The following is a 57,671-nucleotide window of genomic DNA, read 5'->3' on the forward strand; positions in this document are numbered from 1 at the left end:
AAGCGGACGGCGGCGGCGACGGCGGTGAGGGCGTAGTAGAGGGCGACCACGATGCCGATCGCGTTGACGGCGGCGGAGATCAGCGAGCTGACGGTGGGGATGACCAGCGACAGCAGGGCGAGACCGATGGCGACCGCCGTGATCAGCAGGGTGCCCGCGGCGGGGGTCTGGTGGCGCGGGTGCAGACGGGTCCAGACGGGTCCGAGGGTGCCGTCGCGGCCCATCGCGAACATGCCGCGCGCGGTGGGTACGACGGATGCCTGCAGCGAGGCGGCGGCCGAGAAGGTCAGGGCGATCAACGGCAGCGCGGCGAGCGGCTGGTGGGCGAGCCGGTTGCCGAAGTAGGTCAGGCCCTGTGCTCCGTTGCCGACCAACTCGTCTACAGGAAGCACGCGTTGGAAGGCAGCACCGGCGAGGACGAAGAGCAGCATCATCACCGTGAGGGCGATGAAGCCGCCGCGAGAGGCGTCACGCGGGTCGTGGACCTCCTCCCCCACGCTGAACACCGACTCGAACCCCCAGTAGCAGAAGACCGCGAGCACCATGCCCTGGGCGAGGGCGTGGAAGGAGGGGATACCGAACGGATCGAACCAGTCGAGCGAGAAGGGCTGGGTGCCGGCGAACAGGCCGTATCCGCAGAAGCCGAGCAGGACGGCGTACTCGAAGACCAGCAGGTACTTCTGCAGCCGGGCGGCGAGGTCGAGCCCGCGCACCGCGACCAGCGCCGAGGCGATCAGCACGACCATGCCGATGCAGGTGCACTGCAGCGTGGAGTCCGGGCTGAGGGACAGTCCCGCGACCCGGTGCACGGTGGCGGCGGCGAGCAACTGGATCACCGCCGAGCCGGTCACCGTGGTGGTGTAGGCCATGAACACGACGGTACCGAGGATGTTGACCCAGCCGGTCAGGAAGCCCAGCCACGGGTTGAGCGCGGCGCCCACCCACCGGTAGCTGCTGCCGGCGTCGGGCGCGACCCGGTTGAGCCGTCCGTAGCCGCCCGCGATGGCGAGCACGGGCAGGAAGGCGAGCAGCATGATCGCCGGCAGGTGCAGGCCGACGACGCCCGCCATCAGGCCGAGCCCGATGCCGATGCTGCTGGTGGCCGCCGTGCTGGAGGCGGCGAGTGCCATGGCGCCGCCAACGCCGAGCGACCGGGGCATCGCGGGCTCGGCGGTCGTGGAGGTGGTCGTAAAGGCGGTCGTGGAGGCGGTCGCGGAGGCGGCCGTGGAGGCGGCCGTGGAGGCGGTCGTGGAGGTGGTGCGGGTGGTTCGGGATCTCGGGTCAGGGTCCGCGTCGTTCAGCGTCTCTGCCAACGGGTCACCGCCGTCTGTGTGGGGGGAGTTCGACCGAAGGGGCCGGGTGGCAGGCCATGCAACAGGCAAGCCCTTCACACGTCAATGCCGTTGTCGTAAGGTCCCGGCCATGGCTGACCGAGTGACTCCCGAGCCGCAGCGGCGGCGCAGAAGACCCACCAAGCAGGGCACGGTCCTCTCCGAACACATCATCGTCGACACCGCCCTGCGGCTGGTCGGGCTGCACGGCGCGCAGGCGCTCACGGTCCGGCGCCTCGGCGCCGCGCTCGGCGCCGATCCGAGTGCGATCTACCGCTACTTCCGCAGTACCGACGACCTCCTGCTCGCCATCGCCGACGAGCTGATCGGCCGCGCCCAGCACGGCTGGCAGTCGACCGGCGACTGGCGGGCCGACCTTCGGGCCATCGGACTCCGCATCCACTCCGCCTACCTGGCGCACCCCCAGGCAGCCCTGCTGGCGGCCCACCGCACGACCGGGCGCGACCACGAGATCCTGGCCGTCGAGTCGATCCTCGGCGTGCTGCGATCGGCCGGCTTCCCGGATCCGGAGGCGGTGCGGATCTACCACGCCCTCGTGGACCAGAGCCTCGCCTTCGCGGCCCTCGACGCGGCGGCACTGGCCCTGCCCGCTCCCGCCCAGGCGGCCGACCTGGGCGTCTGGCAGTCCCGCTACGCCCGGCTGGACCCGGGCAGCCACCCCAACATCGCCGCCACCGCCGAACTGCTGACCGCCGACATGCGGCGCAGCGGCTACCCGTTCGCACTGGCTCTGCTGCTCGACGCGATCGCCGCCCGACTGCCCGACCGGAGCGCGGAGCGGGGGCGGCCTTCTGAGTGAGCTTATGTCAACACCATTGACGTTGAACCGGGTACGGCGGTCAGATGGCGCAACCCCCAGGCCAGCCCCTCCTTGCACCGTAGGAGTCCCGTCATGGTTGATCCCGTCCGCTCGCTCCAGGACGCCGAGCCGTTCCCCTTCTGGCTGGACGACCCGGGCCGGCCGCAGGCGGCCCCGGCCCTGGTGTCCGAGACCCGCTGCGACCTCCTGGTGGTCGGCGGCGGCTACAGCGGGCTGTGGACCGCGCTGCTCGCCAAGGAGCGGGACCCCTCGCTCGACGTCCTCCTGATCGAGGCCCAGGAGATCGGCTGGGCCGCCTCCGGCCGCAACGGCGGCTTCTGCGAGGCCAGCCTGACGCACGGCCTCGGCAACGGCTACCAGCGCTGGCCCGGTGAACTCGCCCGGTTGGAGCGGCTCGGCGCCCGGAACCTGCAGGCCATCGAGGACACCGTCAAGCGCTACGGCATCGACTGCGACTGGGAGCGCACCGGCTCCGTGACCGTGGCGACCGAGCCCTACCAGATCGAGGAACTACGGGAGTTCGCCGAACTCGCGGGTCGCTTCGGCAGCGAGCTGACGGTCCTGGACGCGGACGCCATGCGCGCCGAGATCGACTCCCCGACCTTCCTGGGCGGCGTCTGGGACAAGGACGGCGTCGCGATGGTCAACCCGGCGCGCCTCGCCTGGGGACTCAAGCAGGCCTGCCTCGGCCTCGGCGTCCGCATCCACGAGCACACCCGGGCCACCGGCCTCGCCGGATCCGGCGCCGGGATCGCCGTGCGAACCCCGTACGGGCGGGTCGTCGCGGGGCGCGTCGCCCTCGCCACCAACGCCTTCCCCTCGCTGTTGCGGCGCCACCGCCCGTACACCGTCCCGGTGTACGACTACGCGCTGATGACCGAGCCGCTGACGGACCGGCAGCTGGCCTCGATCGGCTGGCGCAACCGACAGGGATTCGCCGACAGCACCAACCGCTTCCACTACGTCCGGCTGTCCGCCGACAACCGGATCCTGTGGGGCGGCTACGACGTCGTCTACCACTACGGCGCGCGGGTGCGCGCCGAGCACGACCAGCGGCCGCAGACCTTCGCGACGCTCGCCCGGCACTTCTTCGAGACCTTCCCGCAGCTGGCGGACGTGCGGTTCAGCCACAGTTGGGGCGGCGCGATCGACACCTGCACCCGGTTCAGCGCCTTCTTCGACCTCTCGCACGGCGGCCGGGTCGCCTACGCCGCCGGCTTCACCGGCCTGGGCGTGGGTGCGACCCGTTTCGGCGCCGAGGTGATGCTCGACCTGCTGGCCGGTGAGCGCACCGAGCGGACGGCGCTGGAGATGGTCCGGCGCAAGCCGCTTCCCTTCCCGCCGGAGCCGATCCGCTCCGCAGGCATCGGGATCACCCAGTGGTCGCTCGCCCGCGCGGACGAGCGAGAAGGCCGGCGGAACCTCTGGCTGCGCACCCTCGATCGCCTCGGCCTCGGCTTCGACAGCTGACGGACCATCATTCTTCCTTGGAGACACCGGACATGACCCACAGCTTCGTCCAGCACATACCCGACGCCGAGTTGGAGCCCGAACCCCTCCCCCAGGACCAGATCCTCTCCGGTAGCCCCGAGGTCTCCGGCAAGCTCCTCTGGGAGTCGCCCGACGGCCGGTGCCTGCGCGGGATCTGGCAGATCACGCCGGGAGTGGTCACGGACACCGAGGCGGACGAGCTCTTCGTGGTGATCAGCGGCCGCGCCACCATCGAGGTCGAGGACGGCCCCACCCTCCAGGTCGGCCCGGGCGACCTCGCCGTCCTGCGCGAGGGCGACCGGACCACCTGGACCGTGCACGAGACCCTGCGCAAGGCCTACGCGATCACGCTGCACCACTGAGAGGAGAACGCTGTGCGGATCACCATCGCGGGCGCGGGCATCGGCGGACTCGCCACCGCACTCAGCCTGCACGCGGCCGGGTTCGAGGACATCACCGTGCACGAGGCCTCCCACCAGATCCGGCCGCTCGGCGTCGGAATCAACCTCCTCCCGCATGCCGTAAGGGAGTTGACCGAACTGGGCCTGGCCGGCCGGCTGGCCGCGATCGCCGTCCCCACCGCCGAGCTGGCCTACTTCAACCGGTACGGGCAGGCGATCTGGTCCGAACCGCGCGGGCTCGCTGCCGGCTACCGGTGGCCGCAGTACTCGGTCCACCGGGGTGCGCTGCAGATGCTGCTGCTCGACGCCGTCCGCGAACGCCTCGGTGCGCACGCCGTCCGGGCCGACAGCCGGATCACCGGCCTGCGCCACGACTCCGACCTCCTGATCGGCGCCGACGGCATCCACTCCGGCGTCCGGGCCGCGCTCTTCCCCGGCGAAGGGGCACCGCCGTGGAACGGGCTCGTCCTGTGGCGGGGAACGACCTTCGGCGAGCCGTTCCTGACCGGCCGGTCCATGATCATGGCCGGGTACGGCACCCAGAAGTTCGTCGCCTACCCGATCGGGGACGGGCGGCAGATCAACTGGATAGCCGAGCGGCCGCTGGGCGGGGAACCGCCGGAGCGCGGGAACTGGAACCGTCCCGCCGACCTGGCCGCCGTCGTCGGGCACTTCGCCGACTGGACGTTCGACTGGCTGAACGTGCCGGGGATGATCGCAGCAGCCGAGGCCGCCTACGAGTACCCGATGGTGGACCGCGACCCCCTCCCGCACTGGAGCAGGGACGACGTCGTCCTGCTCGGCGACGCCGCACACGCCATGTACCCCGTCGGCTCCAACGGCGCCTCCCAGGCGATCATCGACGCCCGGGTGCTCGCCCACTCGCTCGCCACGACCGGCGGGACCGCCGCCTACGAGGAGATCCGCCGCCCCGCCACCACCGCGCTCCAACTCGCCAACCGGCAGCAGGGGCCCGAGGTGGTCATGCGGCTCGCCCATGAACGGGCCCCCGGCGGCTTCGACGACATCGAGCAGGTCGTCCCCCTCGCGGAGCGCACCGCGATCGCCGCCTCCTACAAGCGCCTCGCCGGCTTCGACCCGGCCCTGCTCAACGGGCGCGCCTCCTGGAGCCTGCGGTGAACCTGGAGAGCCTGGCCACCTTCGACGTACGGCTCGAACCGGTCCTCGACCTCGGCGACTCGCACTGGGGCCGCCGCCGGGTGATCAACATCAGCGGCGGCACCTTCGAGGGAGCGCGGCTGGCCGGAGTGATCCTGCCGGGCGGAGCGGACTGGCAGGTCCTGCACCCCGACGGCACGGCCAGCATCGACGCCCGCCACACGCTGCGCACCCACGACGGCGCGTACCTCTACCTCACCACCAGCGGTGTCCGCCACGGCCCGTCCGAGGTCCTGCAGCGCCTGGCCGCGGGTGAGGAGGTGGATCCCGCCGAGTACTACTTCAGGCTCTTCTGCCGCTTCGAGACGGGTGACGACCGCTACCGCTGGCTCAACCGGACCCTTGCCGTCGCCTCGGGCGCCCGCACCGCCGGGGCCGTCCGCTACGCGGCGTTCACGATCACCTGAGGGGCGCGCGCTGCGGCTGGATGCCGTTGCGGGGTGCATAGGATCGTCGCCATGGCACTGCGACCTGTGATGGTGAACATCAAGGCTCTTGATCACTCGTCGGTCGGCCGGTTCTGGGCGCAGGCGCTCGGCTGGACTGCTCACAGCCCCGGCGTGACCACCTACGTCAGCCCCGAAAGCACCCTCGTCTGGCCGGACCCGGTCGCCCTAGGCATCGACGTCGTTCCCGTGCCGGAACCCAAGACATCAACGAAGAACCGAGTGCACCTCGATCTCGCCACCACCTCTGCGGCCCATCAGGCGGAGTTGGTCGCGCGCCTCCTGGCTCTCGGTGCGACGCCCGTCGACGTGGGCCAGGGCGAAGTGCCGTGGACGGTCCTCGCCGACCCGGAGGGCAACGAGTTCTGCGTGCTGGAACCCCGGGAGGTCTACCGGGACACCGGGCCGGTCGCCGCGGTGGTGGTCGACTGCGCGGATCCGCGGGCCATGGCCCGGTTCTGGGGCGAGGCGGTGGACTGGACCCTGCACGAGGTGACCGACGACAGTGCGGTGTTCCGCTCCGCCCGGGGCGTCGGCCCGTATCTCGAGTTCCTCCGCACGCCCGGTGTGAAGGCCGTGCCGGACCGCGTCCACCTCGACCTGCTGCCGTACCCCGGTGACGACGGGGCAGCCGAGGTGGCCCGGCTGCGGGCCCTCGGCGCCGCCGACCTCGACCTCGGCCAGGGCGACGTCCCGTGGACCTGCCTGGCCGACCCGGACGGCCACGAGTTCTGCGTCCTCGCCCTGCCCTGACTGCCCTGGCGGAGCTCGGTCGCCGTGCCTGCGCCGACCTACCCGACGTGGACGCGCGGGCGCTGGGAGCGGTCCGGCTCCGCCTCGCGCAGCACCTCACGGGTGACCGGGGCGACCTCGCCCTGGCCGAACAGGAAGAAGCCCAGCAGGTGGGCGAACGGGCTGCCCTCGGTCCACTTGAAGTAGATGTGCGGAAGCTGGCCGGTGCGGTCCCGGATGGTCAGCATCAGGGCCGCCAGCGCGTTCGGGACGCTGGCGCTCTCCAGCGACAGCAGCCGGTAGCGGCCGTACAGGACCTCGCCGTGCACGGTCAGCACCGACTCGAACTCCGACGGGTCACGAACGATCACCTCGACGAAGACCAGATCGGCGTCGGCCGGGATGTCGTGGTGCGCCTGGATCTCCCGCTTCTTCTCCTGGTAATCCGCCAGGTCGCGGTGGTGCGGCTCGTTGGCGATCAGCCGGATCGGCCGGTGAATGTAGTCCCGGACGAACCGCTCGGCGGTCTCGTCCAGCACCACGTCGGTGACCCGCAGTTCGAAGGCCCGCATGATCCGGGACAGGAAGGAGACCAGCATGATGCCTGCGATGAAGCAGGCACCGATCTTCACACCGTCCGGCCGCTCGGAGATGTTCACGGCCGTGGTGTAGACGAACACCGCCGCGATGACGGCGAAGCCGATGGTCCCCCGGCGCTGCCCGGCCTTGTGGGCGGCGATGGTGACGGCGATGGCGGCTGAGGTGATCAGCACCAGCACACCGGTCGCGTACGCGCCGCCCTGGGCGTCCACGCTCGCGTTGAAGATCCACGTCACCAGGAACGCGATCAGCGTCAGCACGATCACCATCGGCCGCACCGCCCGCGCCCAGTGCGGCGCCATGCCGTACCGGGGCAGGTACCGGGGCAGCAGGTTGAGCATGCCGGCCATCGCCGAGGCGCCCGCGAACCAGAGGATCGCGATGGTCGACAGGTCGTAGATGCTGCCGAAGGTGCTGCCGAGGTTCTGGTGGGCGAGGTACGCCAGGGCGCGGCCGTTGGCCGGTCCGCCCGTCTCGAACGCGGCCTTGGGGATCAGCACCGTGGTGATGAAGCTCGTCGTGATCAGGAACGCGCTCATGATCAGCGCGGCGGTGGTGAGCAGCTTGCGCGCTCCCCGGATCCGGCCGACGGGCCGCTCCTCGGTGTCCTCGGGGTCGCCCTCGATGTGCGGCATCACGGCGACGCCGGTCTCGAAGCCGGACAGGCCGAGCGCCAGCTTCGGGAAGACGATCAGCGACACGCCGATCATCGCGATCACGTTGCCGTGCTCGGCGGTGAGTGCGCTGGACCAGTCGGTGACCAGGGCCGGGGCCTTCAGCACGTGCCAGATCCCGTTCACCACGACGACGACGTTGAGCGCGAGGTAGATCCCGACCAGGACCACCGCCAAGCCGATCGCCTCGCTGAACCCCTTGAGGAAGACCGCGCCGAGCAGCGCGACCAGCAGCAGCGTGATCGTCACCTGCTTGCCGGACAGGGCGCTGTGCAGATGCGGGTTCTCCACCAGGTGCGCGGTCGCGTCGGCCGCCGACAGGGTGATGGTGATCATGAAGTCCGTGACCGCGAAGCCCAGCAGCGCCAGCACGAACAGCTTCCCCTGCCAGAACGACAGCAGCCGTTCCAGCATCGCGATCGAACCTTCACCGTGCGGGCTCTCATGGGCCACCCGCCGGTAGACCGGCAGCGCGCCGAACAGCGTCACGGCCACCAGCACGAGGGTCGCGACCGGCGAGAGCAGCCCGGCCGCGAGCGCCGCGATGCCGGGCTGGTAGCCGAGCGTGGAGAAGTAGTCCAGGCCGGTCAGGCACATGACCCGCCACCAGCGCTGGCCCTTCTCCTGGACCGGCGCCTCCGCATGCGGGCCCTGGTACTGCTTGGCCTGGTCGGACAGGCCCTCCAGCAGCCAGGCCCGGAACCTCACCCCGCGCGTCGACGCAGCCGCACCCGACGAACTCACCCTGCCCCCTGTCCACGTCCGCATGTCGGCGGCACCGACCGGTATCAGGTCGAAAGGCTATGCGACCGGCCCCGCCACGGTCGGTATCCGTCCGGCCCGTGTCGCCCTTTTGGGTCAGCCGTCTTTGGGTCGGCTGTCTTTGGGCTGGCCGTCTTTGGGCCTGCCGTCGGCATCCGGCACAACCGGCAAGCTGACGCCCACTACGCCTTCAGCGCGTCCATCGTGTTCTTCAGGGCGTCGTCCAGGACGACCGCCTTCGTGACGTCCTGCGTGGCCGAGCAGATGGTCGCCGACATGGTGATCTGCAGGTTGCTGTCCTGAACGATCACCTCGTACTTCCAGCATCCGTGCGTGGCTTCGAGGGAGTTCTCGTACTCCAGGGCCTGCTCGCCCAGCGGGACGCCCGGTCGGCTTCCGGAGTCGGACCGGCCCTTGATGGCGGAGCTGTACTCCCCCTGGGCGGTGGCGCGGTCCGTGGCGACGGTCGCGGAGATCTGGACGGTGGTGCCGCTGCCGCCGTACGTGGTGGTGCAGAGTGCCGTGGTCCCCTGCGCCCCCAGGCCGGCGACGGTGCCCGGTGACGGTGAGGCGGCGAGCTGGCCGAGGGCCTGCTGGAGGGTATCGGTGTCGACGTGCGGGCACAGGTTGGCCACCGGCTTGTACTGGCCCTGGAGACCGTTGCTCGCGCTGGGCGCCGAGGCGGTCGGCGACACGGTCGAGTAGTCGATCGGCCCCGACCGGGGCTTGCCGTCCTGGGAGTTGAGGACCACGGCAGTGGTCGCCGAACCGACCACCACGACCAGCGCGACGGCCGCCGCGGCCACCCGGCCGGGCCCCCTGCCCGGGCGCTTGGGCGGAGCGGCCACCGGCGGCGCCCAGCCGGGTGGGGCGCCTACCGGAGGGGCTTCGATGGGCGGGGCGCCCGCGGGCGGGGTGCCGAGGACGCGGGTCGGTGTGACGGGCGGGGGCGACCCGGCCGGGGTGGGCTCCGACGCGGCCGGGGCAGGCGGCACGGGCGGGGTGGCCGGCGCCACGGGCACGTCCCGGGCTGTGGCCGCCTGCGGCACCTCCCGCACGGTGGCGGGGTGCGGCGGCGGCGCGGCGGGCTCCGGCGCCGCGTCCAGGTTGAGCAACTCGACGGTGCGGCGGCTGATCTGGGCCATCACCGGCGCCGGGAGCCAGTCGGCGGTGAGCAGCCCGGCGGCGCCGCCCGGTGCGAGCTGCGCGGCGATCTGCTGCGGGGTCGGGCGGTTCGCCGGGTCCTTGGCCAGACAGGCCCCCACGAGGGTGCGCAGCTCACCCGTCAGTGAGCCGAGCTCCGGCTCGCCGTGGGCGACTTGGTAGAGCAGCGAGGCGGCGCTGTTCGCCTGGAACGGCCCCCGGCCGGTGGCCGCGTGGGCGAGCACCGCGCCGAGTTGGAAGACGTCGGAGGCGGGGGTGAGCGGCCCGGCCAGCACCTGCTCGGGCGACATGTAGCCGGGCGAACCGATGACCTGGCCGCTGCCGGTGAGCGACGAGGTCGCGGAACCGTCGATCGCGCGCGCGATCCCGAAGTCGATCAGCAGCGGGCCGTGCGGTGACAGCATCACATTGGACGGCTTGATGTCACGGTGGATCAGCCCGAGCCCGTGCACCGCGACCAGCGCCTCCGCGAGCCCTGCCACCAGCGCCCGAACGCCGTGCTCGGGCAGCGGGCCGAACTCCGCCACCGCCTGTGACAGTGCGGGCCCCGCGACGTACCCGGTGGCGGCCCAGGGCTCGGCCGACTCGGTGTCGGCGTCGATCACCGGCGCCGTCCAGGTGCCCCCGACCCGGCGCGCCGCGGCCACCTCGCGGCGGAACCGCGCCAGGAACTCCGGGTCCCTGGCCAGGTCCGGCCGGATCACCTTGACCGCGACCGTCCGGCCCCCGGCGGTGCGGCCGAGGTACACACAGCCCATGCCGCCCTCGCCGAGCCGCCCGAGCAGTCGGTACGAACCGACGACCGACGGATCCCCTGCCACCAACGGCCGCATGCCTGCCACCAAACTCTCCCCCGAGGGTCGTTGCCGAGCAGACTCTATCGGGGCCCGGTCCGTCAGCTGCCGCTCGGTGCCGCGCACTCCGGGTGGCCCCAGCTGCTGCCCACCTTGGTGATCGTGTCGCCCTTCGCGTAGGAGCGGGTGCAGGGGCAGGTGCCGGGGTAACGGGCGGCCAGGGTCCGCGAACCGCCCGAGGAGGCGCGCTTGGCCGCCGTTCCCGATGCGGACGCCGTCTTGGACGCGGACGCCTTTCCCGACCCGGAGCGTGCGGCGCGCGGGGCGGTGCTCGACACCGGGTCCGGCACCGGGAGGTTCTCCGCAGTGCCGGCGGCGTCCTCCTGGGTGCGGGCGGCGTCGCTGGCGGCCTTGTCGGCGATGGCGTTCAGCGGGTCGCCGTTCGCCTGGTGGGCGGGGACGTACACGAAGGTGACGTCCCGTCCCTCCAGCAGCGCGTCGATGCTCTGGATCAGCTCCTGGTTGGCCACCGGCTTGCCCGCGGCGGTCTTCCAGCCGTTGCGCTTCCAGCCCACCAGCCACTTGGTCACCGCGTCACGGGTGTAGGTGCTGTCGAGCCGCACCTCCAGGGGCAGCTCGGGATCCGTCGCACTCAGCAGCTGCCGCAGCGCCGTCAACTCGCCGATGTTGTTGGTGCTGTGGCCGAGCGCCCCGGCCGCCCAGCGCTGCGGCACTCCCGCGCCGTCCGCCACCACATAGGCCCAACCGGCCGGCCCCGGGTTGCCCTTGGCTGCTCCGTCACACGCGGCAATGACTCGTTCGCTCATGTACCGATCATGCCAGCCCGCGGCAGGTGCACCGCGCCGCCGGCCTCAGGCCTCCGGCAGCGGGGTGTCCCAGGTGAGCAGGCGCAGCAGCTCCTCGTCCACGCGCGAGGCGGGGCGCTCGGAGTCCCGGGGTGCGGGGTTCTCGGAGTCCCGGGGTGCGGGGTTCTCGGAGTCCCGGGGTGCGGCCGCGGCGGCGGGGGTGCGGCTGGCGGTGAGCTGGGCGCTGACCGCCATGTTGCGTTCGGTGCGGGGCCTGCGGTGCAGCTCGTAGCGGGCCAGGGCGGCGGCGCGGGTCGGGGCGTCGCGCAGTGCCTTGGCCAGCACGACGGCGTCCTCCAGGGCCATCGAGGCGCCCTGGCCGGTGGCCGGAGAGGCCGCGTGGGCGGCGTCGCCGAGCAGCACCGCGCGGCCGGTGTGCCAGCGCAGGCCCGGGGTGAGGTGCAGGGCGTTGGTCACCATGAGCTCGTCGCCCGTCCCCGCGACGATGTCGGCCGTCTCGGTGCGGTCGGGGCGGAGCAGCGGCAGCAGCCAGTCGCGCCACTGGCCGGGCGTCAGCTCGGCGGCCTCCTCGGCGGTCACCGGCGGCCCGGCCACTCGCGCGAACCAGAAGGTCTCACTACTCGGCGAGACCAGGTACCCGAAGGCGGCGGCGCTGCCGCGCACCATGGTGATCCGCTCCGGCACGGCGGACGGCGGCGGTGCCGCGGTGCTGTAGCCGTAGAAGACCCGCTGGCCGGCGTAGGACGGCCCGGCGGCATGGGGGTCCCCCCGGTCGGAGACTGGGCGAGGATCGAGCGACGACCGCACGGTGGAGCGCAGCCCGTCGGCGCCGATCAGCAGGTCGCCGGTGGCCGAACTGCCGTCCGCGAAGTGCGCGGTGATGTCCGTCGCGGTCTCGGTGACGGTGCGCAGGCGGGCCGCGTGCCGGATGGGGATCCCCCGCTGCCGCACCTCGGCCCGCAGCACGGTGCCCAACTCGGCGCGGCGCAGGCAGCGGTAGCGGGTCAGCGGGTGGTCGGGCTCGCCGAGTGGCATGGCGGCCAGCTCGGTGCCGGACTCGTCGACGACGTTCATGCTGGTGATCGGGAAGCCGGCGCGGGCGACCGGCTCGGCGGCGTCGAACTGGGCCAGCGCGCGCATGCCGTTGCTGGCCAGGGTGAGGAAGGCGCCGATGTCCGCTCCAGTGTCGGGGTGCGCCTCGTAGACGGTGGCGTCGAGGCCGGCCTTGTGCAGCGCCAGGGCGGCCGCCGTCCCGGCGATGCCGCCGCCGATGACCAGAATCCGCGTCAACTCACTCTCCCTCACCGTCGCTTCCCCGACACCCTACGGCAGCCCCGCGCTCAGCGGGCCCGGCGGTCCTCGGCGTCGAAGGCGGCCAGGGCGCGGGCTCCGGGGGCCAGGGCTTGGCGCAGGGCGGTCCTGATGTCGTCGGACAATCCGCCTACCGCTTCGGCGAGTTCGCCGGTGGCGTCGTCGGCGATCTCCCGGGCCACGGCGGGCATCGGGGTGCGCGGGCCCAGTTTGCTCACGGCGGCGGCCGCGCGGGCGGGGGTGAGCAGCGTCGCGGCCTGGACCAGCAGCCAGGCGGGGATCCCGGCGGCGCCCTGTGGCGGTGGCAGGTAGGGGCGGGCGCCCTGGAAGCGCTCGTCCTCGGCGAAGGCCTGCTGCTTCACCTTGCCCAGCGGACGCGGGCCGGCGCCCGTGGCTCCGGTCTCCTGCCAGGTGCCGGCCGGTTTGAGGACGTAGCCCTCGGCGAGGTTGTCCGGCAGCTCGGGCAGGCCCAGCAGGGCAGGGACCTTGCTGGGGAAGGCGCTCGGCAGTTCCTGCAGCACGGTCAGCGCGCCCTGTCCGAGCACCGGCGGGCAGCTGAGCCCGGCGGTGGCGGCGGCCTGCCGCAGCATTCGGTCGCAGAGCCACCACCTGGCGCCGGCCGCGCCGTTCGAGGTCCCGCCTTGCTCGACCCGCTCGCCCTGGTCAATCCGCTCGACCTGGTCGACCGAGGCGTCGAACGGCAGCCAGTGCAGGCCCGGCGCGTACCACACGCCGGTCTGCACCGGCTGGACTCCGGCGACGGCGGGCACCTCCGGGTGCGGGTAGTGCCCGCCGGCCAGTTCGCCGTAGACGGTCACCACCGCGCCGTCACCCCGTTCGGCCCGCACCGCCGCGGCGAACCGGACTGCCGCCACGGAGAGCGCCGGCCAGATCCGGCTGACGCCGAAGAAGTCGTCCAGCGCGTCGTCGCCCAGCAGTTCGCGCCGCTTCGCCGGGCGGACCCCGGTGCCGTCGCAGACCACCGCGAAGTGCGCGCCGTGCACCTTCTCCACCGCGACCCACTCCCGCACCCCGGACGCGGAGAGCCGCCCCCGCGCGGAGATCTTGGGGTAGGGCAGCAACTCGGTGCTGCCGGGCGTGATTTCGGAGGTGGCACCGGGCCTGGCTTCGGGCATGTCCGGAATCATCGCCGCACGCCGTCAGCCGGGCAACGGAGTTACCTTCGGGCTCAGGAGACCAAGGGCTGCTCCTGGAGTTCGCTGAGGGTCACCGTGCACAGGCCGCCGCGCTCGGCCTTCACATCCGTCACCTGGAGCTGGGTGCCCGGCAGCAGGATGTACTCCTCCTCGCCGGTGAACGCCGAGAAGTTCTGGATGCCGGTGGCCCTCAGCGGCAGCACCTGGAAGAGGGTGCGCTTGCCGCGGCTGCCCAGGAAGGCCTGCGCCACGCCGAGCTTGGGCGTGCACGAGGAGACGCCCCACCAGGTCACGGTCTTGCCGACCGGGTACTGCGACCGCAGGTCCAGCGCCACCCCGCGCCACAACGGCTCGGAGCGGGCGGGGAGTTGCGACACCGCGGCGAACAGCAGCCGCAGGTACGGGAGGTACGGGGTGAGCCGGCTGCGGTCCGGGGAGCGCAGGATGGCGTTGATCTCCCGGTAGAACGCGGACTCGCAGGTGTAGAGGTACAGCGCGGCGATCGCGTCGGCGGACAGGATGCCGGCCGCCTCGTCGGCGCGCCGCTTGCCGAACTCGTGCGACAGCGCGACGTGCCGGTCAAGGCCGCGCAGCAGCTTGGCGACCGGCTCCACCGCGTCGCGGAAGTCCATCAGGGGCGTGTCGAACACGCCGGTGATCGCGGGGAGGACGAGCCCCTCGTCCTTGACGCCGGCGAGCCGGTCCAGGTAGAGCTGGTGCAGCTCCATCGTGTTGGCAATGAACGCGCCCATGCGGTCGGCGAGTTCGCTGTCGGCGCCGCCGGCTCCCGCCGCCGGGGTGTGCCACCCGACGCTCGGCAGCCAGTCGACCTCGTCGGCGCCCACCGACGCGAGGGCCTCGTTCACCACCCGGAAGTGGTCGCCGTCGCAGAAGATGTCGCCCTGCGCCGCCGGGTTGGGGTGGTCGATGTGCCGGACTTCGACTCCGGGGTACTTCTTCTCCAGCCGCTGCACCACCTTCTTCAGGGTTCGCGCATGCGCACCCCACCATCCGAAGACCACACCGCGGTCCTCCTCGGCGGCGTTCTGCTTGGCCGCGAGGATCTCCTCCACGATCCGCTCGATGACCGGGCGCCAGAACGCGGTGTGCTGGTCGGGCCCCATCGCCCCGTCAGCGCTGGCGGTCAGCGCGGCGTTCAGCAGCAGCACGCCCTGGGTGAGCATCGCCTGGAACCACTCCGGCGGCTGGACGGTGTCCTGCTTCTTCAGCAGCGCGCGGATGTCGGCGATCGGGGTCTTCTTGGGGATGCCGTACTTCCACATCGCCGCGGCCTTGATGATGCAGCGGATGCTGACGACCCGGCCGAACTGGCTGTCCTTCCAGTCGTGGAAGGTGTTGTCGAACATGGCGATGCCGGTGGCGCTCTCCGGCCGCGGGTACGGGTTCTGGCCGAATATGACGACCTTCCACTTGTGCGGCGCATGGGGCTTGAGCGCCTGGAAGGTCAGTTCGCGCACCGGCACGACGTCCGGGCTGCGGCCGGGGCCCATGAACGCGGCCGCGCCCGGCTGCGCTTCGAGGACCGGCTTCAGCAGCGGCAGCCACGGTTCACCACCGCCCTTGAACAGCTCCGCCAGGGCCAGCGGGTCGTTCGGGTCGGACGTGGCGGGGACGGCGTTGTCGTCGCTCATGGCGGTGGCTCCGGAATGTCGGACGGTGACTCTTGAGGCCCCGTCAGTTCGCTGGCGGGACCCCGCAGTCATATCGCCCGGGACTGACAATCGAGGGCCCGGCCCCGCCCGTTGAGCTGCACTGTCAGTGCGGACCGGTAGTTTCACAGGCAGTGGAGGAACCACATTCCGACAAGGAGTGACGTATGACCGTGGATCGCGTGGTGTTGCCGCTCGAGGTGGTGCTGACCGACCTCAACTCGGCAGTGGTGGAGGCCTGGCGAGCGGCGTTCGCCGACACCCCCGGGATCGAGATCCGCAGCGGCTCGATCCTCACCGAGGAGGTCGACGCCTGGGTCAGCCCCACCAACTCCAAGGGCCGGATGGACGGCGGGGTCGACGCGGTGATCAAGCGTCACCTCGGTGCGGGCATCCAGCTGCGGGTGCAGAAGGCGATCCGCGACAAGTTCGCGGGCACGCTGCCGGTGGGGAGCGCGGTGTGCGTCCCGTCCGGGGCCGTCAACCCGAAGTTCCTGATCTCGGCGCCGACCATGGCGACCTCTTCGCAGAACGTCAGTGAGACCCTCAATGTGGCGCTGGCCTGCGCCGCCGCGTTCCAGGCGATCCACCAGCAGAACCGCGCGAAGCCCGGCAGCATCCGATCGGTGGCACTGGTCGGCATGGGCGCCCAGACCGGCAAGGTGCCGGCGCGGGTGTGCGCCAACCTGATGTGGACGGGCTACACGCTCTTCAACGACTTCGACTTCGAGGACTACGACGAGCTGCGCGGCACCATCACCGCGCAGCTGAACGACATCGAGAGCGCGCCGGTCGAGCAGCGGGTCCGAATAGCACCGCCCGCGCGCCGCACCGCCCGTCGCTGAGCCGTGCGTTCGGCTCTCAGCCGGCGGCGGGCGCGCTGTCCTGTGCCGGGACAGCCGGAGCGTCCGGGGCAGCTGGCGCAACTGGGGCGGCTGGCGCGGCCGGAGCAGCTGGGGTGACCGGGGCGGCGGCCGGGTCGGTGCTGCGGGCCGCGGCGGCCTCGAAGAAGCGCAGGAGTTCCACCGGGAACGGGAGCACCAGGGTGGAGTTCTTCTCGGCCGCGACCTCGACCACGGTCTGGAGCAGGCGCAGCTGCATCGCCGCCGGGGTCTCGGCCATCTTGCCGGCGGCCTCGGCGAGCTTGGCGGCGGCCTGGAACTCACCGTCGGCGGTGATGATCCGGGCCCGGCGCTCCCGGTCGGCCTCGGCCTGCCGGGCCATCGAGCGCTTCATGGAGTCGGGCAGCGTGACGTCCTTGATCTCCACCCGGTCGATGTGCACGCCCCATCCGGTCGCCGGGGACTCCAGCATCAACTCCAGGCCGCGGTGCAGGTTCTCCCGGCCGGAGAGCAGGTCGTCGAGCTCGCTCTTGCCGATGACGGAACGCAAGGAGGTCTGCGCGACCTGGAGCATGGCGAAGGTGTAGTTCTGCACGTCGACGGTGGCCCTGATCGGCTCGACCACCCGGAAGTACAGGACGGCGTCCACGCGGACCGAGACGTTGTCCTTGGTGATGCCCTCCTGGGCGGGCACCGGCATGGTGACCACCTGGACGTTGACCTTGCGCATCCGCTCCAGGAAGGGAATCAGCAGGGCGACGCCCGGCTGACGCACGTTGCCGCGCACCCGGCCGAGGCGGAACACCACACCACGCTCGTACTGCTGGACCACCCGCACGCCCAGGACCAGCCAGAGGACCAGCAACACCACGATGATGACGACGGCAGCGCCCACGTGCCCGACCTTCCCCGTTGACGGGCCGCCACCCGGCCGGGCCCGGAGTGGCCCGGCCGCACGAGGGCGGCCGCGCCGGACAGTATGCGCCCCAGCGGGCAGACGCCGACAGTGCGGGGAAACGGTCTTGACGGATCGTCATCGCTTCTCGTCGCGGCCGCGCTCCCGCTGTGGCCGCAGGCGTCAGAACCCGGGCGCCTGTCGGTGGGGGCCGTCACCGCCGAGGACGTCCGCAGGGCTGTGGATGACCCGGTCGACCAGGCCGTAGTCCACCGCCTCCGCCGCGGTGAACCAGCGGTCCCGATCGGAGTCCGCGTTGATCTGCGCCACGCTCTGCCCGCTGTGCCTGGCGATCAGCTCGGCCAGCAGCTGCTTGTTGCGGAGCAGCCGCTCGGCCTGGACCCGGATGTCGCTCTCGGACCCGCCCAGACCTGCGGACGGCTGGTGCATCAGCACCTCGGCGTTGGGCAGCGCGTACCGCTTTCCCTTGGCACCCGCGGTGAGTATGAACTGGCCCATCGACGCGGCCATGCCGTTGACGATCGTCACCACGTCGTTCTTGATGTACTGCATGGTGTCGTAGATCGCCATGCCCGCGGTGACCGAGCCTCCCGGCGAGTTGATGTACAGGTAGATGTCCTTGTCCGACTCCGCGGCCAGGAGCAGCAGTTGGGCGACGATGCGGTTGGCGATGTCATCGTCGACCTCCTGTCCGAGGAAGATGATGCGGTCTCCGAGGAGGCGGTTGAAGATGAGGTCGCCGGCTCCGTCGTGTGCGGTCGTCATGGATCCACCTGTTCGTCAAGGCGAGTTGGTCGATGGGGGGCGGCCCGTGCGGTCCGCACCGGACCTGCCCTGCCACTCGCCCGACAGTAGCCGCCGACCGCTCCGGTTCCGGCCCGACTCAGGGGGAATTCGCTGTCGGCGAGGCCTGTTCGCTGTGAGCATTGAGCACAGCGGCCGACGCCGACAGCGGTCGGTGACGGACCGTCAGTCGAGTTCGAGGACGAGCTTCCCGGTGTTCTCGCCCCGGAACAGCATCTGCAGGGTCGCCGGGAAGTCGTCCACGGTCCCCTTCACCACGTGCTCCAGCACCTTGATGCGACCGGCGGCGATCCAGCCGCCGATCTCCCGGGCGGCCTCGGTGAAGCGCGGGGCGTAGTCGAAGATCACGAAGCCCTCCATCCTGGCGCGCGCGACCAGCAGGGCAAGGTAGTTGGCAGGGCCCTGGACGCCGGTGGTGGTGTTGTACTGGCTGATGGCGCCGCAGATCACCACCCGGGCGTGCCTGGCCAGGTTGGCCAGGGCCGCGTCCAGGACGTCGCCGCCGACGTTGTCGAAGTACACGTCGATGCCGTCGGGCGCGTGAGTGCGCAGAGCCTTGCGGACGTTCTCCGTGCGGTAGTCGATCGCGGCGTCGAAACCGAGTTCGCCGGTCAGCAGGGCGCACTTCTCGGCACCGCCGGCGATGCCGATCACCCGGCAGCCCTTGGCCTTGGCGATCTGGCCGACCATGCTGCCGACCGCCCCGGCGGCCCCGGAGACCACCACGGTGTCGCCGTCCTTGAGCGCCCCGACGTCCAGCAGCCCGAAGTAGGCCGTCAGGCCCGGCATGCCGAGGGCACCCAGGTAGGTCGAGGGCGAGGCGGCGGCCGGGTCGATCTTCAGGGCGCCCCGGCCGTCGGAGACCACCCGCTCCTGGACGCCGAAGGCGCCGGTGACCAGGTCGCCGACCTGGAAGTCCGGATGGTCGGACTCGGTGACCTCGACGATCGAGGCCGCGCGCATCACCTCGCCGATGCCGACGGGCGGCAGGTAGGAGGGACGGTCGTCGAGCCAGCCGCGCATCGCCGGGTCCAGGGAGATGTAGCGGGTGCGGCCGGCGAACCGGCCCGCGCCGGGGGCCGCGGCCGCCTCGGTGACGTGCTCCCAGTCGTCGGGCCCGACGTCGCCCACGGGGCGGCGGGCGAGGCGGATCTGGCGGTTCACGGTGGACGACATGGCGCCTCCTGGGCGACTGGGCGGTGGGGCTTCGGTGTCCCTGCGGGCCGATTCTAAGCAAGCGCTTAGTCAGCGCGCCACGGGCGGCCTGGGAAACGTAGCGACCCACCGGCCCGGCGGGCACCGGCGTTCAACTGTCCGAGACGGAACGGTTACGGGGAGCGGCGATTCCGATACCGTTCGCGCATGCGGATCGCCGTGCTCGTTCTTGACGATGTGTTTGACTCCGGACTGACGGCCGTCCTGGACGTGTTCAAGACCGCCAACAATCTGCGCGGGTGCATTCCCCAGCCCCCGCCGCCCTGGGATCTCACCCGGGTCGGCTTCACCAGCACGGTGCGCACCTCCTGCGGACTCCTGGTCGGCACGGAGCCGGTCGCCCGAGCGGCCGACTGCGACCTGCTGCTCATCCCGGCCGTCTCCACGCCCTTCCCGCACGGTCTGGCGCCGTGGCTGGAGAGCGAGGGCACCGCCCGGGCGCGTGAGCTGGTGGCCCGGACCCGGGTCCGCGGCGCCCAGCTCGCCGGCGCGTGCACCAGTACCTTCCTGCTCGCCGACAGCGGCGTCCTGGACGGCCTGCGGGCCACCACGGCCTGGCAGTTGGCCCCCCTGTTCCGCGAGCGCTACCCGCAGGTGGCACTCGACGAGCAGCGCATGGTCACCCACAGCGACGGCATCACGACGGCCGGCGCGGCCTTCAGTGCCGTGGACCTCGCCCTCTCCCTGGTCCGCCGGAGCAGCCCGAGCCTGAGCGACCTCGTCGCCGAGAGGCTCATCATCGAGGAGCGCCCCACCCAGGCCACCCACTCCATGCCCACCGCCCTCGCGGACCGGGATGCCACCACCGCCGCGTTCGAGGCCTGGGTCCGCTGCCACCTCAACCGGCCGGTGACCCTCACGGACGCCGCCCACGCCATCGGTGTCAGCAAGCGGACCCTGCAGCGCCGCACCCAGTCCGTCCTCGGCATCTCACCGGTGCGCTTCATCCAGGACCTGCGGATCGAGCAGGCCACCCATCTGCTCCGCAGCACCGACGAGCCGATCGACGTCATCGCCCGCCGGGTCGGCTACGAGACCGCCAGCACCCTGCGGATGCTGCTGCGCACCCGCACCGGCCGGACGGCCGGTCAGCTCCGCGGCCAGCGCCACGCCGGCTGAGCCGGCCCGCGGCGGCCGGACCGGTCGAGGGTGGCCGTGGCATCCCACGACCACCCTCCTCATACGATCGGTGTCACCTCACCCCTGAGATCACCCGATCCGGACCACGCCGGCGGTGTCCATGTCCGTCGTCCCGCCGTTGACGGCCGGGTAGACCTGGAACCGCAGTGTGGAGACCGGCTGCGGCGCGGTGTACGAGATCTGGAAGTACTGGTAGCCGCTGCTGGAGTTCACGTTGTAGGGGACGCAGGTGTTGGTGTTGGTGGCACCCAGTCCCCAGAGGCAGAACGACCCGCTCGCGCCCCCGGACTGCGACGACAGCCACACCGACGCCGTGTACGACGCGCCGGCCCCGACGTTGACCGGGATGTCCTGGTAGACCGAGCCGCCGCCGATGTTGGTGTTGAACGCCAGGTAGCCGGTGCCGTCATGGGCGGGTGCCGGAGCTCCGGCGGCCGTGTTGTAGTTGGCCCAGTTCACGATCCCGCCGGGCGGCACCAGTCGCTGCCAGCCGGTGGTGTTCTGCTCGAACGACCCCGCGGTCAGCATGTTGGGCGCGCTCATCACGCAGTTGTTGGCGCTGTTGCTCCACAGCGGCTGCATCGCGAAGGTTCCCGCCGAGGTGGTGACGGTGCCGAGGCCGGTCCAGGCGCACTTGTCGCCGATCTCGTTGTTGCCCGCGTCGTACCAGGCGTTGAGCAGCGGGTCGGTGATGGTCTCGGCCATCTCGTGGCCCTCGACGATGCTGACGCCGTCCAGGGCCGAGCCGGTGACCGAGCCCGCGCCGCAGTTCGAGCCGGCGTCGGACATGTACGGCAGGTCGGTGTAGGTCACGTTCGGCAGCCCGGCGATGGCGCCGTGGTACGCGCAGTACTGGGTGCCGAAGCCGGGGGTCGAGTGGCCGGTCGGGGTGGCCACCACGATCTCTACGTTCACCGAGTTGCCGGTGGCGAAGTGGAGCGCGGCGGCCCCCGCCTCGGCCTGGATCTGGGCGTCGCTCGGGCTGGCCGGGATCGCGGCCGGGTCCGACCAGGTGCCGGCCAGCACCGGCGACGAGCCGCCGCCGTACTGGTTGACGGTGGCCAGCCACGGGTTGCCGCCGATCGACGACAGGAACCGGTTCAGGTAGGCCTGCTCACCGCTCGGGTCGGCTCCCCAGCCCCAGTAGTCCACGTAGATCTGCGGCGCGGACTGCACCGGGCCGCCGTGGTTGGACATCGCGCCGGTGATGACGGCCGGGGCGGCGTGCTGCGTCTTCGGCTTGAGCTGGTGCGGGTCGTGATGCGACGTCACCGTGCCCGCCGCCTCGGCCGACCCGGGCGCGGCGGCGAGCAGGCCTAACGCCGCGCAGAGCGTGACGGCGAAGGCGGCCCTCTTCTTGGGCATACCGATCTCCTTTGGCATTCGGTGAGTTGACGCCCCATCGGCTGCGGTCCGGCGGGGTCGCCGGGCTCCTGGGCCCTGGAGGCCGCGTGCTGCGGCCCTGAAGGAAGCTACGGGTCGGGCGTGGCAGCGAGGAAGCTCCGAAGACGGCAGATCCGTTACCGTTCGTGCCACCCCTGTGCGGCGGGTCCTGGCGTCGCCGGGCCCGCTCTGGGAGCAGGGTCCTGGTCGGCCGTCGTTCTGCTCCCCTGGTCCCAGGCCCGTTCTCGTTCCCGGCTCCGACGATCCGCGCCGCCTGCGGTGGTGAGGTGGACATCGACAACCCGATTACCAGGAGGAGTCGTTGTTCATGTTCGAGGTGTCAAAGCTGTCAAAGCCGAAGCCCGGGGCCACCCGTCGACGCGCGACGGTCCTGGCCGGCATCGCCCTGGCCGCCGCCGGGCTGCAAGCTCCCGCGGCACTGGCGGCCGCCCCCGACCCCGTCCAGCGGAGCGTCAACGGGCTGGTCCGCGACGACGGCGTGCCCGCCGCGCTGGCGGCCGTCACCGGCCGCGACGGCCGCAGCCGCGACTACACCGCCGGCGTCGGCGATCTGGCCACCGGGGCACGGGTCCCGCGCGACGGCCAGGTGCGGATCGGCAGCACCACCAAGGCGTTCACCGCCACGGTGATGCTCCAACTCGTGGGTGAGGGGCAGGTCGGCCTGGACCGGCCGGTCGACAGCTACCTGCCGGGTCTGCTCCGCGGCGACGGGATCGACGGCCGCCGCATCACGGTCCGCCAACTCCTGCAGCACACCAGTGGTCTGCCCGACTACCTCGACCAGGGTGCCGTCCTGGCCGACCTGCGGCGCTACTACGAGCCCCGGGACTTGCTCGACCAAGCCCTGGCCCGCAAGGCCGAGTTCGCCCCCGGCACCGCATGGAACTACTCCAACACCAACTACATCGTCGCGGGCCTGATCATCGAGAAGGTCACCGGCCGCCCGCTGGGCGAGGAGATCACCGAGCGCGTCATCGACCGCATCGGCCTGCGCCACACCTACGTGCCCGCCCCCGGGGAGCTGACCCTGCGTGCGCCCCACCCCGAGGGCTACCTGCGCGAGACGGCCGACGGCCCCTGGCGCGACGTCACCGAGCTCGACCCGTCCTTCGGCTGGGCCGCGGGCGAGCTCGTCTCCACCGACAGCGACATCAACCGCTTCTTCAGCGCGCTCCTCTCGGGGAAGCTCCTGGCCCCGGCCGAACTCGCCCAGATGCGCACCACTGTGCCCGCCGACAAGCTCGGCGCCGGTACCCGCTACGGCCTCGGCGTGATGAGCGTGCCGCTGTCCTGCGGCGGCGTCTACTGGGGCCACGGCGGCGACATCCCCGGCTACCACACCCGCGGCGGAGCCACCGACGACGGCCGGGCCGTCAGCATCGCCGTCACCACCCTCCCCGATGCCGCGACCGCCCACCACGTGGACACCGCGGTGGACACCGCACTGTGCCGGTGACCGCTGACCGGGCGACGGGAGCCGAAAACCCGGCGGCGGACTGACGAAGCGCTCTGTTACGGTCTAGGCGGCCGGCCGCGGGACTCCGGTGCGACTTCCGGAACCTGCTTCTACCGCAATGATTCGCAGTTCGTGCCCCCACCACCCCGGCCGGCCACCCGGGAAGCGGAACACGCCGAGACCGTGCACAGGAAACAGTGATGGAGACTCACGAGGATCTGATCGCCGCCGACGACGTGCTGCTCTTCGTCAACGCCGCGATCACCGCCACCGGACAGCGCGAGTTCCACTCCGGTGGCGCCGAGCAACACCTCTCGCTGGAGTTCCTGCACGCCTATCTGCTCGGCAACTACCGCGAGTTGTACGCGGCCACCCTCGCCCTGGACATCAACGACCACAACGCGGCGCTGATCGTCCGCAATCTGCTGACCACCGCCGCCGAGGCCACCGCCGAACAGCGCCGCACCGAGGGCCGGTTGATCGCCCGGCGCCTCGCCCTGCTGCCCCCGCAGCGGGTCTACCGCCTGTTCGCCGCCCTCCGCCGGGCCCGGGTCAACAACCGCCGCACCCGCGCCATCATGCGCGACTGGCTGGCCGCCCGCCCCGACCCGGCGCTGGACGCCGTCAAGTACCGCAGCGGCCTGAAGGGTGCCTTGAAGCACGCTCATCTACCGCCTCCACATCAGGAGTTGGGCCCCTTCCTGTTCCGCGCCAAGCAGCCGGCGAGCTATCGGGAGCCGCTGCTCGACGCCTGGCGCCGCGCCCACTTCGAGCAGGCGGCGATCTACGAGCTGCCCTTCACCGTCGCGGAGGGCTTCGCCGCCAAGCACGGCATCGCGCGCGGCGCCTTCCTGGAGCGGATCGCGCCGAACCTCACCCGGCTGGAGCGGCTGCGGCTCCAGGGGTCGGCCCGCGCGCTGGGCGCCGCTGCGGTGTCGGCCGAGCTGGACCGGATGCCCCTGACCCGGCTCGCCTCCTATGTGCTCGGCCTGCCGCTGGAGGAGCGCACCGCCCGCCGCGCCGAGCTCACCGGCGCGCTGACCGCCGCCGCCGAGCGTACGGCCGGCCCGCTGCGCGGCAGTTGGGGGCGGGTGGCGGCGGTGCTGGACGACAGCTTCTCCAGCTACGGATCCGGCCAGAAGCGCCGCCGCCCGCTGGCCGCCGCGCTGGCCAGCCACCACCTGCTCGCGGCACTGGCCACCGAGTACCGCGCACACTGGACCTCCGGCCGCACCGACGCACTGCTGCTGCACCCGAGCGGCCCGACCCCGCTCGGCCTGCGGATCCTGGACGCGCTGGACGCCGCCCCGGACCGGCTGCTGATCGTCTCGGACGGGTGGGACAACGCCCCGCCCGGCCTGGCCGCCGAGGTCCTGCGGATCTGGCGCACCCGCCTGGACCCGCACGGCCGCACCGCCGTGGTCCACCTCAACCCGGTGTACGACGCCGAGGACTTCGACGTCCGCCGGCTGGCCCCCGGCGTCCCCACCGCCGGCCTGCGCGACGCCGAGGACCTGCCCGCCCTGGTCGAGCTGGCCCGCTTCGCCGAGGGCCGCACCGGCCTGCCCGAGCTGCGCGCCCACCTGGCCGACCGGGTCGCGGCCTTCCTCACCGACGGGAACCCCGCATGACCCGCCTCACCCTCACCGGCCTCACCCCCGGCCCCGCCCAGGTCTGGGGCGCGGTACGCCTGGTCCCGCTGCTGCGCGAGCAGCCCATCACCGATCTGCGACTGCACCGCCGCCTCTTCCCCGGCCAGGAGCTCGGCGTGGCCCAACTGGGCGGCCGGTCCGAGTACTTCTCCTACGTGCCGCACGCCTTCGTCGCCGACTGGACCAACGACGGCAGTTCGGCCGCCGCCTACGGCACCCAACTGACCCCGCCCAAGCCCGACTTGCCGTCCCTTCCAGCGATGCGGCTGCGGATGCACCGCCGGCTCGCCCGGCGCGAGGGCCCTGGCCGCCTGCGGTTCCTGCCCCAGCACCTGGCGCTGGAGGGCTACTTGGCGCTGCACTTCGGCGGCCCCACGATCGCCTGGTCCGAGTGGTCCCAGCGGGCGATGCGGGGCGGCCTGTCACCCCGCGCCGAGGAGGCCTACCTGGGCAGCGAGGTCCGCGGACTGGCCGACGCCCTGCGGGTCTTCGAGATCCACCCGGGCCAGTGCGGAATGCTGCTCTACCTGGCCGACGCGCTCGCCGCCGCCTTCGTCGTGCCGCACCCGGCCGACTACCGTGCTCTGCACCCCAGCCTGCTGCAGGACCTCTACGGCGAACTCGTCCACCACTACGCCACTTTGATGCCCCCGGTCACGGAGTTCCGGGCCCGCATCCCGGGCCCCGGCATCACCGGCCTGGCCGATCTGCGGGCCGCCGCCGAGCAGCAGGCGCAGCACTGGCGCACCGCGCACGACGCCCTGCTCGCCGCCGGCCTGCTGGATGCCGAGTACACCGCCCACCGGGTCTACCGGATGGGCCCGTTCACCCTCAGCCGCCTGCTCCCGCCGCTGCTGCCCAAGCAGGAGAACCACATCGGCGAGACCATCACCGACGGCGATGGCCGGCTCGCCTACCTGAAGACCTTCCGCCTCTCCGAGAAGCTGGTCCGCCGCGCCCATCTGCTCAGCCGCCTGGCCGCGCACGACTGGCACCTCGGCCGCACCGCCGCCGACCTCGGCCTGACACCGGCCCAACTCGGTCTGCGCCTGGAGTCGGCGGGCTTCGGCCTGCTGCTCCGCCAGGACATCCTGGACGGCTACCGCAAGGCCGCCCGCCGGGGGTAGCAGCACAGACTCCTCGGACGGTCGACCCGCTGAGGAACGGTCACTCTCAGGGCCGCTCCGCGGCGTCGAGCGCGTCCCAGACCCCGTCCAGCCATTCGACGATCTCGCGCATCAGCACGTCGTCGCGGTTCGGTTGCAGCGCCGCGAAGTGGTAGGTGCGGCGGGAGGCGGCGGGCGGGCCGAGCACGGTGACGGCGTCGACGGGCCGGCCGTCCAGCCCGATCGGCCGGGACCGCTCGTCGAGGTCGATGTAGCCGGGTATGAAGGCCTGCTGGCCGGGCGTGCGGTGCTGCCAGAGCCGGACCAGCCCCCGGTCGATGAGGTTGCGGTAGAGCGGCCGGATGTCGCGGGTGGCGTCGAACGAGTGCACCCTGCTGTCGAGCAGCACGTCCAGCGGCGCCCGCAGCGCGGTCTCGTCGCCGTGCAGCGTGAAGCGCCCGTTGTCCTCGTCGAACAGGACGACGGCGCGCGGCCCGGCCGAGACGTCCAGCACGCCGTGCTCGATGAGCGCGCGGATCTTGGCCATCACCTCGGGCGCGGTGCCGCCGGAGAGCTTGTTCTGCAGGCGCCGGTGCTGGTTCTGGAAGTGCCGGTGCGAGTCGGCGGTCAGCCCGCCCCCGTCGACCGCGTGGCTGATGACGGACCGCAGGTCGCACCACACGCCGTCGATGCTCGCCTTGTACGGGTTGTCGGCGTTGCCCTGGTTGGCCCAGAGCAGGTCGCGGTCCAGGAAGTCCAGGTAGGCGGCCTTGAACTCGTGCTGGGTGGAGCCGGGCCGCAGCCGGACCGGGTGCAGCAGTGTCGCCCAGTCGAACCGGTTGGCGCTCGGCTCGGTGGACAGCCGCCACGGGGAGGTGGACGGCAGCGGCACCCTGGCCCGCTGCTCGGGGTCCACCTCGACGGTGTCGGCCAGGTCCGCGCCGAACACCACGGTCAGCCAGCGGGTCAGTGACTCGGCCGGGTCCCAGCCGGGCACCGCCTTGGCCGCCTCGGTGAGCGACAGGCGGCCGGCCAGCACGTCGCGCATTTTGCCGCCGACCAGGGCGGCCACCCGCTCCACGCCGGGCAGCAGCCGGGTGACCTGGCCGGCACCGGCCGTCCCGTCGAGGAACTGCCGGTAGGCGTCGTCGACTTCGGCGGCGATCAGGTCGACGGCCGTCGGCCCGAAGAGCGTGCCGTAGTGCACGACGGCCATTTCCAGCACGATCAGCGGCATCACCTGCGACTCGAAGTCGAGCTGCGGGCGACCGCCGTCCTCGGCCGGCCGGCCGCCGGCCGCGCGCAGCCGGTCGATCGCCTCGGGGTGGAGGAACCGCCCCTGGTGCGGCTGCTCCTTGCGGTTCAGCGGACGGGTGTGCGGGAGGAAGCCGGTCCAGCTGAACGCGTACACCGTGGCCGGCTCGGAGCCGCCGGCCTGGTAGCGGAGCCGGCCGCCCTCGCTTTCGAAGCGCCCGCCGCGGCCCTCGGTCAGATAGAGGATCTGGTCGATCGCGGTCAGTCCGAGGCCCGCGCAGCCGACCGTGCTGCCGGCCGCGAGGGCCTGGGGGGACAGCTGCGGCTGCAGCGGGTAGGCGCTCGGCAGATAGCCGGCGCCGGTGCGCTGTGCGAAGGCGCGGTAGGCCTCCGGGCCGGGCTCGCCCGCGCAGTCGTTGCTGGAGTGCCCGGTGACCAGCAGCACCCGGTCCGCGGTGCAGTGCACTCCGGAGGTGGAGACCACGTCCAGCCGGCCGTCGTCGGTGGCGGGCAGGTCGGTGACCTCCTCGGCGTGCAGGGTCACCGTGACCCCGGGCACCTTGGCCAGCTCGGCGACGTAGCGGTCGAACATCTCCCGGAGTGCCTGGCCGTGTTGACGCCGCCTCGGCAACTCGGTGGGCTCCAGGTCGAAGGCCGCGTCACCGTCGGCCTGGAAGCGCTGCCGGCACCACTCGTGCAGGGTCGGGCGCTCCTCGGGGGGTCGGACCGGATCGGCGCCGGCCACCGTGTGGTCGGCGGCGAAGGCGATCTGGGAGCCGGACCGGTTGAGGTAGCTGGTGTTCGGCTGCTCGGTGCTGTGCACCTGTCCGGCGCCGAACTCACCACCGAGCTCGTACACGTGGACGGCGAGTCGGCGGCCGTCCAGCCGGGCGACGGTGGCGGCGAGCCGTTCCAGCGCATAGGTCGCCCGGGCCCACCGCCCACCAGGGCGAGACTGAACTCCTGGGAATCGTCGGACATCTGAGCCTCCATCAAAACCGCCACCGCCGCGCCACATCGAACAACCCTTCCCGACGGCGTCGGCTCGGGTCAATGGCTTCGTACACGTCGGGTGGCACTCGGGCAGGTGCGGGGCCACTCGTTTCCGGAGGCCGGCGGGGGTTGCCGGCGAGGGTTGCCGGCGGGGGTTGCCGGCGGGGGTCGCCCGCCTTGCCATGCCCCTGCCCATACGTCAAGTCCGCGGCTGCCCATCACCCGTTCGAGGGCGTTTCCGATCGCGCCACGCGGGTTGGACCGGCGGCCGGCTTCCGCGAATCGTAGCGTCCTGTTCCAGAGGGCCCGTAGGCTCTTGAACACCACTCTGACCGAGGAGGCACCCATGCATGCCACCCGTACCCCGAAAACCGCCGCCCCCACCGCGCCCCCGGCCCAGCCGGCCGGCGCCAAGCCCAGCTGGTCGGCCCCGGCGGTGGAGTGCCACCGCACCGGCGCCGAGGTCACCGCCTACGCCGGCCGGGTCACCCCGTGGCGCAACCGCTGACCCGCGAGCGGTTCGCGGCGAAGCTGTTCGACCTGCGCGAACGGTACTGGGACACCCACCCGTTCCATCTGCGCCTGCACTCCGGTGGCTGCACGCCACCGGAGTTGCGGCGCTGGGTGGCGAACCGGTGGTACTACCAGCTCGTCCTGACCCGCAAGAACGCCGCGATCATCGCCAACTGCCCGCTGCCCGAGGTCCGCCGGATCTGGTCCCAGCGCCTCGCCTACCAGGACGGGCCGAGCGGGGACGAAGGCGGCCTGGCCGACTGGCTGGTGCTCGCCGAGGCGGTCGGCCTCGACCGCGCCGAGGTGCTCGACGAGCGGCACGTCGCCCGGGGCACCCGGTTCGCCGTCAACGCCTACCTGCACTTCTGCCAGACCCGTCCGTGGACCGACGGCGTCGCGGCGGCGCTCACCGAGATGTTCTCGCCCGACCACATGGCCGAGCGGGTCACCGCCTGGCGCGCGCACTACCCGTGGATCGACGAGGGCGGATACGCCTACTTCGAGCACCGGATCCCGGTCGCCCGCAAGGACAGCGCCCAGACCCTGGAACTCGTCCTGGACCACTGCACCACCACCGCCGAGCAGCAGGCCGCGATCGACGCCCTGGCCTTCAAGTGCGAGGTGCTGCGCGCCATGCTGGACGCGGTCGACTACGGGGCCGATCGGTGACCGCCGCGCCGGCTGCCGTACTTCCCGGGCTGCGCAAGGGCGTTCGACTGGTGCACGACCCGGTCCGCGAGCAGTCCGCGCTGCTCTACCCCGAGGGCGTGCTGCTGCTCAACGACACCGCCGCCGCCGTGCTCCGGCACTGCGACGGGCGGCGGGACGCGGCCCGGCTGACCGCCCGGCTCGGCGAGGAGTACGACGGGGTGGACGGCGCCGAGGTGGTCGCCCTGCTCGCCGACCTCGCCGAGCGCCGCCTGCTCACCCTGGACGGCACCGGCTCCCCGGTCCGGCCGCACACCGCGGCCGGACCGGGGGGCGGCCCCCTTCGCCGCCCGGCCCCGCTCGGGCTGATCGCCGAACTCACCTACCGCTGCCCGCTGCAGTGCACCTACTGCGCCAATCCGCTCGAACTCGCCAAGTACCGCGATGAGTTGCGAACCGAGCAGTGGCTCCGGATCCTCGACCAGGCCCGCGAGCTGGGCGTGCTCCAGATCCATCTCACCGGCGGCGAACCGCTGTTGCGCCGCGACCTGGTCGACCTGGTGGCTCATGCTCGCCAACTGGGGCTCTACACCAACCTGGTGACCAGCGGCATTCCCCTCGCCGCCGGGCGGGCCGGGGCGCTCGCGGACGCGGGCCTGGACCATGTGCAGCTCTCGCTGCAGGACGCCGACGCGCGCAGCGCCGATGCCGTGGCCGGGTTGGCCGCCCATGACCGGAAGCTGGCCGCGGCACGGCAGTTCACCGAGGCCGGCCTGCCCCTGACCGTCAACGCCGTGCTGCACCGGGGCAATCTGGCCCGGCTCGGCGCCCTCGCCGACCAGGCGGTGGCACTGGGCGCGGACCGGGTCGAGCTCGCGCACACCCAGTACTACGGCTGGGCCTGGCACAACCGCGCCCACCTCGCCCCCACCGAGGAGCAGGTCCGGCAGGCGGAGTCGGACGTCGCCGCGGCCCGGGAGCGGCACGCCGACCGGATCGAGATCACCCTGGTCGCCGCGGACCATCACAGCGGAACCGTCAAGCCCTGCATGGACGGCTGGGGCGAGCGCCAGCTGGTGGTCAACCCCGACGGCGCCGTGCTGCCCTGCCTGGCCGCCGCCCAGTTGCCCGGCCTACTGGTACCCAGCGCGGCGGCCGAGCCGCTGGCGGCGATCTGGCACGACTCGCCCGCGTTCAACCGGTTCCGGGGCACCGACTGGATGCCGGAGCCGTGCCGCAGCTGCGAGTTGCGCGAGCTGGACCACGGCGGCTGCCGCTGCCAGGCCTTCCAGTTCACCGGCGATCCGGCCGCCACCGACCCGGCTTGCCGGCTCTCGCCGCACCACCACCTGGTCACCGCACCGGCCCCGGCGGGCACTTCGGGCCCGGCGCCCCGGCGCTTCCGCTGAGGTCCGCCGACAGCGGTGCCCGGCCTGCTCGTTGAGCGGGCCGGGCACCGCGGCGGGTCGGGTCACTGGCTGCCGAACGCCACCAGGTGGCCGTCCCTGGTACCGACGTAGACCCGGCCGCCGTCGGTGGCGGGAGAGACGAACTTGGCGGCCGTGCCGATCGGGAACGACCGGATCAGGTGCATGCTCCCGTTGACCGGCAGCGCGTTGTAGACCCGCAGCTCGCCGCCGACCCCGCCGACCCCGGAGCCCGACCAGACGGCCCAGACCAGCGCGGAGCCGGAGTTGCTGCCGCTGGAGGTGACCACGGGCGAGCCGGAGCCGTAGCCGAAGCCCTCGTTGCTGGTCGCCGCGCTGCTGAAGACCGGCACGCCGGCGCCGTTCACCGAGTACTTCAGCGCCCGCAGCGGCGAGTGGCCGTTGCCGGTGTCGGTGGCCACGGTGTAGATGTAGCCGCCGTCACCGCCCCAGACGCCGGGGTGGCCCCAGATGCCCTCGAACGGCCCGGCCATGCTGACCGGGTTGTCGCCGCCGTTCGGGCCCTGCCCCATGCCGCCCAGGTTGTTCCGGTCCAGCACGAAGACCCGGCCGTCCTTGCCGACCTGGACCAGCAGGTTCGGGTGCGCCTTGGTGCCGAAGCCCGCCGGCAGGGCGACCGGTCCGCCCGAGTCGAAGTCGGAGTCGTGGCTGTCCAGCGACCGGTTGTCGACCGGGCTGAAGAAGTCCTTGGCGGTCAGGCTGCCGTCGGCGTTCACCGCGAGCCGCACCACCGACTCGCCGAGGTGCCCCGAGGGCTGGTTGCCCGGGCCCTTGGTGGGCGAGGCACCGGTGCCGGCGCCATTGCCGGTGGTGAGGATGATCCGGCCGGGACCGTCCGAGACCAGCCCGCCGCCGCTCTGCCAGACCCCGGCCTCCTGGATGCTGGAGCCCGCCTCGGTCGACCACAGGGTGACCTTGCGGCTGGTGGTGTTCACCCCGGCCACCGAGCCGACGAACGGACCGTTGTCGCAGTACGAGGCGAACCCGGCGTAGACCGCGCCGCCCATCAGCAGCAGCCCGGGCCGCTGCCCCGAGCGGAACGGTTCGAACGGCTGGCCGGGACTGTTGGTCGGCGTGCCCTGGATTGTCACCGGCCAGCCCGCGCGCTCGGCGCCGGTTCCGGCGTCCATCGCGTGCATGTACCAGTGCGGATGCTGCACGTCCGAGCCGTCGTTGGCCTTGTCGACCGCGTAGAGGGTGTTGGACGCCGGGTCGTAGACGGGCGTGCTGGTGATGCCGGTCTGCTTGGCGGGGTCGTTGCAGTTGACCGCGGAGGTGGGCCAGGCCGGGCCGAGCTGGCGGGTCCAGTTGACCTTGCCGCTGGCGGGGTCGATGCCGTAGACGTAGTTGTTCTCGGTGGCGACGATCACGTTCTTGGCCGTGACCAGCGGCTGCGCCAGCACCGCGCCGTTGACCGCGGTGGAGAAGCGCTGGCCGAAGGTCGACGCGGCCACCTGACTCGGCGACAGGTTGGGCTCCGCCGCGTCCCAGCCGGTCCGCAGGTTGTTCCCCGAGATGGTGGCCTCGACGGCGTGCACCGGGCTGGGGAGCCCTAACAGCAGCAGGCTCGCTGCTGCTGCCGCCCCCGTCCTCAGTCGTAGCAGCCCTGGTCGGCCGCTCGCTTCGCCGACTTGTCGGTGCATTGCTGGCATGAGTTCCGTCATGTGATCCGCCCTGGTGTTCGATGTCCGTGGACGCTGAGGTCCGGCCGATCGCCAGTGTGCTGACCGAAAGTCAGGTTATCCGCTCAATGCGGTCGGACACGGCGGCGTGCCACTCAAATGGCGGCCCGACTCGCCGTCAGCTGTTGTCCGCCACCGATCGATCGATGAGGTTTGAGTACAGACCGATGTACCAACCCTCACACACCGGAGGCCCGATGGCCGAGGACACCACCCGCTCGGCAGCCGCCCGCCGACGGTCCGTACGCCGCACCCGGCGCATGCTGCACGCCCTCACCGCGCTGGCGCTGGCGCTGTCGGCGGCGGTCGGGACGGCGGCGATGGCCGACAGCCCAACAGGCAGCGCGGCGGACTCCCCGCCGCCGTCCACCGCGGACCAGGAGAAGGGGATGACCAGCGGGCTGCCACTGGCCGACCCGGTCACCGCCGACACCAAGCGGGCCCTGACCATCACGCTGGGCGCGGCCCGGACCAACTTCCAGGTGGGCGGCAAGTCGGTCTACGGCGAGTCATACGCCGGCACCTTCGTGGCCCCGACCCTGCTGGTGAAGCCGGGCTCCACCATCACCGTCCGGCTGGTCAACCACCTCCCGGTGGCGACCAGCCTGCACTTCCACGGCCTGCACATCTCCCCCTCCGGCGACTCGGACAACCCGGCCAGCTGCGTGGCGGCGGGCGGCACCACCGACTACAAGCTGGCGATCCCGGCCGACCATCCGCTCGGCACCTTCTGGTACCACAGCCATGCGATGGGCACCGCCTGTCCCGGCAAGTCGGCCGACCTGGCGGACATGGGGAGCACCGGGGACATGACGAAGATGGCGGACATGGCGGACACGGCGGCGGACGGTTCCGGCTTCGTCCCCGGCGACGTGGAGAACCAGATCTTCGCGGGCCTGTCGGGCGCCCTGATCGTCGGCGACGACCGCACCCTGCTGCCCAAGGGCCTGCAGTCCGTCACCGCGCACACCATGGTCCTGAAGGACGTCCAACTCGACGCCGAAAACCACATCGTGCAGGGCGGCATCGTCTCCAACAATCCGACGGTCCGCCTGGTCAACGGCCAGCTGCGGCCGGTGCTGACCATGCGGCCGGGCGAGACCCAGCTGTGGCGGCTGGTCAACGCCGGAGCCGACATCTTCTACCAACTGCAGCTGGACGGCTACCGGTTCACCGTGATCGGCGAGGACGGCACCCCGGTCGCCCGGGTGAGCACCCCCGACACCCTGCTGCTACCGCCCGGCAAGCGCTACGACGTGCTGGTCACCGCGGGTGCCAAGGCGGGCGCGGCGACATTGCGCACCACCGCCTACAGCACCGGCCCGGCGGGCGACCAGTACCCGGACACCACGCTGGCCACCGTCAAGGTCGCCGGCACCCCGGCACCCAAGCTGCCCGCGGTCACCGGTGGCATCCGCACCGCCCCCGCCGACCTGTCGAACGCCCCGATCGCCCAGCGCCGCACCGTGAACATGTCCCAGGCCGCGGACGGCAGCGCCTACTACCTCAACGCCAAGCAGTACGCGATGGGCTCGTCCGTCTTCGACACGCCCGCCAAGCTGGGCACCGTCGAGGAGTGGACCATCGTCAACTACACGGAGATCAACCACCCGTTCCACCTGCACACCGGCACCTTCCAGGTCATGTCCGTCAACGGCACCGCCCAGCCGTACGGCCATCGCCAGGACACCGTGGTCGTCGACCGCGCGGTGGGCGGCGAGAACGGCCAGGTGGTGATCCGGATCGCCTTCACCGACTACCCGGGCGACTGGCTGTTCCACTGCCACATCGCGGCCCACGAGGACAAGGGCATGATGAGCTTCATCCCGGTGGTCCGCTGAGGCGCCCGCCGCCGCGGAGCAGGCACCAGGACGCCCGGTCGGGCCCGCTGTCGGCGGGGCCCGGCCGGGCGTCCTTGAGAGTCGTCAGAACTGGGTGCTGACGGTGACTCCGCTGAAGTCGGTGACGGCGTGCAGGGTCAGGTAGTGGTAGCCGGCCGTCGGGTTGGTGACGGTGAGGGTCTGGGCGGTGCCGGGGTTGGTGGAGGAGGCCGTGAAGACGGCCGGGGTGGCCCAGGTGCTGTCGTTGTAGTAGAGGGCCGCGGTGCCGGTGCCGCCGGAGGTGGAGACCTTCAGGCTGGTGGTGCCGGCCGGCAGGTAGACGTACAGGTAGTCGTTGTTGCCGGCGGCCTCGGAGCGGTTGGACCGGGAGCAGTTCTGGCCCATCGCGTCGGTGCGTGGGTCGGTGCAGGTCGGCAGGGTGACCGGGCCGGCGGTGGTCACGGTCACCGAGGCCGGGGTGCTGGCGGTCCGGCCGGTGTTGTCGGTGACGGTCAGGGCGACGGTGTAGGTGCCGGCCGCCGTGTAGGTGTGGACCGGGTTCTGCTGGTCCGAGGTGCTGCCGTCACCGAAGGTCCAGTGCCAGGCGGTGATGGTGCCCCCGCCGGTCTGCACGGACTTGTCGGTCAGGCTGACCGTGGCGCCGTTGACGGCCGAGCCGAACAGGGCCGTCGGGCCGTTGGCGTAGCAGGCGCCGGCGGCGCAGCTGGTCAGCCAGCTGTCGAAGTCGGCGTCGTAGGAGGTGCCCAGGTTGTTGTAGACCGCGTAGGCGCCCTGGTAGTCGCCGGTGCGGAAGTGGCCCAGCATGTTCGCGACGTCGGCGGGGTGCTTCTCGAACATGTAGCGGACGGCCAGGTAGCCCCAGGGGTAGGTGCGCACCGAGTCCGAGTTGCCGTAGGTGTTCTGGAAGATCGTGCTGAGCTTGTAGGTGTGCTTGGCCGCCTCGGCCATCGCCTGGGTGTCGGTGAGGCCGCGGTAGCTGTAGGACTCGTACTCGGCGACGCCCTCGATCCACCAGATGTTCGGCACGGAGGTGAAGGTGCCGAAGTTGCCCTTGGTGTCGTAGATGTTGTCGAGGTAGTGGGTGTACTCGTGGTTGAGGTTCCACACGTTGGCGGGGAAGCTGTCGTTCCACGACTTGCGGTACATCACCGTGACGGCCTGGTTGTTCGGGTCCGTCGGGTCCATGACGGTCTGGCCGCCGTTGTCGGTCGAGTTCCCGAAGATCGCCCAGGAGTAGGTCAGGTAGTCGGCCTGGTTGGCGAAGATCCCGAAGGTGACGGTCTTGTCGTACGGGTTGACCGCGCCGCTGTCCTTGACCAGGTTGTGGAAGAAGCCGTCCTCGCCCCGCAGGCTGGTGCAGACCGTGTTGAGCTCGTCGGCGGTGAGGTTCTCGGTCTGCAGGGTGCGGTTGTCGCAGACCAGCTGGTTCGGCAGCACCGCGGCGGTCAGCTTGGCCGGCAGGTCGCAGGTGCCGTAGACCGAGCAGTGGGACGCGTCGTACAGGTTGGCGTCGTAGGCCGTGTGCACGTAGAGCGGGCCGGTCGCGCCGGTGATCGGGGTGGCGTCGAGCACCGCCTTCACCTGCTGCCCGGCGGCCGCCCCGGCGGCGCCGCCGTCACCGGCGGCCCGACCGAGGTCGTTGCCGGCGTTCACCACGAGGTTGCCGTTCGGACCGGCGGCCATGCCCTTGTTGGTGGTCGCGAAGCTCGACATGGCGCTGAAGACGCTCGGGTCCGCGGTGACGGCGTTGACGAAGTCCGGGTTCCAGTTGCCGCGCCACAGCGGCGCGAACAGCACCGAGTTGACGGCCTTGTCCATGCCGGCGACGGCGTCGTAGGAGCTGTTGTAGCCGGTCAGCACCTGCTTGTAGGTGTTCAGGTAGGACGCCTGGAGGTTGGCGCTGTCGGTCATCACCAGCGCGTCGTAGAGCACCGGCGCGTTGGCGGCGGTGACGTCCTTCCAGTGCGCGCTGCCGAAGAAGGCGTCCAGCGCCGCCTTGTTGGCGGCCGTCAGCGCCGCGTCGTAGCCGCCCACGGCGGCCGCGTTGTTGGACTGCACGTACCAGCCGGCGCGGAGGAAGAGCTCCAACTGCCAGATGCCGGTGGAGTCGTCACCGGTGTAGTGGGCCGCCAGCGCCTGGTAGGCGTTGGCGACGGTCAGCATCTGCGATTCCTTGAAGATGTTGCCCGCGTCGGTGCCGGTGGTGTTGAACAGCGTGTTGACGCAGTCGGAGGTCGAGCCCTCGATGAAGGAGACCAGCGCGCTGCCGCTGCGGCTGCCGAAGTCGGACGGGGAGCAACTCGCCGCGGCGCGGCCGGCATTCGGCTTCACGGCCGGCGACTGGACAGACTGGGTGGACTGGGCCGCGACGGCGCCGGTCGCCAGGGTCTGCTGCGGCTGGGCCAGTTGATCGCGCGACAGCGGAAGTGCCGCTGGGGCGAACTCCTCAGTGGCGCTGGGGTTGGCGGCGGGGAGGGTGGCACCGAGCGGCTTGGGGGCAGCGGGCGAGGTGTTGGCGGCCTGCTTGGCGGTGGCCGGGCCGGGGGCGGCGAAGGCCGCCGGCGCCGGCAGCAGACAGGCCGCGGTGGCACAGCCGGCGACGAGGCCGGACATGAGGGTGGGGAGGGGTATGCGCAGTCGCACTGCTGGTCCTTCTCCTGAGTGGGGGTCGACTCACTGCTGAGCAATCAGGCGAGGCTTGGGGGGAATTGACGTGAAGCTTGTCAGTCGACGAAGGAGTGTGCAATGTGACAGGTCATATGACCTTGTGGCCGACTGCCATAACAGCGGGGCGGATTCACGGGCGGGCGCCTCGGTAGGTGCGGGCGGCCCAGGCCTGGAAGTGCGGTGAACCGGCGATCAGTTCGCGGTAGGCGGCGGTCGCGGCGCCGAACAGCGTCTCGACCAGCTCGCCGCCGACCGTCGCGGACCGCCAGGCCAGCAGGTACCGGGTCCAGAGCGGGGTGCCTGCCAGCGCCTTGATCACCACGGCGGACTGCGGCTTGGTGGTCGCCTGCACGGTGGAGACGCCGAGCCCGGCCGCGATCATGTCCTGGAGCTCCAGCCGGTCGCCGAGGAACTCGTGCACCGCCGCGGGACTGAATCCGGCGGCGCTGCAGGCGGAGAAGAAGACCCCCGGCCAGCCGGCGCCGTCGTCGGGGGTGACGAACCAGGGCTCCTCGGCCAGGTCGGCGAGCGCCACCTCGGTGCGGTGCCGCAGCCGGTGCCCGGCGGCCAGCGCCACGAAGGTCGGCTCGGTGACGATGCCCCGGTACGCCACCGCGTCGGAGTGCCGCAGCTCCATCCCCGGGTAGTCGACGGCGATCGCGGCGTCCAGCACCCCCTGCTCCAGCAGGTCGACGATGTCGGAGGAGCGGTAGACGCTGCTGACCGTCACCTGGAGCTCCGGCAGCTGGCTGCGGAGCCGGGACAGCATCCCGGGCAGCACCGGCGAGTTGGTGGCGGCCAGCCGCAGCTCCCGGCGGCCGGCCGCGGTCTCGTCGACCGAACGGCGCCCCAGGCAGTCGGCCCGGGCCAGCACCTCGCGGGCGGCCGCCAGCACCTCGGCCCCGAATCCGGTCGGCGCCACCCCGGAGGTGGTGCGCTCGAACAGCGGCGCGCCCAGGTGCCGCTCGATCCGGCGCAGTTGGGTGCTGGTGGCGGGCTGCGAGGAGCCGAGCTGCGCGGCGGCCCGGCCCACGCTGCCGGTGTCGGCGATGGCGCACAGCACCCGCAGGTGCCGAAGCTCGAGCTCCACCGGGGCGCCCCTCTCCAGTTGTGCCATTGCACACGTTACATGTCAGATGATCCAAGTACTCACCATCCCGCCCCTGACATGCCACGTCAAGCCCTCGGCAGGACCCGTCACTGCGCCTTGGGGCGGTGCTCCCCCGGCCAGTCGAGGGCCAGCCGCTGACGGCGCGGCAGCTGGGCGACGATCAGGTCGTAGGAGTCCTCGATCATCTCGTCGACCAGCCGCCGCGGCACCGAGCCGTCCAGCACCACGGTGTTCCAGTGCCGCTTGTTGAGGTGCCAGCCACCGGTGATCGCGGGGTACTCGGCGCGCAGCCGGACCGCCAACTCGGGATCGCACTTGAGGCTCACCCGCAACGGCGGCTCCCCGTCCAGCGCGCTGATCGCGAACATCTTCCCGCCGACCTTGAAGACCGAGGTCTCCGGGCCGAACGGGAAGGTCTCCTCGGCACCGTTGAAGGCCAGGCAGGCTGCTTTGAGTTCCTCGGGCGTCATCACCATGGTCACAGTCTGCCGATCACCGCCGACACCGGGCGCGGCCGCCCCGGCCCGGACACCTCCCCGGCCCCGGCCCGGACAGCTCCCCGGGCCCGCGTTCGCAGTAGACCGGTGCCCGCGTACCGCGAACGCAGCAGGCCAGGTGTCTGCGGGTGCCGGACGACGCAGCGGCCCCGATCGCGGAGTCTGGAATCGTTCCGAGATCCAGGAGGTTCGATGTCCGTCCTTGCCCGCTGGTGCCATCGGCACCGGCTCGTGACCGTGCTGCTCTGGCTGGGGCTGTTGGTGGGCCTCGGTGTGGTGTCCGGCAAGGTGGGCACCGCGTACAGCAACAGCCTGTCGCTGCCGTCCACCGAGTCCAGCAAGGCGATGGACCTGCTGAAGGCGAACATGCCGGCGGCCGCGGGTGACCAGGACACCGTGGTCTGGCACGTCAACGACGGGTCGGTGACCGATCCGGCGGTCAAGGACCGGATGGCGCAGACGCTGGACGCGATCGCGCACAGCCCCGGGGTCGCCTCGGTGTCCAGCCCGTACACGCCGCACGGCGCCGCGCAGGTGAGCCCGGACGGCCGCACCGCCTACGCCCAGGTGGTCTTCGACCAGGACGCCATGCACGTGGCCAAGGGCGACGCCGAGCAGGTGGTCAAGCTCGCCGAGCAGGCCCGCAGCTCGTCGCTGGACGTGCAGTTGGGCGGCGGGGCGATCGCCAAGACCGAGCAGAACATGGGCGGCACCAGTGAACTGGTCGGCGTCCTGGCCGCGTTGGCCATCCTGCTACTGATCTTCCGGTCCGCCTGGGCCGCCGTGCTGCCGGTGCTCACCGGGGCGGCCGGGGTCGGCGCCGGCGTGCTGAGCATCGGTCTGCTCAGCCACGGCCTGTCGCTGGCCGACACCGCGCCGACGCTGGCCTCGCTGGTCGGCCTCGGCGTCGGCATCGACTACGCGCTCTTCGTGGTCAACCGGCACCGCAAGGGTCTGATGTCGGGCCTGAGCGTGGAGGAGTCGGTGGTCCGGGCGCTGAACACCTCCGGCCGCGCCGTGGTGTTCGCCGGTGCCACCGTGGTGGTGGCGCTGCTCGGCATGCTGGTGCTGGGCATCGGCTTCCTGAACGGCATGGCGATCGGGGCCGCGGTCACCGTGGCGCTGACCGTGCTGGCCGCCACCACGCTGCTGCCCGCGCTGCTCGGCCTGCTGAAGCTGCGGGTGCTGAGCCGCCGTCAGCGCCGCCGGCTGGCGGACGGGGTGCATGACCAGGCCGGCGCCGGGGCGTTCGGCCGCTGGGCCGCGAAGGTGGAGGCGCGGCCGCTGGGCAAGGCCCTGGTCGCCCTGGCGCTGCTGGTCGCGGTGGCGCTGCCGGTCCTCTCCCTGCGGCTGGGCAGCTCGGACGCGGGCAACAACCCGAAGACCAGCACCACCCGGCAGGCCTACGACCTGATGGCGCAGGGCTTCGGGCCGGGCTCCAACGGGCCGCTGCTGCTGGTCGCGCAGACCGGCGGGCCGCAGGACCAGCAGGCGGTGGAGCACCTGGTCACCGAGCTGAAGTCGACGCCGGGCGTGGCCCGGGTGGCGGCGCTGCCGACCAAGCCGGGCCAGCAGGTCACCCCGATCAGCGTGGTGCCGACCAGCTCGCCGCAGTCCGCGCAGACCTCGGACCTGATCACCCACCTGCGCCACGACGTGATCCCGGCCGCCGAGCAGGGCACCGACCTGAAGGTGCTGGTCGGTGGTTCGACCGCGACGTCCGCGGACTTCGCGGACGTGCTCACCGGGAAGCTGCCGCTGTTCGTGGCGATCATCGTGGGTCTGGGCTGCCTGCTGATGATGATCGCCTTCCGCAGCCTGCTGGTGCCGCTGCTCGGTGCCGTGATGAACCTGCTGACCATGGGCGCGGCGTTCGGCGCGATCATCGCGGTCTTCCAGTGGGGCTGGGGATCGGAGGCGCTGGGTGCCGGCGCGGCCGGGCCGGTGGAGGCGTTCGCCCCCACGATGATCATCGCGATCCTGTTCGGCCTCTCGATGGACTACCAGGTCTTCCTGATCAGCCGGATGCACGAGGAGTGGCACCGCACCGGGGACAACCACCGGTCGGTGCGGGTGGGGCACGGCGAGACCGGGCTGGTGATCACGGCCGCCGCGGTGATCATGGGATCGGTGTTCGCCAGCTTCATCTTCGGCGGGCAGCGGATGATCGCGGAGTTCGGCCTGGGCCTCGCGGTGGCGGTGCTGCTGGACGTACTGCTGGTGCGCCTGGTGCTGGTGCCGGCGCTGATGCACCGGTTCGGGCGAGCCAACTGGTGGCTGCCGCGCTGGCTGGACCGGGTGCTGCCGCATGTGTCGGTGGAGGGCGAGCCGGACCCGGAGCCGGTGCGCACGCCCGAGCTGACCGTGGTCGGACGGCCCTGACCAGCACACCTAAGGTGGAGGGGTGGCGATGATCGAGCGGTTCCGGGGCTGGCTGCGGGTGCGGCCGGCGGCGAACGACGTCATCGCCACCCTCATCTGCCTGGCGATCGGCGTGCCGATCGCGCTGACCTCCGCCTATCAGCAGCACAAGTCGGTGTCGGTGACGATGCTGCTGCTGGCGGTCTCCTGCGTGCCGCTGCTGGTCCGCAGCCGCTGGCCGATCCCCGTGGCCGCGGCCACCGTGCTGATCTGCGAGCTCGGCTTCGCACTGTCCTCGGCGGTCGCCACCGCACCAGTCTCCGTGATCTTCGCACTCTACTGGGTTGCGGTGACCACCGACCGGGTGACCGCCTGGCGCACCGGCGGCGGCGCTGCGACGATCCTGCTGGTCTCCGGGCTGGCCTTCCGCCCCGGCGTGGACCGGTTGGCGGAGAACCTCGGGGTGCTCGGTTGGACCGGGGCCGCGGTGGCACTGGGCGACGCCCTGCGCAGCCGCCGCGAGCTGCTGGCCTCCTACCGGGAGCGGGCCGAGCGCGCCGAGCGCACCAAGGAGGCGGAGGCGCAGCGCCGGGTCACCGAGGAGCGGATCCGGATCGCCCGCGAGCTGCACGACGTGGTGGCCCATCACATCACCCTGGTCAACGCGCAGGCCGGGGTGGCGCACCATCTGATGCGCCGTGACCCGGAGCACGCCTACCAGGCGCTGGAGCGGATCCGCGACACCAGCCGGGCCGCGCTGGACGAGCTGCGCGCCACGGTGGGCCTGCTGCGCGGGCGGGACGACGGCGAGGAGCCGCGCGAGCCGACGCCCGGCCTGGCCGACCTGCCGGTGCTGCTGGATTCGTTCCGGCACGCCGGGTTGACCGTCGGCCTGGAGCGCACCGGCCCCGAGAGCGAGCTGCCGCAGCTGACCGAGCTGACCGCTTATCGGATCATCCAGGAGGCGCTGACCAACACTCACAAGCACGCCGAGGCCGGCGCCGCCGTGGTGCGGTTGGAGACCGGCGCCTCGGTGCTGAGCGTCACCGTCACCGACGACGGCAACGGCAGCGGTGGCGGGCCCGGAACCGGCCACGGCATGATCGGGATGCATGAGCGCGCCCGCTCCGCCGGCGGCACCCTGCACGCCGGTCCCCGCCCGGGCGGCGGCTTCCGGGTGCATGCCGAACTCCCCCTGCGACCCAAGGGCTGATCCATGACCATCCGCGTGCTGCTCGCCGACGACCAGGCCCTGCTGCGCGGCACCTTCCGGCTGCTGATCGACTCCACCGACGACCTGGAGGTGGTCGGCGAGGCCGGCACCGGCCGCCAGGCGGTGGCCATGACCCGGGCGCTGCGGCCCGACCTGGTGCTGATGGACATCCGGATGCCCGAGCTGGACGGGGTGGCCGCCACCCGGGAGATCACCGACGACCCGGTGCTGGCCGCGGTGAAGGTGCTGGTGCTGACCACCTTCGAGAACGACGAGTACGTGGCGGAGGCACTGCGGGCCGGCGCCGGCGGGTTCCTCGGCAAGGGCATCGACCCGGAGGAGCTGCTGACCGCGATCCGGGTGGTGGCGGCCGGTGACGCACTGCTCTCGCCGGCCGCCACCCGGGCGCTGATCGGGCGCTTCCTGGCCCAGCCGGCCGTGCCGGGCGGGGTGCCGGAGCGGCTCTCCTCGCTCACCGCCCGGGAGCTCGAGGTGGTCACCCTGGTCGCGGCGGGCCTGTCCAATGACGACATCGCCGGGCGGCTGTTCATCACTCCGCTCACCGCGAAGACCCATGTGAACCGGGCGATGGCCAAGCTGGACGCCCGGGACCGGGCCCAACTGGTGGTGATCGCCTACCAGTCGGGCCTGGTCCGGGCCGGCGGGAGCTGAGGGGCGCTCGGAGCCCGTGGTGCCGGGGCTCGTCGAGTCAGCGCTCGTCGAGTCCAGTCAGATCCCGTCGGGTCAGGGCTCGCCGAGTCCAGTCAGATCCCGTCGGGTCAGGGCTCGTCGCGTCAGTTCCCGTCGCGTCAGAGCTCGTCGAGCTCGCCCAGGCCCATCGCCTTCAGGCTGAGGTCGGCCATCCGGCGGTGACCGAGCGGGTTGGGGTGGGCCGGGTCGTCCAGCCAGCCGATCGGGTCGTCCGCGCCGAACTCGGCTCGCCAGTACGCCTCGTGGTCCACCAGCACGGCGCCGGTGTCGGCGGCGATCTCACGCACCGCCTGGCAGTAGGCGGGCTGCTCGGCACGCGCCGCCTGGCCGGCGATGCTGACCAGCACCGGGGTGTGCAGCACCAGCTGGGTGCCGGGGGTGCGGGCGATGATCTCCCGCATCGCGGTGCTGAACTCGTCCAGCCCGGCCAGGCCGGCCCGGGCGTCGTTGGTGCCCAGCGAGATGCTGAGCACGTCCGGGGCGAACCGGCCGATCAGGTGGTCGTAGTGGGCCAGCACGTCGGGGGCCCGCCAGCCGGAGACGCCGGTGTTGACCACGATGTCGGTGAGCCGGTCCAGCTGCCAGCGGATCCGCTCGTGGACGTGCTCGACCCAGCCGCGGGCGCCATGGGTGTGCAGCACCGCCTGGGTGATGCTGTCCCCCGCGAACACCCAGGTCATCGGCCGGTCGGACAGTTCGATCATGGTGGTTTCCCCCCGCTCGGTTCGAAGTCGGCGGTGATCTTAACCGGCGGGGGAAGCAGCCTGACCGGCGGGGGAGCCACCATGACACCCGGTCAGGACTCCAGGCTCAGCCAGGTCGTCTTGTACTGGGTGTAGTTCTCGAAGGCCTCCGGGCCGTTCTCGCGGCCGTAGCCGCTGGCCGTCGACGTCTCAGCCGCAGAGGGCTGAGCTTGCAGGTGGCGCCCAACTGGCTGGCGGGTGAGCTCCCACGTCCGGCCTCCGCCCTCGCGAGACGGAGACAGGGGCGGATGACTGCCGCCCCGCGTCCCACAGCATCGCCGCGCGGTGGGCGATATTGCGGGAAGCGTTCCGGTCGGCGTGCGCAACGACGCCACACGACCGGCATGCGAAGGTGGCCTGGTCAGGCCGGTTCTTCCTGTCAATGTAATGACACTCGGAGCATTCCTGGCTGGTGTACCTGGTCGACGAACACCATCGGGCCACCGGCGCCCTTGGCCTTGTAAGCAACGAACGAGCCGAGTTGAGCGAATGCCCAGGAGTGCAGGGTGACCCGTTGGGGCTTGCGGAGCCGTGCCCTGCGCCGAATGCCGGACAGGTCTTCCAGTCCGATCCCAGCACGGGTGCGTTCAGCCTCGGTCACGATGCGCTTGGAGATAACGTGGTTGGTGTCTTTGGCGCGGCGGGACTCCTTGCGCGCCAGGCGCTTGAGGACACGCTTGGCAGACTTGGTGCCCTTCTTCTGGAGCTTGGCGCGCAGGTCGCGCATGCGCTTGCGATGCCGATTCAAACCGCGCCCCGCCGCCCGGTAGCCCGTGGAGCACGTGGCGATGTTCTCGATGCCGAGGTCCACCCCGGAAGTAGTCTCCCGCCGCGAACGCCTCGAACGAGGTGTGCACGAATGACTCGGGGGCACCCGTCACCGTGGCATGGATCCGGGTCACCGCCCCCGCGATCTCGCGCTTCTGATCAGCCGTCAGACCATCAGCCGGAAACGCCACTGAGTACATGGGCATGGCTCTGCGTATTCCTTTCCGACAGACCGTCAGCGGTAGCCGTAGGACTGCCAGTTGTCCAGCACGTACTGCTGGAGATCAGCCGGCCAGTTGTGGGCGAAGTCCGAGGCCACCGGGCGCTCGCCGACCGGGAAGCGGTCCGCCAGCAGGCAGTTGTAGACCACCTTGGTAGCGTGGTAGCTGAGCCGCTCGTGCTCGTCCAGGTAGATCGGGATGATGTTCTGCGACTGGTTGGGGAAGTGCGCCTCGCCGTGCTCCGGGTGCGAGCGGCTGGCGAACGCCCAGATCAGCTGGTTCGGGTCGGCGATGTCGAAGTCGTGCTCGACCAGCAGCAGCTTGGGCACGCCGAAGGCCAACTTGCCGGCGCCGAACACCACTTCGCCGACCCGCTGGGCCATCTCCTGCGAGCTCAGACCGGAGCGCTCGTGCCAGTCCGGAGTGACCGCCACCACCCACCAGTGGCAGGCCGACTCCAGCACACCCCAGCAGGCCGAGACCGGCAGTTCGGCCTGGCGCAGCACGTGCATCATCTCGGCGGCGTGCGGCAGGCCCCAGCCGGTGTGGTCCTCCTCGACCGGCGCGCCCGCCACGGCCACCGGCAGGATCGGGTCATTGCGGTGGGTCACGGCGGTGACGTGCAGCACCGGCTTGGGCGAGTGGCTGCCCCGGTCCAGGTAACCGGGGTACTCCCCCATCGGGCCCTCCTCCACGGTGTCGGTGAGCGAGACATAGCCCTCGATCACGATCTCCGCGGTGGCCGGCACCAGCAGGTCGACGGTCTCCGCCTGCACCATCTCCAGCGGCTCGCCGAAGTAGGCGCCCATGAAGTGCGACTCGTCCTCGCCCTCCGGGATCGGCATCCCGCCGACGAACGGCAGGCCCGGCTCGACGCCCAGCGCCACCGCGATCGGCATCGGCTCGCCCTGCCGCTCCCAGAGCGCCCGGATGATGCCCAGGTGCTGCGGCGGCGGGATCAGGCACGCCAGCCGGTTGCGGTCGACCAGCATCATCCGGTTGATCGACCAGTTGGTCCAGGAACCGTCCGGAGTGCGGACGATGTTCATGCCGAAGGACTGGATGTAGCGGCCGCCGTCGCCGTCGTGGATCAGCGGGGTGGGGAACTTCAGCAGGTCGACCTCGTCGCCCTTCATGATGTTCTCCTTGCAGGGGCCGGTCGCCAGCACCTTCGGCGGGATCGGCTCGCGCTGCCGGGCGTCGGCCAGCGCCGTGACGATGTCGGCGCCCTTGGCGTCGGCCGGCAGGCCCAGGGCCAGTGCGATCCGGCTGTAGGCCAGCCCCGGCTGAGCGGACAGGCCGGCGGGTGCGGAGAGCACCCGGAAGCCCTTGTCGATCCCCTTGATGGTGTTGAACAGCGGTGCCGGAGCCCGCAGTTCATAGGAGCGACGGGCGACGGCGCCGATCTCCAGGTTCCAGTCGACCTCCTTGTCGATCTCCTGGACTTCGCCGATCTTGGCCAGCTCCTCGATGAACTCGCGCAGGCTCTTCAGGTGTTTCAACGGTTCGGCCTCTCACCACAAGTCGTGCACAACAGGTCGTACTTGAACGTCGTGCTTGAAGGGTCGTGCTTGAAGGGTCGTGCTTGAAGGTCGGTTACTCGCCCCAGCGCGGCAGGTCCGGGACGTCCACACCGAGCAGGTCGAGTGCGCGGCCCGCGGTGTGCTCGACGATCTCGTCGACCGTGCGCGGGCGCAGGTAGAAGGCGGGCACCGGCGGCATCACGATGCCGCCGCACTCGGTGACGGCGGTCATCGCCCGCAGATGGCCCAGGGTCAGCGGGGTCTCCCGGACCAGCAGCACCAGGCGGCGGCGCTCCTTGAGGGTGACGTCCGCGGCCCGGGTCAGCAGGTTGTCCCCGTTGGAGTGGGCGATCGCCGACAGGGTCCGGATCGAGCAGGGCGCCACGATCATCCCGGCGGTGCGGAACGAGCCGGAGGCGATCGCGGCGCCGATGTCGGCCGGCCGGTACACCACGTCGGCCATCGCCGCCAGGTCACGGGCCGTCAGGTCGGTCTCGTGGGCGCGGGTCTGCTGCCCGGCCGGGGTGACCACCAGATGGGTCTCCAGCCCGGCTTTGCGGGCCAGTTCCAGCACTCTCGTCCCGTACACCAACCCGGTCGCGCCGCTGATCCCCACCACAAGACGACGGGTTCCGTCCATCACTCCACCTTCCAGTTCCGGCAGTGACCGTACGGGCGGGCGACAACGCGGGCCTATCGCGGCACTATCGCGCGGCGTCGGCCGGCCGACCGGCACTCCGGCCCTGCGTCAGCAGCCGGTTGAGGTGCGCGGTGTCGGCCGCCAGGGCCTCCAAGGAGAGCTGCGGCATGGTCGCCGCGTCGGCCGCGACCACCGCCAGTGCCAGCGGCAGCCGTCCGCACCGCTCCACCAGCCGGGCCAGCGCGGCCTCCTGACCGCTGGTGCGGGCCGCGCCCAGCCGGTGCACCAGCAACTCCCGGGCCCCGTCCGGGCTGAGCCGTTCCAGCGGCAGCGGCTCGGCGCCGTCCGCCACCACCAGCGCCGCCAACGGCTGCCGGCTGGTCACCACGGTGCGGCAGTTGGTGCCGGGCGGCAGCAGCGGCCGCACCTGCTCGGCGTCCCGGGCGTCGTCGAAGACGAAGAGCAGCCGGCGCCCGGCCACCGTGCTGCGGTAGAGCGCCGTGCGGCCCTCGAAGGTGGCCGGCTGGCGGTCCGACGGCACCCCCAGGCAGTCCAGCAGCACACTGACCGCGCGCCGCGGATCGACCGGGCCGTCCGCGGCATGCCCCTTGAGGTCGACGAACAGCTGGCCGTCCGGGAACCGGTCGGCCGCGTGGTGCGCCCAGGCCAGCGCCAGGGTGGTCTTGCCGACCCCGGCCGGTCCGGTCAGCAGCGCCACCTGGCAGTCGGTGGCGGGGGCCAGCAGCCGGCCCAGCTCCTTGGACTCCGCCTCCCGGCCGACCAGCAGCCGCGGCGCCCTGGGCAGTTGGCGCGGCGGCGGCTCGAACCGCGCCGCTGCCACCGGGCCGGCCGCACCGGCCGGCAGCCGCTGCGCCGAGCGCCAGACCTCGAGCACGGCGCCTGCGGCGGCGTCCCGCAGGATCAACTCATGGGCCGTCTGTAGTGGTTGGGACGGTCCGACGCCCAACTCCGCACGCAGCAGCCCGCAGAACCGGTGGTAGTCGGCCAGCGCCTCGGCCCGCTGCCCGGCGGAGTGCAGCGCGACCAGCTTGCGCAACTGCAAGGGCTCCCGCAGCGGGTGCCGGATGAGCAGCTCGGCCAGCCACTGCGCCGCCTGGTCGAACCGGGCCGCGCCCAGCGCCGCGTCGATCCGCAACTCCTCCAGGCGCAGCTGCAACCCGCTCAACGGCGGTACGTGCTCCGCCCGCAGCCGGTCGAAGGGCACGTCCTGCAGGGGCTCGCCACGCCACAACTCCATCGCCTGGCCAGCTAGTTCCAACGCCATCGGCCAGTCACCGGCGGTCACCGCACGGCGCGCCCGCTGCTCCAGCGCGCCCGCCTGAAGATGGTCGGCCTCGTCGGCGGCGCGCAGCTCCAGCCGGTAGCCGCCGGCCTCGGTGCGCACTCGGGCGGCCAGCTCCGGGCCCAGCTGCCTGCGCAGCCTGGTCACGTAGTTGAGCACGGCGGCCCTGGCGCTGGGCGGGGCGGCGCCGTCCCAGAGCATGTCGATCAGGGTGTCCATGGTGACGTGCTGGTTCGGCCGCACCAGCAGGCAGGCCAGCAGCGCCCGCTGCTTGGCCGCCGGGACGACGTGTGACCGACCGTCGCCATCGCTCAACTCGATCGGCCCCAACAGCCCGAAGCGCATTGCCCTGGTCCCCCGCCCTACCCGCATTCTGCCCGCCGCCCGCTGCCATCGTCCAGCGTCCCTCAGTCCGCTGACCGGCCACGGACCGGACGCTGACCTGACGCTGACAGGGGGCCGGCGGCGGCCTCGTCGGCGCGCCCGGGCGCTGTGGCAGGCCCGGGTGCGGCGGCGGCCTCGGGTGCGGGGGTGGCGAGTGCGGAGACGGCGTCCAGGTCGAGGGCGGCTCCGCGGTGGTAGGCGGCTTCGAAGGCTTCATCGCCCAGGTGGCCGCGCAGGTCGGCGGTCGGCCCTGCCGGGTCGGGGTCGGCGGCGATGCCGAACAGCGTGGCGGCGAGTGCGAAGTCCCGGTTGGCGCCGGCACGGTCGGCCAGGATCCGCAGGGCGGCCCGCCGGTCGGGGGCGTCGGTGGCGGCCATGGTGAGGTCCACGGCCTGCCGCAGGTTGTCCCGGGCCCCGGCCACCTCGCCCTGGCGCAGCATCGCACCGGCGATCCGGGAGAGCATCGCCGGCAGCAGCGCGGCGCCGGCGCCCTGTGCCAGGGCCCGGCGCAGCTGCCCGAAGCGACGCTGCGCCTCGGCGGAGTCCCCGGAGCGGTTGGCCAGTTCGACCAGGCCTCCGGTGGCCCAGACGGCAGCCAGCTGGTCCGTGGAGTGTTCCGCCAGCGCCAGCGCCCTGGTCAGTTCGGCCTGGGCGGCAGCGGGCTCGCCGGCCCGGACCAGTTCGTAGCCGAGCTGTGCGACCACCACCGGCACATGCTGGTCCATGCCGAGCTCGGCCAGGCAGGCCAGCGCCTCCCGGTAGCAGGCGGCGGCGGTGGCCGGTTCGCCGATGATGGACGCCAGCGACTGGGCGCCCAGGTAGCGGCCCCATCGATCACCGAGCACCGCGAAGATGTCCCGGGCCCGCGCGACGTCCGACCGCGCTTGGTCCAGCTCGTTCTCGCCGACCAGCACCAGGCCGCGGAGCATGAGCGCCAACGCCTCTGTCCACGGCTCCGCTTCGGGCATCACCGCGGTCAGCTCCTGCCGGGCCCGGGCCCGGTCGTGCGCCAGCAGCGCATCGATCGGTGCCAGGAAGACGAGCACCGGGTGCGCCCCGCGCTCCGCCCGGTCGGCATGCTCGCGGGCCCGCGCCACGGCCCGGCGGCCGAGCTCCGGGGCGCCGCCCGCGAAGGCCGAGGAGAGCACCAGGGCGTGCGCCGTAGCGATCACGGTGCGCTCGGTGGGCAGCCCGGCGCCGGGCAGCGCCAGCACCCGGTCCACCAACTGGTAGTCGTAGCGGGCCCCTTGGACCAGCCACGGCCACATCAGCGCGGCGCACAGCCGCAGCGCGGTCCCGTGCTGCCCGGCGTCCAGTGAACGGCGCAGCGCCGCGAAGAGGTTGGGGTGTTCGGCGCGCAACCGGGCCAGCCAGGGCAGCTGTTCGCCGGTGCGCAGCCGCGGTTCGGCGGCCTGCGCGAAGGCCGTCCAGTGCAGCGCGTGGGCCCGCTGGAGCTGCTCGGTCTCGCCGGTCTCGGCCAGTCGCTCGGCGCAGTAGGCACGGATGGTGTCGAGCATCCGGTACCGGGTGCCGGTGCCGGGCACGGCCGGCTCGCCGACCTCCACCAGCGACTTGTCGACCAGCGCCGCCAGGGTGTCGAGCACCGCGGCGCGCGGCAGTTCGGGACCGGTGCCGCAGAGCTGCTCGATGTCCTCCAGCGTGGCGCCGCCGGCGAAGACGGTGAGGCGGCGGGCCAGCATCCGCTGCGGCTGCTCCAGCATCGACCAGCTCCAGTCGACCACCGCGCGCAGCGTCTGGTGGCGGGCGGGGGCGGTGCGGTCGGAGTTGGCGAGCAGCTGGAACCGGTCGTCGAGGCGCCGGGCCAGCTCCTGCGGGTCAAGGATCCGGATCCGGGCCGCGGCCAGTTCGATGGCCAGTGGCAGGCCGTCGAGGCGGCGGCAGATCTCGATCACGGCCGGTGCGGATTCGGGGCCGAGGCTGAAGCCGGGCCGGACGGCGGCGGCCCGGTCCAGGAAGAGCCGCACGGCCGGGTAGCCGGGCGCGTCGGCGGTCGGGCTGCCGGGCGCGGGCAGGCCCAGTGGCGGCAGCGGGAACTGCTGCTCGCCGGTGAGCCCCAGCACCTCCCGACTGGTGGCCAGGATCCGCAGCTCGGGGCAGTCGGCCAGCAGCCGCCCGGCCAGCAGCGCGACGGCCGCGGCCAGGTGCTCGCAGTTGTCGAGCACCAGCAGCACGGGCCGGGGGCGCAGGGCGGCGACGATCCGCTCGGCGATGCCGCCGGCGGACGCGGTGCCGGTGTCGGCCAGGGCGGGCTGGAGCTGCTCCTGGGGGCCGACGGTGACCAGGACGGTCTGGGCCACGTAGCCGGGGTCGGCGACTGCGGCCAGGTCGACGAACCAGGCTTCGCCGAACGGCTGCTCGGGGTGCCGGGCGAGCAGTTCCCGGACGAACCTGGTCTTGCCGGCGCCGCCGGGGCCGAGCACGGTGACCAGCCGGGCCGTGGTCAGCAGCCGGTACACCTGCCGCAGCTCCGCCGCGCGGCCGACGAAGCTGCTGCTGCCGGCGGGTATCGCGGGGCGGGGCGCCGGGGCGGTCGCGGCCGGTCGGGGCTGCGGGATCCGGCGCAGCACGTCGAGCTGGACGGCGGCCAGTTCGGCGGACGGTTCCACGCCGAGCTGCTCGGCCAGCTCGGTTCGTACCCGCTGGTAGACGGCGAGTGCCTCGGCCTGCCGGCCGGTCGCCTGCAGTGCGCGCATCAGCTGACCTTGCAGGCGCTCCCGCCAGGGGTGCGCGGCGGCCAGCTGCTCCAGCTCGGGGAGCAGGGCGGCGGCCCGGCCGAGCGCCAGTTCGGCGTCGTGGCGGTCCTCGGCGGCGAGCAGCCGGGTGGCGGCCAGCCGGTCGGCGGCGGGGGCGGCGAACGGCGCCTCACCCAGTCCGGTGAGCGCGGCTGCCCCGCGCCACAGCCGGTCGGCGGCGCGCAGCAGCTCGGCCGCCTGCGCGGTGTGCCCGGCGGCGAGGGCGGCCCGGCCCTGCTCGGCCAGCCGCTGGAAGCGCAGGGCGTCCACCGCGTCCGGCTCGAACGCCAGCCGGTAGCCGCCGGCCTCCAGGTGCAGCGCGTCCGGCTCGCCGGCGCTCGCCAGTACGCGGCGCAGCCGGGAGACCCGGCGCTGCAGCGCGTTGGCCGCCCCGGCGGGCAGCTCGGCGCCCCACAGGTCGTCCACCAGTGCCTCGGCGGTCACCGCCTGCCCCGCCACCAGTGCCAGCCGGGCCAGCAGCGCACGCAGCGTGGCACTGCCGATCTCGATCGATCTGCCGCCGCCGGTTTGCACGGCCAACGGCCCAAGGAGGTCAATCCGCACAATGATCATTGTGGCATCAAGCGGCCATCGGCCGTGCGGTGTACGGGATCTGACGAACGCCCAGGTCAGCACCCACCCCAAGGGGCGAAGGGGGTGCCCGGCTCTGCTGTTGACACCTCTGGCGCCCCGGGTTAGAGAGGGAGGGTGCGCCAGGACACACCGGTCGGCGGTGAGAGGGCGAGGCGCACCGGGCCAGGCCCGGGCGGCGTCGACCCTTCGCGCGCCGAACTGGTGACCGGTTGCCTGCGCAAGGCCGTGCTCTCCACCGAGGCGTACGGCTGCCTGCTCTACCTCGCCTCCGCCGACCGGCGATTCTTGCAGCTCAGCGCGGTCGCCGGGGTGCCGGCCTCGCTGCTGAGCGGGTTCGCCCGGCTGCCCGTACCGGCCGCGCACCCGGTGCCGGCGGCGTTCCGCAGCGGCCGCACGGTGACGCTGGGCGGTCCCGAGGAGACCATGCGGCGGTTCCCGGAGCTCCTGATGGGGCTGCCGTACGCGTTCGCCTCGGTCTCGGTGCCGGTGATCGGTGCCGGGCAGACCTTCGGGGCGCTGTTCGCGCTCTGGCCGACTGCCACGCGCGGGGTGCCGGCGACGGCCCGGCGGCACCTGCGGACGCTGGCCAACCGTCTCGGCTCGGGCCTGGCCGCGCTGGCCGAGCAGGGGGAACCGGAGATCGCCGAGGGCGAGCCGCTGCTGGTCGACCTGCCGGAGCCCGCCGGGGTCGCGACCTCGGTGGGGCTCTTCGATTGGGATCTGGCCGCCGATGCGTTCGACGCCGACGACTCGGCCCGGGTCATCCTCCACCTGCCGCCGGACCGGGAGTCGACCTGGGCGGACCTGGCCGACCGGGTGCATCCGGCCGACCTGGCCGCGCTGCGCGCCGCCGTACGGCCGTTGTGGGCCACGCCGGGGCCCCGACAGGGGCCGCTGGCGATGCGGCTGCGGCTGACGCCGGCCGAGCCGGACGGACGCGCCGGGGAGGTGCGGCTGTGGGCCTGGCCGGCGACGGGGGCGCCGGACCACCTGGTCGGCGCGGTGTCCCCAGCGGTCGGCTCGGCGGCGGCGGGCGCGGTGGAGCGGCTGCCGCAGGGGGTGTTCGCCCTGGATCCGGACGGCTGGCTCAGCTATCTCAACCGGGCCGGCGAACTGCTGCTAGGCGCCGGACGGGACGAGTTGCTGGGCTGTCAGCCGTGGGAGGCGCTGCCGTGGCTGGCCGATCCCGGCTATCCGGACCGCTACCGGGCGGCGATGCTCTCCCAGACCGCGGTCTCGTTCCTGGCCTGCCGCCCGCCCGAGCACTGGCTGGCCTTCTCGCTCTACCCGGACGCGCACGGGGTGACCGGCACGGTGGTGCCGGCGGCCGCACCGGCCCGCAGCGCGGGGCCGGGCCGGCCGGTGGCGGTGGCGGGTCGGCCGCCGGCCGTGCCGACCGAGCCCGGGGCGATCTACCACCTGATGCAGCTGGCCAGCCTGCTCACCCAGGCGGTCACGGTGCGCGAGGTCTGCGCCACGGTGGCCGAGCAGATCCTGCCGGCGTTCGGCGGGCAGCAGCTGGCGCTCTACGTGGTGCGGGAGAACCGGCTGCACCTGGAGCTGCAGACCGGCTATCCGGACGGTTTCCTGGACCGCTTCGAGGGCACCGAGCTGCGGGCCCGGCTGCCCGGGGTGGACGCCCTGATCAGCGGCTCGCCGATCTTCTTCGAGACGGCCGAGGAGCTGGCCGCGGCCTATCCGGGGATCCCGCTGGACGACCGCGCGGCCTGGGCCTTCCTGCCGCTGATCGCCTCCGGACGTCCGGTCGGCAGCTGCATCCTGGGTTTCCAGGAGGCCCGCCGGTTCACCGCCGAGGAGCGCGGGGTGCTGACGGCGCTGGGCGGGCTGATCGCCCAGGCGCTGGAGCGGGCCCGTCTCTACGACACCGAGTTCGCGCTGGCCCGCGGTCTGCAGCACGCGCTGCTGCCGCACCGGCTGCCCTCGCTCCCCGGGTTGGCGGTGGCCACCCGCTATCTGCCCGGCACCAGCGGCATGGAGATCGGCGGCGACTGGTACGACGTGCTGACGACCGGCCCGGGCCTGACCCTGGTGATCGGGGACGTCGAGGGGCACAGCGTGGCGGCGGCCGCGACGATGGGTCAACTCCGCAGTGTGGTACGGGCGTTCACCAGCAGTTCGGACCGTCCGCAGGATGTGCTGGCGCGCACCAACCAGCTGCTGATGGAGCTGGACCCGGGGCTGCTGGCGAGTTGCCTGCTGGTGCGACTGGGCCCGGGGGACGGGCCGGCCCTGCTGGTGCGGGCCGGCCATGTGCCGCCGCTGCTGCGGCATCCGGACGGGCGGACCGAGGTGCTGGAGCTGCCGGGCGGGCCGCTGCTCGGGGTGGCCACGCCGGCCGACTTCCCGGCCGTCCCGGTGTGGCTGCCGGTCGGCTCGGTGCTCGCCCTCTACACGGACGGCCTGGTGGAGGAGCCCGGCATCGGCGTCGACCCGGGCATCGCGCGGTTGCGGGACACCCTGGCCGAGGCGGACCCGACGGATCTCGAACTGCTGGCCGACCGGCTGCTGTCCGCCGCCCACCGCTCCCCGAACCGGCCGGACGACGTGGCGCTGCTGCTGGCCCGCCGGGAGCCGGAGCCCCTGGCCTGACCGGCCGTCAGGCCTGAGCCGCCGTTGACGCCGTGGGTGGATCGGACGCCCGGCCTGGCCGGCCGTCAGACCTGCGGCAGGATCCGGTCGAGCCAGCGCGGCAGCCACCAGTTGACCTTGCCCAGCAGCTCCATGATCGCCGGCACCAGCACCATCCGGACCAGGGTGGCGTCCAGGAAGACCGCGACCGCCAGGCCGAGCCCGAACTCCTTGACCGCGATGTCGGGGTGGCGAGCACCGAGAGGAAGACCGTCACCATGATCGCCGCCGCCGCGGTGATCACCCGGGCGGTCCGGCTGAGGCCGCGGGCCACCGCCTCGCTCGTGTCGTTGCCCGCGTCGTACTCCTCGCGGATCCGGGAGACCAGGAAAACCTCGTAGTCGGTGGAGAGCCCGAACAGGATCGGGAAGATGAACAGCGGCACCCAGGCGGTCACCGGCGCCGTGGTCGGGAAGCCGAGGAACGAGTTGAGCCACCCCCACTGCACGATCATCACCAGCACGCCGAACGCGGCTCCCACCGACAGCAGTGTCACCAGCCCGGTGCCGGCGATCGCGGGCGGGATCACCTGGCCGCGCAGCCGGTCCAGCAGCTTGGGCGTCGCCGGGTCCAGGTGCGCGGTGGTCGGGTACGCGATGAACAGCTCCGCCGCGCCGTCCGCGCTGCGCTCCGGCGGCACGGTCTGCGCCACTCCGGGCGTGCTCGCCACCGCGCTGACCAGCGGTCCGACGGCGGCCGCCGCCCCCGGCGAGGGCAGCTCGGCGACCACCACGAACGGCGCGTCGAAGCCCGGCCCGAAGCCCTGCTTGAGGATCTGGTGGGCGGTGTAGCCGCTGGTGCCGTGCGGTTCGGTGCTGTTGTCCTCGAAGCTGAGGCGCATCGACAGGGCGGGCACGGCGAGCAGGATCATCACCGTCGCACCGGTCACCAATCCGGTGACCGGTCGCCGCTGGATCACCCGGGCCCAGCGCTCGGCCATCGGGCTGCGGGATCCGGTCCGCCCCAGATAGGGCAGCTTGAACCGGTCGATGCCGTGCCCGGCGAACCCCAGCAGCGCCGGCAGCAGGGTGATGGCGGTGATCATGGTCATCAGCACCGTCACCGAGGCGGCCACCGCGGTGGCGGTCAGCAGGCGCTGCTGCACCACGACGAGGCCGAGCATGGCGATCACCACGGTGGCGCCCGCGTACAGCACCGAGCGGCCGGCCCGGGCGGTCGCGACCACCACCGCCTGCTCCGGATGGTCGCCCTCGGCCAGTCCCTCCCGGTAGCGGGTGACGATGAAGAGGGCGTAGTCGATGCCGACGCCCAGGCCGAGCAGGGTGGCCACCAGCGGACTGAACGAGGGCGCCGGAATGGGATGGCCCAGCAGGAAGATGAGCGCCAGTCCGCTGCCGATGCCGAACAGGGCGGCCAGCATGGTCAGCCCCATCGCCAGCAGCGAGCCGAAGGCGATCAGGATCACCAGCATCGCGGCCAGCCCGCCGATCGCGTCCGAGGACCCGCCGTACGGGGTCTCCGCGGTGACCACGTCGGCGCCGCCCAGCGCGAAGGTGACACCCGACCCGCTCGCCGCCTTGGCCTGCGAGATCAGGTGCTTGACCTCGCCGGTGTCCATCGGGTTCTGCTCCGACTGGGTGGTGGCGAAGCCCGCGGTGCCGTCGTGCGAGATCTGACCGGGGACGTCGTACGGCGAGCCGACGGTGGTGATGTGCGGCGAGTGCTCCAGGGTGGCGACCATCGCCTCCACCCGCTGGCGCACCGCGGGATCGTTCAGCCCGGCCGGGGCCTGGATCGCCAGGGTCAGCGAGCTGCCCTTGCGCTCCGGGAAGTGCTGTTTGAGCAGGTTCTGCGCGTGGGCGGACTCCGATCGTCCGCCGGTGAAGTCATTGTCGGCCGGCGCCTTGAAGCCGAACCCGACCACCAGCAGCACCACCAGCCCGATCATCCAGGCGACCAGCACCAGTCGGCGCCGCCCGTAGCAGAAGCGGCCGAGCCGGGTCAGCGCCCCGCTCGGCCGCGACGGTTCGGTCTGGGCCATCAGTCGACGGCGTCGGCCGTCGCCGGACCGCCCAGGGCGTTGCGCTTGGCCGGCATCTTCAGGGTGGTCATCCGCTGCCAGCCGCCCAGCAGCTCGTACAGGTAGACCACCTGGATGCCCGCGGCCAGCACCGCCGACTTGGCCTTGGGCCAGCGCAGGATGGCCCCCATGTGGGCCGTCACGGCCAGGCTGACGTCGCGATAGGTGCGGATCTCCGCCTTGGCGGTCTCCCGCAGGGTGTCGAGGATCCGCCGCCCGTGGCCGGCCGCGGCCAGCCGCAGCAGTTCCTCGTGGCAGTAGGCGAGGTGGTTGTCCTCGTCGGCGGAGATCATCCGCACCGCCCGGCCGATCTCCGGGTCGTTGCCGAACACCTTGCAGAGCAGCCGCATCTGCTCGGAGGCGCGCTGCTCGGTGACCCGGCTGTGGGCCAGGTAGACGATCACGTCCACCTCGGTCAGCGGCTCCTCGCGGCGCAGCCGGGAGTGCGCCAGCCCGATGCCCTGGCGCTCCAGGATCATCGTGTAGTCGGTCTCGTCGGGCACCGCGACGGGGGTGAGGCCGCGCTTGTGCAGCAGGGCGTTGAAGATCCGCCCGTGCTTGTCCTCGTCGGCGCCGTGCCGCGCGATCTTGGGGGCGAGTTCCTGGTCCGCCACCAGTGCGGCGATCCGGCCGTTCTCCCATCCGCCCTGGTCCTCACCCTTGGCCGCGATGGAGCAGAACAGCCCGAACGCCTCGTCGTTGGCGTGGATCTCCTGGAACAGAGTGCGAGCTGAGAGCATGTCAGCCAGTCAACGCGGGGCCCGACGGCCCGGCAACAGCTGGCCGCCGTTCGGGCGACGTCCGCCGTCATGGCTGGTAGGGCAGCTGCGGGACCTCGAAGCAGTTGGTGTCCATGTCCGGCACCTGGGTGACCCAGCCCGGCCCGCCCGCCGGCGTGCTGTCCTGCCAGCGGGCCACGTCCAGGCAGGCGCGGGTCGGACCGCTGGGACGTGGCTGGCGGACGAAGTCGGTGGGGATCAGCAGCCCGTGCGCGTCATACGGCTGGTCGCGGTCCATGAAGCGCTCCACGCAGGCCCGGGTCAGGGCGCCGCCGCACGAGGCCATCGCGTCGGTCAGCCACTGCGCCGCCGCCCAGCCCTCCAACTCCCATGCCGACATGACGGGTTGACGGTCCGGGTAGTAGCGCTGCATGGCGCTGCGGAAGGCCTGCACGGCCGGGTACTGGGTGTCCGCGTAG

At 72.3% G+C, this 57,671-nt stretch carries 43 protein-coding genes and 2 pseudogenes (2 of these 45 only partly in view); 19 read left to right on the plus strand and 26 right to left on the minus strand.

From position 1 onward, the window contains the following. A protein-coding gene (locus E6W39_RS04005; protein ID WP_141637525.1) for an APC family permease crosses the window boundary here: on the minus strand, positions 1–1,160 show its 5' portion. Its footprint begins 289 nt before the window's first position; only the first 1,160 of its 1,449 coding nucleotides appear in the window; the start codon lies at positions 1,158–1,160; the stop codon falls past the left edge of the window. Positions 1,161–1,422: 262 nt separating this feature from the next. On the opposite strand from E6W39_RS04005, the gene E6W39_RS04015 reads away from it, so the two are divergent. From E6W39_RS04015 to E6W39_RS04040, 6 genes are all read left to right on the plus strand, one after another. Continuing rightward, positions 1,423–2,151 (plus strand): TetR/AcrR family transcriptional regulator, encoded by a 729-nt coding sequence (locus tag E6W39_RS04015; RefSeq protein WP_141632290.1) that lies wholly within the window; start codon positions 1,423–1,425, stop codon positions 2,149–2,151. Between the two features lie 93 nt (positions 2,152–2,244). Then, complete coding sequence (locus tag E6W39_RS04020; protein WP_141632291.1) at positions 2,245–3,642, plus strand: NAD(P)/FAD-dependent oxidoreductase; 1,398 nt, start codon at positions 2,245–2,247, stop codon at positions 3,640–3,642. A gap of 32 nt (positions 3,643–3,674) precedes the next feature. Then, a complete protein-coding gene (locus tag E6W39_RS04025) occupies positions 3,675–4,025 on the plus strand; it encodes a cupin domain-containing protein (protein WP_141637526.1) in 351 nt (116 codons plus the stop codon). Positions 4,026–4,037: 12 nt separating this feature from the next. Beyond that, positions 4,038–5,204 carry a flavin-dependent oxidoreductase gene (locus E6W39_RS04030; protein ID WP_141632292.1) on the plus strand — a complete coding sequence of 389 codons (1,167 nt, stop codon included), beginning with the start codon at positions 4,038–4,040 and terminating at the stop codon, positions 5,202–5,204. Further along, the gene (locus tag E6W39_RS04035) at positions 5,201–5,650 is read left to right on the plus strand and encodes a DUF3237 domain-containing protein (protein ID WP_228717953.1); all 450 of its coding nucleotides are present in this window, start codon (positions 5,201–5,203) and stop codon (positions 5,648–5,650) included. Before E6W39_RS04030 ends, E6W39_RS04035 begins: the two co-directional genes overlap by 4 nt. Positions 5,651–5,701: 51 nt before the next feature. Continuing rightward, a complete protein-coding gene (locus E6W39_RS04040) occupies positions 5,702–6,442 on the plus strand; it encodes a VOC family protein (RefSeq protein WP_141632294.1) in 741 nt (246 codons plus the stop codon). 38 nt (positions 6,443–6,480) lie between these two features. Here E6W39_RS04040 and E6W39_RS04045 read toward each other — a convergent pair whose 3' ends face one another. From E6W39_RS04045 to E6W39_RS04070, 6 genes are all read right to left on the minus strand, one after another. Beyond that, positions 6,481–8,463, minus strand: coding sequence for an APC family permease (locus tag E6W39_RS04045; RefSeq protein ID WP_407658363.1), 1,983 nt, complete (start codon positions 8,461–8,463; stop codon positions 6,481–6,483). Between the two features lie 176 nt (positions 8,464–8,639). Beyond that, complete coding sequence (locus tag E6W39_RS40985) at positions 8,640–10,454, minus strand: serine/threonine-protein kinase (protein ID WP_141637528.1); 1,815 nt, start codon at positions 10,452–10,454, stop codon at positions 8,640–8,642. 62 nt (positions 10,455–10,516) lie between these two features. After that, positions 10,517–11,242: a ribonuclease H family protein gene (locus tag E6W39_RS04055; protein WP_141632295.1), complete on the minus strand. Its 726-nt coding sequence runs from the start codon at positions 11,240–11,242 to the stop codon at positions 10,517–10,519. Positions 11,243–11,287: 45 nt separating this feature from the next. Further along, positions 11,288–12,532 (minus strand): FAD-dependent oxidoreductase, encoded by a 1,245-nt coding sequence (locus E6W39_RS04060; protein WP_141632296.1) that lies wholly within the window; start codon positions 12,530–12,532, stop codon positions 11,288–11,290. Between the two features lie 50 nt (positions 12,533–12,582). Continuing rightward, positions 12,583–13,689, minus strand: a complete 1,107-nt coding sequence (locus E6W39_RS04065; RefSeq protein ID WP_181799087.1) for an RNA ligase family protein — start codon at positions 13,687–13,689, stop codon at positions 12,583–12,585. Between the two features lie 53 nt (positions 13,690–13,742). Continuing rightward, positions 13,743–15,362, minus strand: a complete 1,620-nt coding sequence (locus tag E6W39_RS04070; RefSeq protein ID WP_141632298.1) for an ADP-ribosyltransferase domain-containing protein — start codon at positions 15,360–15,362, stop codon at positions 13,743–13,745. Positions 15,363–15,547: 185 nt separating this feature from the next. On the opposite strand from E6W39_RS04070, the gene E6W39_RS04075 reads away from it, so the two are divergent. Next, positions 15,548–16,225 carry a macro domain-containing protein gene (locus E6W39_RS04075; protein ID WP_141632299.1) on the plus strand — a complete coding sequence of 226 codons (678 nt, stop codon included), beginning with the start codon at positions 15,548–15,550 and terminating at the stop codon, positions 16,223–16,225. A 16-nt stretch (positions 16,226–16,241) separates the two neighbouring features. On the opposite strand, the gene E6W39_RS04080 is transcribed toward E6W39_RS04075, so the two are convergent. The 3 genes from E6W39_RS04080 to E6W39_RS04090 all read right to left on the minus strand — a co-directional run bounded on the left by E6W39_RS04080 (position 16,242) and on the right by E6W39_RS04090 (position 19,118). Beyond that, a complete protein-coding gene (locus tag E6W39_RS04080) occupies positions 16,242–17,117 on the minus strand; it encodes a slipin family protein (protein WP_141632300.1) in 876 nt (291 codons plus the stop codon). A gap of 183 nt (positions 17,118–17,300) precedes the next feature. Continuing rightward, positions 17,301–17,903: an ATP-dependent Clp protease proteolytic subunit gene (locus E6W39_RS04085; protein WP_141632301.1), complete on the minus strand. Its 603-nt coding sequence runs from the start codon at positions 17,901–17,903 to the stop codon at positions 17,301–17,303. A 204-nt stretch (positions 17,904–18,107) separates the two neighbouring features. Beyond that, positions 18,108–19,118 carry an NADP-dependent oxidoreductase gene (locus E6W39_RS04090; RefSeq protein WP_181799088.1) on the minus strand — a complete coding sequence of 337 codons (1,011 nt, stop codon included), beginning with the start codon at positions 19,116–19,118 and terminating at the stop codon, positions 18,108–18,110. 186 nt (positions 19,119–19,304) lie between these two features. Between E6W39_RS04090 and E6W39_RS04095 the strand changes: the two genes are divergently transcribed. Then, on the plus strand, positions 19,305–20,276 hold the full coding sequence (locus tag E6W39_RS04095) for a GlxA family transcriptional regulator (RefSeq protein ID WP_141632302.1): 972 nt from the start codon (positions 19,305–19,307) through the stop codon (positions 20,274–20,276). A gap of 90 nt (positions 20,277–20,366) precedes the next feature. Here E6W39_RS04095 and E6W39_RS04100 read toward each other — a convergent pair whose 3' ends face one another. Further along, the gene (locus E6W39_RS04100) at positions 20,367–21,662 is read right to left on the minus strand and encodes a hypothetical protein (RefSeq protein WP_141632303.1); all 1,296 of its coding nucleotides are present in this window, start codon (positions 21,660–21,662) and stop codon (positions 20,367–20,369) included. 346 nt (positions 21,663–22,008) lie between these two features. Here E6W39_RS04100 and E6W39_RS04105 point away from each other — a divergent pair, with 346 nt between their 5' ends. From E6W39_RS04105 to E6W39_RS04115, 3 genes are all read left to right on the plus strand, one after another. Continuing rightward, entirely contained in the window at positions 22,009–23,157 is a 1,149-nt protein-coding gene (locus E6W39_RS04105; RefSeq protein WP_141632304.1) for a serine hydrolase domain-containing protein, read from the plus strand. 200 nt (positions 23,158–23,357) lie between these two features. Then, positions 23,358–24,788 (plus strand): hypothetical protein, encoded by a 1,431-nt coding sequence (locus tag E6W39_RS04110; RefSeq protein ID WP_141632305.1) that lies wholly within the window; start codon positions 23,358–23,360, stop codon positions 24,786–24,788. After that, a complete protein-coding gene (locus tag E6W39_RS04115) occupies positions 24,785–25,936 on the plus strand; it encodes an ARPP-2 domain-containing protein (protein ID WP_141632306.1) in 1,152 nt (383 codons plus the stop codon). The genes E6W39_RS04110 and E6W39_RS04115 overlap by 4 nt, the downstream gene beginning before the upstream one ends. Before the next feature lie 46 nt (positions 25,937–25,982). Here E6W39_RS04115 and E6W39_RS04120 read toward each other — a convergent pair whose 3' ends face one another. After that, a complete protein-coding gene (locus tag E6W39_RS04120; protein ID WP_141632307.1) occupies positions 25,983–28,358 on the minus strand; it encodes an FAD/NAD(P)-binding protein in 2,376 nt (791 codons plus the stop codon). Between the two features lie 150 nt (positions 28,359–28,508). Here E6W39_RS04120 and pqqA point away from each other — a divergent pair, with 150 nt between their 5' ends. Genes pqqA through pqqE form a run of 3 tightly spaced genes read left to right on the plus strand, consistent with a single transcriptional unit; the run spans position 28,509 to position 30,732 of the window. Then, positions 28,509–28,670 carry a pyrroloquinoline quinone precursor peptide PqqA gene (gene pqqA, locus E6W39_RS04125; protein ID WP_141632308.1) on the plus strand — a complete coding sequence of 54 codons (162 nt, stop codon included), beginning with the start codon at positions 28,509–28,511 and terminating at the stop codon, positions 28,668–28,670. Next, positions 28,655–29,344: a pyrroloquinoline-quinone synthase PqqC gene (gene pqqC / locus E6W39_RS04130; RefSeq protein ID WP_141632309.1), complete on the plus strand. Its 690-nt coding sequence runs from the start codon at positions 28,655–28,657 to the stop codon at positions 29,342–29,344. The genes pqqA and pqqC overlap by 16 nt, the downstream gene beginning before the upstream one ends. Continuing rightward, positions 29,341–30,732, plus strand: a complete 1,392-nt coding sequence (pqqE, locus tag E6W39_RS04135; RefSeq protein ID WP_141632310.1) for a pyrroloquinoline quinone biosynthesis protein PqqE — start codon at positions 29,341–29,343, stop codon at positions 30,730–30,732. Before pqqC ends, pqqE begins: the two co-directional genes overlap by 4 nt. A gap of 62 nt (positions 30,733–30,794) precedes the next feature. On the opposite strand, the gene E6W39_RS04140 is transcribed toward pqqE, so the two are convergent. Beyond that, positions 30,795–32,309 carry an outer membrane protein assembly factor BamB family protein gene (locus E6W39_RS04140; RefSeq protein WP_181799090.1) on the minus strand — a complete coding sequence of 505 codons (1,515 nt, stop codon included), beginning with the start codon at positions 32,307–32,309 and terminating at the stop codon, positions 30,795–30,797. A 341-nt stretch (positions 32,310–32,650) separates the two neighbouring features. Here E6W39_RS04140 and E6W39_RS04145 point away from each other — a divergent pair, with 341 nt between their 5' ends. Further along, a complete protein-coding gene (locus E6W39_RS04145; protein WP_220140157.1) occupies positions 32,651–34,294 on the plus strand; it encodes a multicopper oxidase family protein in 1,644 nt (547 codons plus the stop codon). Positions 34,295–34,378: 84 nt separating this feature from the next. On the opposite strand, the gene E6W39_RS04150 is transcribed toward E6W39_RS04145, so the two are convergent. The 3 genes from E6W39_RS04150 to E6W39_RS04160 all read right to left on the minus strand — a co-directional run bounded on the left by E6W39_RS04150 (position 34,379) and on the right by E6W39_RS04160 (position 38,542). Further along, positions 34,379–36,937: a collagenase gene (locus E6W39_RS04150; protein WP_141632312.1), complete on the minus strand. Its 2,559-nt coding sequence runs from the start codon at positions 36,935–36,937 to the stop codon at positions 34,379–34,381. A gap of 154 nt (positions 36,938–37,091) precedes the next feature. After that, positions 37,092–38,051, minus strand: coding sequence for a LysR family transcriptional regulator (locus tag E6W39_RS04155; protein ID WP_141632313.1), 960 nt, complete (start codon positions 38,049–38,051; stop codon positions 37,092–37,094). 107 nt (positions 38,052–38,158) lie between these two features. Then, complete coding sequence (locus tag E6W39_RS04160) at positions 38,159–38,542, minus strand: MmcQ/YjbR family DNA-binding protein (RefSeq protein ID WP_141637531.1); 384 nt, start codon at positions 38,540–38,542, stop codon at positions 38,159–38,161. Positions 38,543–38,761: 219 nt separating this feature from the next. Here E6W39_RS04160 and E6W39_RS04165 point away from each other — a divergent pair, with 219 nt between their 5' ends. Genes E6W39_RS04165 through E6W39_RS04175 form a run of 3 tightly spaced genes read left to right on the plus strand, consistent with a single transcriptional unit; the run spans position 38,762 to position 42,815 of the window. Continuing rightward, the gene (locus E6W39_RS04165; protein WP_141632314.1) at positions 38,762–40,951 is read left to right on the plus strand and encodes an MMPL family transporter; all 2,190 of its coding nucleotides are present in this window, start codon (positions 38,762–38,764) and stop codon (positions 40,949–40,951) included. Positions 40,952–40,979: 28 nt separating this feature from the next. Further along, positions 40,980–42,143 carry a sensor histidine kinase gene (locus E6W39_RS04170; RefSeq protein WP_181799670.1) on the plus strand — a complete coding sequence of 388 codons (1,164 nt, stop codon included), beginning with the start codon at positions 40,980–40,982 and terminating at the stop codon, positions 42,141–42,143. A 3-nt stretch (positions 42,144–42,146) separates the two neighbouring features. Next, positions 42,147–42,815 (plus strand): response regulator, encoded by a 669-nt coding sequence (locus tag E6W39_RS04175; RefSeq protein WP_141632316.1) that lies wholly within the window; start codon positions 42,147–42,149, stop codon positions 42,813–42,815. 137 nt (positions 42,816–42,952) lie between these two features. On the opposite strand, the gene E6W39_RS04180 is transcribed toward E6W39_RS04175, so the two are convergent. From E6W39_RS04180 to E6W39_RS04210, 7 genes and pseudogenes are all read right to left on the minus strand, one after another. Next, on the minus strand, positions 42,953–43,558 hold the full coding sequence (locus tag E6W39_RS04180) for an SGNH/GDSL hydrolase family protein (RefSeq protein ID WP_141632317.1): 606 nt from the start codon (positions 43,556–43,558) through the stop codon (positions 42,953–42,955). A 189-nt stretch (positions 43,559–43,747) separates the two neighbouring features. Beyond that, positions 43,748–44,411 (minus strand): annotated as a pseudogene (locus E6W39_RS04185) (RNA-guided endonuclease InsQ/TnpB family protein); the annotation flags it as partial. Between the two features lie 37 nt (positions 44,412–44,448). Next, positions 44,449–44,571: pseudogene (locus E6W39_RS43965) on the minus strand (tautomerase family protein); the annotation flags it as partial. Between the two features lie 29 nt (positions 44,572–44,600). Further along, positions 44,601–46,088: a UbiD family decarboxylase gene (locus E6W39_RS04195; protein WP_141632318.1), complete on the minus strand. Its 1,488-nt coding sequence runs from the start codon at positions 46,086–46,088 to the stop codon at positions 44,601–44,603. Positions 46,089–46,182: 94 nt separating this feature from the next. Next, positions 46,183–46,749: a UbiX family flavin prenyltransferase gene (locus E6W39_RS04200; RefSeq protein ID WP_141632319.1), complete on the minus strand. Its 567-nt coding sequence runs from the start codon at positions 46,747–46,749 to the stop codon at positions 46,183–46,185. Positions 46,750–46,813: 64 nt separating this feature from the next. Continuing rightward, entirely contained in the window at positions 46,814–48,397 is a 1,584-nt protein-coding gene (locus E6W39_RS04205) for an AfsR/SARP family transcriptional regulator (protein WP_181799091.1), read from the minus strand. Positions 48,398–48,459: 62 nt separating this feature from the next. Beyond that, positions 48,460–51,723 carry an ATP-binding protein gene (locus tag E6W39_RS04210; RefSeq protein ID WP_228718608.1) on the minus strand — a complete coding sequence of 1,088 codons (3,264 nt, stop codon included), beginning with the start codon at positions 51,721–51,723 and terminating at the stop codon, positions 48,460–48,462. A 174-nt stretch (positions 51,724–51,897) separates the two neighbouring features. Here E6W39_RS04210 and E6W39_RS42650 point away from each other — a divergent pair, with 174 nt between their 5' ends. Continuing rightward, positions 51,898–54,393, plus strand: a complete 2,496-nt coding sequence (locus tag E6W39_RS42650; protein ID WP_141632322.1) for a SpoIIE family protein phosphatase — start codon at positions 51,898–51,900, stop codon at positions 54,391–54,393. A gap of 7 nt (positions 54,394–54,400) precedes the next feature. On the opposite strand, the gene E6W39_RS04220 is transcribed toward E6W39_RS42650, so the two are convergent. The 3 genes from E6W39_RS04220 to E6W39_RS04230 all read right to left on the minus strand — a co-directional run. Further along, positions 54,401–56,434 carry an MMPL family transporter gene (locus E6W39_RS04220; RefSeq protein WP_220140158.1) on the minus strand — a complete coding sequence of 678 codons (2,034 nt, stop codon included), beginning with the start codon at positions 56,432–56,434 and terminating at the stop codon, positions 54,401–54,403. After that, on the minus strand, positions 56,434–57,213 hold the full coding sequence (locus tag E6W39_RS04225; protein WP_141632323.1) for a ferritin-like domain-containing protein: 780 nt from the start codon (positions 57,211–57,213) through the stop codon (positions 56,434–56,436). The genes E6W39_RS04220 and E6W39_RS04225 overlap by 1 nt, the downstream gene beginning before the upstream one ends. A 67-nt stretch (positions 57,214–57,280) precedes the next feature. Then, on the minus strand, positions 57,281–57,671 hold the final stretch of the coding sequence (locus E6W39_RS04230) for an ABC transporter substrate-binding protein (protein ID WP_141632324.1). Its footprint extends 950 nt past the window's final position; the window shows 391 of its 1,341 coding nt (coding positions 951–1,341); the start codon falls outside the window, past its right edge — the gene reads right to left on this strand; its stop codon occupies positions 57,281–57,283.

Source organism: Kitasatospora acidiphila (assembly GCF_006636205.1).
GTDB lineage: Bacteria > Actinomycetota > Actinomycetes > Streptomycetales > Streptomycetaceae > Kitasatospora > Kitasatospora acidiphila.

What these genes read in the sequence shown, in the direction of transcription:
- E6W39_RS04015 (WP_141632290.1), top strand. Translation starts at nt 1,423, where the DNA reads ATGGCTGACCGAGTGACTCCCGAGCCGCAGCGGCGGCGCAGAAGACCC.
- E6W39_RS04020 (WP_141632291.1), top strand. Translation starts at nt 2,245, where the DNA reads ATGGTTGATCCCGTCCGCTCGCTCCAGGACGCCGAGCCGTTCCCCTTC.
- E6W39_RS04025 (WP_141637526.1), top strand. Translation starts at nt 3,675, where the DNA reads ATGACCCACAGCTTCGTCCAGCACATACCCGACGCCGAGTTGGAGCCC.
- E6W39_RS04040 (WP_141632294.1), top strand. Translation starts at nt 5,702, where the DNA reads ATGGCACTGCGACCTGTGATGGTGAACATCAAGGCTCTTGATCACTCG.
- E6W39_RS04045 (WP_407658363.1), bottom strand. Translation starts at nt 8,463, where the DNA reads ATGCGGACGTGGACAGGGGGCAGGGTGAGTTCGTCGGGTGCGGCTGCG.
- E6W39_RS40985 (WP_141637528.1), bottom strand. Translation starts at nt 10,454, where the DNA reads ATGCGGCCGTTGGTGGCAGGGGATCCGTCGGTCGTCGGTTCGTACCGA.
- E6W39_RS04055 (WP_141632295.1), bottom strand. Translation starts at nt 11,242, where the DNA reads ATGAGCGAACGAGTCATTGCCGCGTGTGACGGAGCAGCCAAGGGCAAC.
- E6W39_RS04065 (WP_181799087.1), bottom strand. Translation starts at nt 13,689, where the DNA reads ATGCCCGAAGCCAGGCCCGGTGCCACCTCCGAAATCACGCCCGGCAGC.
- E6W39_RS04070 (WP_141632298.1), bottom strand. Translation starts at nt 15,362, where the DNA reads ATGAGCGACGACAACGCCGTCCCCGCCACGTCCGACCCGAACGACCCG.
- E6W39_RS04075 (WP_141632299.1), top strand. Translation starts at nt 15,548, where the DNA reads ATGACCGTGGATCGCGTGGTGTTGCCGCTCGAGGTGGTGCTGACCGAC.
- E6W39_RS04085 (WP_141632301.1), bottom strand. Translation starts at nt 17,903, where the DNA reads ATGACGACCGCACACGACGGAGCCGGCGACCTCATCTTCAACCGCCTC.
- E6W39_RS04090 (WP_181799088.1), bottom strand. Translation starts at nt 19,118, where the DNA reads ATGTCGTCCACCGTGAACCGCCAGATCCGCCTCGCCCGCCGCCCCGTG.
- E6W39_RS04095 (WP_141632302.1), top strand. Translation starts at nt 19,305, where the DNA reads ATGCGGATCGCCGTGCTCGTTCTTGACGATGTGTTTGACTCCGGACTG.
- E6W39_RS04100 (WP_141632303.1), bottom strand. Translation starts at nt 21,662, where the DNA reads ATGCCCAAGAAGAGGGCCGCCTTCGCCGTCACGCTCTGCGCGGCGTTA.
- E6W39_RS04105 (WP_141632304.1), top strand. Translation starts at nt 22,009, where the DNA reads ATGTTCGAGGTGTCAAAGCTGTCAAAGCCGAAGCCCGGGGCCACCCGT.
- E6W39_RS04110 (WP_141632305.1), top strand. Translation starts at nt 23,358, where the DNA reads ATGGAGACTCACGAGGATCTGATCGCCGCCGACGACGTGCTGCTCTTC.
- E6W39_RS04115 (WP_141632306.1), top strand. Translation starts at nt 24,785, where the DNA reads ATGACCCGCCTCACCCTCACCGGCCTCACCCCCGGCCCCGCCCAGGTC.
- E6W39_RS04120 (WP_141632307.1), bottom strand. Translation starts at nt 28,358, where the DNA reads ATGGGCAGGGGCATGGCAAGGCGGGCGACCCCCGCCGGCAACCCCCGC.
- pqqA (WP_141632308.1), top strand. Translation starts at nt 28,509, where the DNA reads ATGCATGCCACCCGTACCCCGAAAACCGCCGCCCCCACCGCGCCCCCG.
- E6W39_RS04145 (WP_220140157.1), top strand. Translation starts at nt 32,651, where the DNA reads ATGGCCGAGGACACCACCCGCTCGGCAGCCGCCCGCCGACGGTCCGTA.
- E6W39_RS04160 (WP_141637531.1), bottom strand. Translation starts at nt 38,542, where the DNA reads ATGACGCCCGAGGAACTCAAAGCAGCCTGCCTGGCCTTCAACGGTGCC.
- E6W39_RS04165 (WP_141632314.1), top strand. Translation starts at nt 38,762, where the DNA reads ATGTCCGTCCTTGCCCGCTGGTGCCATCGGCACCGGCTCGTGACCGTG.
- E6W39_RS04170 (WP_181799670.1), top strand. Translation starts at nt 40,980, where the DNA reads ATGATCGAGCGGTTCCGGGGCTGGCTGCGGGTGCGGCCGGCGGCGAAC.
- E6W39_RS04175 (WP_141632316.1), top strand. Translation starts at nt 42,147, where the DNA reads ATGACCATCCGCGTGCTGCTCGCCGACGACCAGGCCCTGCTGCGCGGC.
- E6W39_RS04180 (WP_141632317.1), bottom strand. Translation starts at nt 43,558, where the DNA reads ATGATCGAACTGTCCGACCGGCCGATGACCTGGGTGTTCGCGGGGGAC.
- E6W39_RS04200 (WP_141632319.1), bottom strand. Translation starts at nt 46,749, where the DNA reads ATGGACGGAACCCGTCGTCTTGTGGTGGGGATCAGCGGCGCGACCGGG.
- E6W39_RS04205 (WP_181799091.1), bottom strand. Translation starts at nt 48,397, where the DNA reads ATGCGCTTCGGGCTGTTGGGGCCGATCGAGTTGAGCGATGGCGACGGT.
- E6W39_RS04220 (WP_220140158.1), bottom strand. Translation starts at nt 56,434, where the DNA reads ATGGCCCAGACCGAACCGTCGCGGCCGAGCGGGGCGCTGACCCGGCTC.
- E6W39_RS04225 (WP_141632323.1), bottom strand. Translation starts at nt 57,213, where the DNA reads ATGCTCTCAGCTCGCACTCTGTTCCAGGAGATCCACGCCAACGACGAG.